The 57,671-nt window shown below is 69.5% G+C and carries 45 protein-coding genes and 3 pseudogenes (2 of these 48 running past the window's edge); 17 read left to right on the top strand and 31 right to left on the bottom strand.

The features are described 5' to 3' along the window. The 3 genes from ACLHRZ_RS01810 to ACLHRZ_RS01800 form a co-directional block, all read right to left on the bottom strand. Positions 1 to 3,399, bottom strand: the 5' portion of a protein-coding gene (locus ACLHRZ_RS01810) for a hypothetical protein (RefSeq protein WP_490416376.1). The gene continues 135 nt to the left of window position 1, outside the view; the window shows 3,399 of its 3,534 coding nt (coding positions 1-3,399); the start codon lies at positions 3,397 to 3,399; its stop codon lies off the left edge, out of view. Between the two features lie 919 nt (positions 3,400 to 4,318). Further along, positions 4,319 to 4,546, bottom strand: coding sequence for a hypothetical protein (locus ACLHRZ_RS01805; protein ID WP_490416375.1), 228 nt, complete (start codon positions 4,544 to 4,546; stop codon positions 4,319 to 4,321). Between the two features lie 124 nt (positions 4,547 to 4,670). Next, complete coding sequence (locus ACLHRZ_RS01800) at positions 4,671 to 5,138, bottom strand: transposase (protein ID WP_490416374.1); 468 nt, start codon at positions 5,136 to 5,138, stop codon at positions 4,671 to 4,673. A gap of 304 nt (positions 5,139 to 5,442) precedes the next feature. Between ACLHRZ_RS01800 and ACLHRZ_RS01795 the strand changes: the two genes are divergently transcribed. After that, on the top strand, positions 5,443 to 8,256 hold the full coding sequence (locus ACLHRZ_RS01795; protein WP_490416373.1) for a hypothetical protein: 2,814 nt from the start codon (positions 5,443 to 5,445) through the stop codon (positions 8,254 to 8,256). Between the two features lie 3 nt (positions 8,257 to 8,259). Beyond that, on the top strand, positions 8,260 to 9,819 hold the full coding sequence (locus ACLHRZ_RS01790; protein ID WP_490416372.1) for a hypothetical protein: 1,560 nt from the start codon (positions 8,260 to 8,262) through the stop codon (positions 9,817 to 9,819). A 563-nt stretch (positions 9,820 to 10,382) separates the two neighbouring features. Here the strand turns inward: ACLHRZ_RS01790 and ACLHRZ_RS01785 are convergent. The 3 genes from ACLHRZ_RS01785 to ACLHRZ_RS01775 all read right to left on the bottom strand — a co-directional run bounded on the left by ACLHRZ_RS01785 (position 10,383) and on the right by ACLHRZ_RS01775 (position 13,209). Next, a complete protein-coding gene (locus ACLHRZ_RS01785) occupies positions 10,383 to 11,438 on the bottom strand; it encodes a hypothetical protein (protein ID WP_490416371.1) in 1,056 nt (351 codons plus the stop codon). A gap of 575 nt (positions 11,439 to 12,013) precedes the next feature. Continuing rightward, complete coding sequence (locus ACLHRZ_RS01780; RefSeq protein WP_490416370.1) at positions 12,014 to 12,295, bottom strand: hypothetical protein; 282 nt, start codon at positions 12,293 to 12,295, stop codon at positions 12,014 to 12,016. 98 nt (positions 12,296 to 12,393) lie between these two features. Next, positions 12,394 to 13,209, bottom strand: a complete 816-nt coding sequence (locus ACLHRZ_RS01775) for an NAD(P)H-binding protein (protein WP_490416369.1) — start codon at positions 13,207 to 13,209, stop codon at positions 12,394 to 12,396. 74 nt (positions 13,210 to 13,283) lie between these two features. On the opposite strand from ACLHRZ_RS01775, the gene ACLHRZ_RS01770 reads away from it, so the two are divergent. Then, positions 13,284 to 14,294: an AraC family transcriptional regulator gene (locus ACLHRZ_RS01770; protein ID WP_490416368.1), complete on the top strand. Its 1,011-nt coding sequence runs from the start codon at positions 13,284 to 13,286 to the stop codon at positions 14,292 to 14,294. A 353-nt stretch (positions 14,295 to 14,647) separates the two neighbouring features. Here ACLHRZ_RS01770 and ACLHRZ_RS01765 read toward each other — a convergent pair whose 3' ends face one another. Beyond that, on the bottom strand, positions 14,648 to 15,172 hold the full coding sequence (locus tag ACLHRZ_RS01765; RefSeq protein ID WP_490416367.1) for a PLAT/LH2 domain-containing protein: 525 nt from the start codon (positions 15,170 to 15,172) through the stop codon (positions 14,648 to 14,650). 602 nt (positions 15,173 to 15,774) lie between these two features. On the opposite strand from ACLHRZ_RS01765, the gene ACLHRZ_RS01760 reads away from it, so the two are divergent. From ACLHRZ_RS01760 to ACLHRZ_RS01735, 6 genes are all read left to right on the top strand, one after another. Continuing rightward, entirely contained in the window at positions 15,775 to 17,508 is a 1,734-nt protein-coding gene (locus ACLHRZ_RS01760; RefSeq protein WP_490416366.1) for a S8 family serine peptidase, read from the top strand. Positions 17,509 to 17,795: 287 nt separating this feature from the next. After that, positions 17,796 to 18,191, top strand: coding sequence for a hypothetical protein (locus ACLHRZ_RS01755; RefSeq protein ID WP_490416365.1), 396 nt, complete (start codon positions 17,796 to 17,798; stop codon positions 18,189 to 18,191). A 53-nt stretch (positions 18,192 to 18,244) separates the two neighbouring features. Next, a complete protein-coding gene (locus tag ACLHRZ_RS01750) occupies positions 18,245 to 18,661 on the top strand; it encodes a hypothetical protein (protein WP_490416364.1) in 417 nt (138 codons plus the stop codon). 303 nt (positions 18,662 to 18,964) lie between these two features. Next, positions 18,965 to 20,170, top strand: a complete 1,206-nt coding sequence (locus ACLHRZ_RS01745; protein WP_490416363.1) for a DUF3182 family protein — start codon at positions 18,965 to 18,967, stop codon at positions 20,168 to 20,170. 594 nt (positions 20,171 to 20,764) lie between these two features. Continuing rightward, complete coding sequence (locus ACLHRZ_RS01740; RefSeq protein ID WP_490416362.1) at positions 20,765 to 21,757, top strand: GlxA family transcriptional regulator; 993 nt, start codon at positions 20,765 to 20,767, stop codon at positions 21,755 to 21,757. 79 nt (positions 21,758 to 21,836) lie between these two features. Next, on the top strand, positions 21,837 to 22,439 hold the full coding sequence (locus ACLHRZ_RS01735) for an isochorismatase family protein (RefSeq protein ID WP_490416361.1): 603 nt from the start codon (positions 21,837 to 21,839) through the stop codon (positions 22,437 to 22,439). Between the two features lie 89 nt (positions 22,440 to 22,528). On the opposite strand, the gene ACLHRZ_RS01730 is transcribed toward ACLHRZ_RS01735, so the two are convergent. After that, on the bottom strand, positions 22,529 to 23,590 hold the full coding sequence (locus ACLHRZ_RS01730) for a transposase domain-containing protein (RefSeq protein WP_490416360.1): 1,062 nt from the start codon (positions 23,588 to 23,590) through the stop codon (positions 22,529 to 22,531). Positions 23,591 to 23,739: 149 nt separating this feature from the next. Here ACLHRZ_RS01730 and ACLHRZ_RS01725 point away from each other — a divergent pair, with 149 nt between their 5' ends. Both ACLHRZ_RS01725 and ACLHRZ_RS01720 read left to right on the top strand, forming a co-directional pair. Further along, complete coding sequence (locus ACLHRZ_RS01725; RefSeq protein WP_490416359.1) at positions 23,740 to 23,916, top strand: hypothetical protein; 177 nt, start codon at positions 23,740 to 23,742, stop codon at positions 23,914 to 23,916. Positions 23,917 to 23,925: 9 nt separating this feature from the next. Further along, positions 23,926 to 24,767, top strand: a pseudogene (locus ACLHRZ_RS01720) (threonine/serine exporter family protein). A 158-nt stretch (positions 24,768 to 24,925) separates the two neighbouring features. Here ACLHRZ_RS01720 and ACLHRZ_RS01715 read toward each other — a convergent pair. The 3 genes from ACLHRZ_RS01715 to ACLHRZ_RS01705 form a co-directional block, all read right to left on the bottom strand. Next, the gene (locus ACLHRZ_RS01715) at positions 24,926 to 25,549 is read right to left on the bottom strand and encodes a pyridoxamine 5'-phosphate oxidase family protein (protein WP_490416358.1); all 624 of its coding nucleotides are present in this window, start codon (positions 25,547 to 25,549) and stop codon (positions 24,926 to 24,928) included. A gap of 178 nt (positions 25,550 to 25,727) precedes the next feature. Further along, positions 25,728 to 26,420 (bottom strand): CBS domain-containing protein, encoded by a 693-nt coding sequence (locus tag ACLHRZ_RS01710; RefSeq protein ID WP_490416357.1) that lies wholly within the window; start codon positions 26,418 to 26,420, stop codon positions 25,728 to 25,730. A gap of 50 nt (positions 26,421 to 26,470) precedes the next feature. Continuing rightward, on the bottom strand, positions 26,471 to 27,145 hold the full coding sequence (locus tag ACLHRZ_RS01705) for a CBS domain-containing protein (protein WP_490416450.1): 675 nt from the start codon (positions 27,143 to 27,145) through the stop codon (positions 26,471 to 26,473). A 204-nt stretch (positions 27,146 to 27,349) separates the two neighbouring features. Between ACLHRZ_RS01705 and ACLHRZ_RS01700 the strand changes: the two genes are divergently transcribed. Next, a complete protein-coding gene (locus ACLHRZ_RS01700; RefSeq protein WP_490416449.1) occupies positions 27,350 to 28,327 on the top strand; it encodes an Acg family FMN-binding oxidoreductase in 978 nt (325 codons plus the stop codon). A gap of 19 nt (positions 28,328 to 28,346) precedes the next feature. On the opposite strand, the gene ACLHRZ_RS01695 is transcribed toward ACLHRZ_RS01700, so the two are convergent. After that, the gene (locus ACLHRZ_RS01695; RefSeq protein WP_490416356.1) at positions 28,347 to 29,177 is read right to left on the bottom strand and encodes a universal stress protein; all 831 of its coding nucleotides are present in this window, start codon (positions 29,175 to 29,177) and stop codon (positions 28,347 to 28,349) included. 267 nt (positions 29,178 to 29,444) lie between these two features. Between ACLHRZ_RS01695 and ACLHRZ_RS01690 the strand changes: the two genes are divergently transcribed. Further along, the gene (locus tag ACLHRZ_RS01690) at positions 29,445 to 32,030 is read left to right on the top strand and encodes a cation-translocating P-type ATPase (RefSeq protein WP_490416355.1); all 2,586 of its coding nucleotides are present in this window, start codon (positions 29,445 to 29,447) and stop codon (positions 32,028 to 32,030) included. A gap of 19 nt (positions 32,031 to 32,049) precedes the next feature. On the opposite strand, the gene ACLHRZ_RS01685 is transcribed toward ACLHRZ_RS01690, so the two are convergent. Both ACLHRZ_RS01685 and ppsA read right to left on the bottom strand, forming a co-directional pair. After that, the gene (locus ACLHRZ_RS01685; RefSeq protein ID WP_490416354.1) at positions 32,050 to 33,453 is read right to left on the bottom strand and encodes an MBL fold metallo-hydrolase RNA specificity domain-containing protein; all 1,404 of its coding nucleotides are present in this window, start codon (positions 33,451 to 33,453) and stop codon (positions 32,050 to 32,052) included. Continuing rightward, positions 33,450 to 35,849, bottom strand: coding sequence for a phosphoenolpyruvate synthase (gene ppsA / locus ACLHRZ_RS01680; RefSeq protein WP_490416353.1), 2,400 nt, complete (start codon positions 35,847 to 35,849; stop codon positions 33,450 to 33,452). The genes ACLHRZ_RS01685 and ppsA overlap by 4 nt, the downstream gene beginning before the upstream one ends. 488 nt (positions 35,850 to 36,337) lie before the next feature. On the opposite strand from ppsA, the pseudogene ACLHRZ_RS01675 reads away from it, so the two are divergent. Beyond that, positions 36,338 to 36,527, top strand: a pseudogene (locus ACLHRZ_RS01675) (DUF1918 domain-containing protein); the annotation flags it as partial. Positions 36,528 to 36,569: 42 nt separating this feature from the next. On the opposite strand, the gene ACLHRZ_RS01670 reads toward ACLHRZ_RS01675, so the two are convergent. Both ACLHRZ_RS01670 and ACLHRZ_RS01665 read right to left on the bottom strand, forming a co-directional pair. Further along, positions 36,570 to 37,442 (bottom strand): universal stress protein, encoded by an 873-nt coding sequence (locus ACLHRZ_RS01670; protein WP_490416352.1) that lies wholly within the window; start codon positions 37,440 to 37,442, stop codon positions 36,570 to 36,572. Positions 37,443 to 37,533: 91 nt separating this feature from the next. After that, entirely contained in the window at positions 37,534 to 37,920 is a 387-nt protein-coding gene (locus tag ACLHRZ_RS01665) for an Hsp20/alpha crystallin family protein (RefSeq protein ID WP_490416351.1), read from the bottom strand. 411 nt (positions 37,921 to 38,331) lie between these two features. Here ACLHRZ_RS01665 and ACLHRZ_RS01660 point away from each other — a divergent pair, with 411 nt between their 5' ends. Further along, on the top strand, positions 38,332 to 39,339 hold the full coding sequence (locus ACLHRZ_RS01660; protein ID WP_490416350.1) for a 2-hydroxyacid dehydrogenase: 1,008 nt from the start codon (positions 38,332 to 38,334) through the stop codon (positions 39,337 to 39,339). On the opposite strand, the gene ACLHRZ_RS01655 is transcribed toward ACLHRZ_RS01660, so the two are convergent. The 15 genes and pseudogenes from ACLHRZ_RS01655 to ACLHRZ_RS01585 form a co-directional block, all read right to left on the bottom strand. Next, a complete protein-coding gene (locus ACLHRZ_RS01655; RefSeq protein ID WP_490416349.1) occupies positions 39,328 to 39,810 on the bottom strand; it encodes a DoxX family protein in 483 nt (160 codons plus the stop codon). The genes ACLHRZ_RS01660 and ACLHRZ_RS01655 overlap by 12 nt on opposite strands. A gap of 91 nt (positions 39,811 to 39,901) precedes the next feature. Then, complete coding sequence (locus ACLHRZ_RS01650; protein WP_490416348.1) at positions 39,902 to 41,176, bottom strand: APC family permease; 1,275 nt, start codon at positions 41,174 to 41,176, stop codon at positions 39,902 to 39,904. A gap of 207 nt (positions 41,177 to 41,383) precedes the next feature. After that, a complete protein-coding gene (gene hypE, locus ACLHRZ_RS01645) occupies positions 41,384 to 42,424 on the bottom strand; it encodes a hydrogenase expression/formation protein HypE (RefSeq protein WP_490416347.1) in 1,041 nt (346 codons plus the stop codon). Further along, positions 42,421 to 43,536 carry a hydrogenase formation protein HypD gene (gene hypD / locus ACLHRZ_RS01640; protein ID WP_490416346.1) on the bottom strand — a complete coding sequence of 372 codons (1,116 nt, stop codon included), beginning with the start codon at positions 43,534 to 43,536 and terminating at the stop codon, positions 42,421 to 42,423. Before hypD ends, hypE begins: the two co-directional genes overlap by 4 nt. A gap of 10 nt (positions 43,537 to 43,546) precedes the next feature. Further along, positions 43,547 to 44,869 (bottom strand): Ni/Fe hydrogenase subunit alpha, encoded by a 1,323-nt coding sequence (locus ACLHRZ_RS01635; protein WP_490416345.1) that lies wholly within the window; start codon positions 44,867 to 44,869, stop codon positions 43,547 to 43,549. Then, positions 44,866 to 45,720 (bottom strand): NADH-quinone oxidoreductase subunit B family protein, encoded by an 855-nt coding sequence (locus tag ACLHRZ_RS01630; RefSeq protein WP_490416344.1) that lies wholly within the window; start codon positions 45,718 to 45,720, stop codon positions 44,866 to 44,868. The genes ACLHRZ_RS01635 and ACLHRZ_RS01630 overlap by 4 nt, the downstream gene beginning before the upstream one ends. A gap of 1 nt (position 45,721) precedes the next feature. Then, positions 45,722 to 46,528 carry an FAD/NAD(P)-binding protein gene (locus ACLHRZ_RS01625; RefSeq protein WP_490416343.1) on the bottom strand — a complete coding sequence of 269 codons (807 nt, stop codon included), beginning with the start codon at positions 46,526 to 46,528 and terminating at the stop codon, positions 45,722 to 45,724. Further along, positions 46,525 to 46,980: a Crp/Fnr family transcriptional regulator gene (locus ACLHRZ_RS01620; protein WP_490416342.1), complete on the bottom strand. Its 456-nt coding sequence runs from the start codon at positions 46,978 to 46,980 to the stop codon at positions 46,525 to 46,527. Before ACLHRZ_RS01620 ends, ACLHRZ_RS01625 begins: the two co-directional genes overlap by 4 nt. After that, positions 46,977 to 48,128: a 4Fe-4S dicluster domain-containing protein gene (locus tag ACLHRZ_RS01615; protein ID WP_490416341.1), complete on the bottom strand. Its 1,152-nt coding sequence runs from the start codon at positions 48,126 to 48,128 to the stop codon at positions 46,977 to 46,979. Before ACLHRZ_RS01615 ends, ACLHRZ_RS01620 begins: the two co-directional genes overlap by 4 nt. Positions 48,129 to 48,163: 35 nt before the next feature. Continuing rightward, the gene (locus ACLHRZ_RS01610) at positions 48,164 to 48,727 is read right to left on the bottom strand and encodes a CBS domain-containing protein (RefSeq protein WP_490416340.1); all 564 of its coding nucleotides are present in this window, start codon (positions 48,725 to 48,727) and stop codon (positions 48,164 to 48,166) included. A 64-nt stretch (positions 48,728 to 48,791) separates the two neighbouring features. After that, positions 48,792 to 48,842 (bottom strand): annotated as a pseudogene (locus tag ACLHRZ_RS01605) (hypothetical protein); the annotation flags it as partial. A gap of 62 nt (positions 48,843 to 48,904) precedes the next feature. Then, the gene (locus ACLHRZ_RS01600) at positions 48,905 to 51,595 is read right to left on the bottom strand and encodes a bifunctional acetate--CoA ligase family protein/GNAT family N-acetyltransferase (RefSeq protein ID WP_490416339.1); all 2,691 of its coding nucleotides are present in this window, start codon (positions 51,593 to 51,595) and stop codon (positions 48,905 to 48,907) included. 106 nt (positions 51,596 to 51,701) lie between these two features. Beyond that, entirely contained in the window at positions 51,702 to 51,968 is a 267-nt protein-coding gene (locus ACLHRZ_RS01595; protein WP_490416338.1) for a HypC/HybG/HupF family hydrogenase formation chaperone, read from the bottom strand. Between the two features lie 5 nt (positions 51,969 to 51,973). Continuing rightward, positions 51,974 to 54,271: a carbamoyltransferase HypF gene (hypF, locus tag ACLHRZ_RS01590; RefSeq protein WP_490416337.1), complete on the bottom strand. Its 2,298-nt coding sequence runs from the start codon at positions 54,269 to 54,271 to the stop codon at positions 51,974 to 51,976. After that, positions 54,268 to 54,783, bottom strand: coding sequence for a hydrogenase maturation protease (locus ACLHRZ_RS01585; RefSeq protein WP_490416336.1), 516 nt, complete (start codon positions 54,781 to 54,783; stop codon positions 54,268 to 54,270). The genes hypF and ACLHRZ_RS01585 overlap by 4 nt, the downstream gene beginning before the upstream one ends. Before the next feature lie 181 nt (positions 54,784 to 54,964). Here ACLHRZ_RS01585 and ACLHRZ_RS01580 point away from each other — a divergent pair, with 181 nt between their 5' ends. Both ACLHRZ_RS01580 and ACLHRZ_RS01575 read left to right on the top strand, forming a co-directional pair. Continuing rightward, entirely contained in the window at positions 54,965 to 57,364 is a 2,400-nt protein-coding gene (locus ACLHRZ_RS01580) for a glycoside hydrolase family 65 protein (RefSeq protein ID WP_490416335.1), read from the top strand. Positions 57,365 to 57,528: 164 nt separating this feature from the next. Continuing rightward, positions 57,529 to 57,671 carry the beginning of an OsmC family protein gene (locus ACLHRZ_RS01575; protein ID WP_490416334.1) on the top strand. The gene runs 322 nt beyond the window's last position, so the window shows 143 of its 465 coding nt (coding positions 1-143); its start codon is at positions 57,529 to 57,531; the stop codon falls past the right edge of the window.

Below are 57,671 nucleotides of genomic sequence, written 5' to 3'. Positions count from 1 at the left end.
TTCCGCAATGGCGTCAATGACGTCCACGATGGGCGCGGTCCAGTTCTCGTTCTTGCCGTCTCGCGCCGGGTAGCGGAAATCCTGGTGGCCGCCTCGCTCCCGGGCCACCAGTTTCGTCTCCTCGGGCACGTCCTTGCCGTTGCTCCAGTAGATGCCGGCTTTCTTGCCGTCCCACGCGGCGTTGGCCGTGGCGCTCGGAGTCGGCAGCCTAAGCCGTCGGAGGCCGTCGACCTTGACGTAGCCGCCATTGGTGAACACGTAGGAGTCCAGGCCGGCACCGGGGCCCGGGATGAGGCCCTGGAGCTGGTTCTGTCCAGTTTCGGCGAAGAGCTTCGGCCATCCGTCAGAGATCCGCCGGGGTGGCACCACCTGAGAGTCGTTGAGGTCGCCGTCGAGGTGGATCGTGGTGAACCAGGAACCGGAGAACACCAGGTACTCGCCGGGGTTGTCGTCGCCGGGAACGGCCTGCACGGCGTCTACCCGTGTGACTCCGGACTTGGCGAACAGGTCCTTCAGGGCGGACCACTTGTCCGGCAGGCTCCGCGGCTTCTCGAACCCGCCCACTGCGGTGTCCTTGAGGTCGTCGTCGATGTGGATGCGGGTGTACTGGTCGCCGGAGAAGAAATAGATCTGCCCGTCCCTGCCGGGGACGGGCATGGACGCATCGATCCTGCCGGTCTTCGACGCGTCCAGCAGCGCCTCCAGCGACTTCCAATTGCCCTTGATCGACGTGGGCTTGCCCTTTCCGGTGAGGGTCGCGGAGAGCTTTTTGCCGTCGGCGTCGATGTCCACGCTGATGCGTACGTACTGCTCGCCGGAGAACACCCAGTACTGGTGGTCCGTACCGGGTACGGGCAGGACTGCGTCCACCTGGCCTGAGGCCCCTTCCGCGGCGAGCAGGCTGGCGAGCGCGGTGTCCTTCTGCGGCAGCGCGGGGCCGCCCATGCCCAGACTCTTGAGGATGTCCTCGACCTCGGCCGCTGTCACGCCGGGCGGAGCCTTCTCCAGCTTGGCGAGAGCCTCCCGCTGAAGGCGATCTACCCGCTCCGCGCAGAGGCCGCCAGGGTCGGGGCTGGGGCACCAGTCGGCGTTGTTGACCTTGTCGATGAACTGCTGGTTGAACTTCTTCCCGCTCTCGTGCTCCCATGCGGCGTTCATGCCCTTGGCCAGCGACGTGGCCAGGGAAGTACGCATCTGCGCGGGGAGCTTGCCGGTCAGGGCATCGACCTTGGCATCGGCTTCAGCGAACTGTTCAGGAGCAGACCACTTCTTGCTGCCGGTCTCGGCGGTCTGCACCGTGCCCGAGCCGGTCGCGGTGCTCGCGACGTGGGCCAGGCCCTTGACCGCGGCACGCTGCATCTCCGCCGCCTGCACCAGTCCGATCCCGGCCGCGACCGCCTCGGTTCCGCCCCCCTTCGCCAGCCACCCCTCCTTCGGATCCTGCAGGTACTTCAGCAACGCGTCATGCCACGCCTTGTCCCGCACCTCCGGCACAGTCTCCACGGTCTTGTCCAGCTGCTCGCCGATATCACTCATGATCTTCGCCAGGTGGTAGACCATCGCCACCGCGAACGCCGGCCCGGCGGCGGCCGACTCCACACCTGCCAGCTCCAGGCCCTCCATCAGCAGAGCGAAGCCATCGAGACCGGCCCCGGCGAAGTCCTTGTCCTGGACATCCACCCCCACCTGCAGCAGGCTGCCCACCACGGGGACCAGCGCGTTGATGGCGGCGGCCTTGTCCAGATCGGTCGACTCACCCGCGAACGCTGCCGCGACCCCGGCCCCCCACACCACTGCGCCGCCGGCCTTGGCGACGTTGTCCCAGTTGAAGAGTTCGCCACCGAGCTTGGCACGCGTCTTGTCGTAGGGCACGTAGAACGCCGACGGGTCTTTCAACACCGCGTCGAGATCCTTCACCAGCCGGGCCTCCCCGACGTTCTCCAGCCCGGCCAGCTTCAGCTCCGTCCCCCGCTCGGCCTTGGCCCGCGCCTGCTCACGCACCTCCTTCCAGTCCACCCCCTTCAGACACGACGCCTGTCCGGACTTGGCACACAGCTTCTTGGCCTGCTCCCGCGCCCAGCCCGGCAGTGTCTCCGCCTCCGCGACCGCCGCCGCACGCGCCTTCTCCCGCGTGTTCCGAGCCGCGGAGTCATCGGCCGACGGGAGCTTCACCTGCGCGTCCGGGTGCTCCTTCAAGAACTCCTCGACCTCGCCGATCCGCTTCTTCGTCTCCGCCGAGACCTCCTTCAGATCGCCGTCCGGGCGGCACACCGCCGGGCGGCCGAACTTCAAGAGCCGTGAGCAGACCTGTGCAACGACGCCCTTGGTCTTCCCGGCGCCCTCCAGCCGCTTCTGCAGACGGTCGGGATCCCGCAGATCAGCGTCGGTGACCTTCTCCCCGGGGGACACCTTGACGAAATCACCGCCCAGCTTCTCCACGGTGATACCCAATTCCTTCGCAAGCTCCGGGGGGTTCGCGTAGTGGTCTCGCACGGACCAGCCGCGCTCGGCCGCCAGGGTGCTCTCGGTGACGGGGTACGTCTCGACGCGGGCCAGCTGCACACGCGCCAAAGTCTCCTGGACGGCTTCCGGGTGAGAGCCTCGCAGCTCCTTCTGAACAGCCTCCATCGACTGCTTGAAGTGCGCCTGCTCGAGCTCCGCCCCTTCCACATGGGAGAGGTACCTCCGGGCGTCATCCCCGCCCATCGTCCCGACTTCCTCGGCCGGAATCATGACCACCGCAGTCTTCTCCGAGCCGTCGGCAGCCTTGAACTTCACCACCACCGGGACCTTCTCATCGAGCAGCGCCCCCTGCAGGAAGTGCGCGGTGTGCACCAGCTCGTGCCCGACCAGCTGCGACTCCTTGATCGCGACCCGCGTCCCGTCCGACAGGTAGCCGAAATACACCGACTCCACCTCGGACATGGAGACCATGCCCTGGGAACCGATGCCGTTGCGGGCACGCACCTCACGGTCGTAGGCCATCGCCATCGGCTCGGCACCGGACAGCTCGCTGCGCATCAAGTCGGCATCCCCGGGTTCCCCTTCCTTGAGCTCACCCTGCTCCCTGCGCCAGTCGTCGTCCTTCTTCGCGTCCTTCCACCGGTTCTTCAGATCCTCGGGCCACTGCTCTGGGTCGTCGGACAGCTCCCGGTGGAACACCACGTTGACATCGGCCAGTCCGGTTGCCGGCTGCGCACTGCCCACCGCCACATCAAGCGGCTGCATGCGGCTGATGTCCTCCAGGAACTTCATGCCCCCGGGCTTGCTGGCGAGATCCGCAACGATCGCCTCGACTCGCTGGACGAACGCCTCGGCCTTCGCCCATTCCGCCCCGCCCCGCTCGACAGACAGCGTGCCCTTGTTGGCGCGGGCGGCGTACCGGTCCGTCAGGGCCACAATCCCCGACTGTGTCTCCGAGCCCGGGATCGGGATACGGTATCCGGTGGCCTGTTTCCCGTCAGGCATGGTGACCCGCACGGGTTCACTCGCGAGTGCCTTGCTACGGTCGACGGGTCCTGCGGCAGGCACTGAATGTGCTGCTGCGGCTGCCTGGAGGAGGTCCAGACCTGCGGGCTGCGGTGCGGCCAGCGCCGCTGGCGCAGCCATGCCCACCACGGTGGCCGTGGCCAGCGTGCCGGCCAGCGCCACTCGTATCGATCTCTTGAAAACTGGGCTCATCTTCTTTCTCGGTGTGGGCAGGCCAGTCCGCCGGCGCCGCCCGCGCCACCCGTGGACGGGGCAAAGCGGTGAGCGGCGCCAGTGGGGATGGCGAAGCGTTTCTTGGGGCGAGGCTGCGAGACGTGTAGTCGCGGTACGAGGAGAGTCGGGGCGCCCCTGGATGCCCCGGGGTGCCAACGCGTTGGTCTGACCACGCAGGCCGGCCCCTGTATCTCACTCGATCTTTAGATGCAACCGTTTCGCGCGGCACGTGGCCAAATATTAGCAAAATAATAGTTGTTCATTGCTCAATTGATGCTTGTCTGGAGCCGCACGACCCCGAGGGCGCCGGGCGCCCGCCGGTCATCGACGGTCGGTTCGCCGACTGCGGCCGCGCCCAGGGCTGCACCGGGGCGTGCCTGCGGGAGTTGCAGGTGCTGGCCCGCTACGCGAGGGACAGCGGTCGGCGCGTCACTTGGGGCTGAGTCCCTCGCCCGCCCCTGGCCGGGGCTGCGCCGCCCCTCCCGACGGTGGGGGAGTGGCACCCCGCTCCGTCCGAAGACGCGCGTTTGCTGCTGAGGAGAAGAACCATTGTCCGTCATCAGCCCCGTTCCTGAGCTTGGCACTTAGTGGGTGTTCGGTGATATTTCGGCGGCCTTCAGGTTGAGTTGGGGGCCGGGGTGGCCGGTGCGGGCTGGGCGGGGGTGAGCAGGCCGGGTTCGGGCTCGGTGAGGAGTGCGATCTGCTCACGCAGGTGCCCGGCCATCTCGCGTACCAGCTGTTGCCGGGCCTCGATCTTGTCCAGGAGGTGCTTCGTCGAGCTGCTCTCGTAGTCACGCGAGAGACGCCTGCGCAGCATGAGGGTGCCGAGAGGCTGCTCGACCACCCACCGCTTCGGCTCGGGGGTGAACCCTTTCGTCCCCGGATCGCGCCGATCTCCACATGGATGCCGAGGCGGGCGCCGTGCTCCACGACGGTCTCCTTGAACCCGGCGTCCACCCACGCCCTCGTCACCGCCGGCGCGGTGCGATGGCCAGGCCGAGGACATCTGTGGCGATGCCTCTTTTCCGCCCCGGGCTCTTGCCCGGCTCCAGCCCGGTCGTCTCCTTCGACGCGTTCACCGAGGCCCGCACCGTCTGCGAGTCCAGCACGACAGCGGTGGGATCCTCGCGTCGTCGGTGCATCTCCCGGGCCAGGCAGCGCAGAAGCTCGTGGATGGTCTCGACGGTCCCGTCATCACGCCACAGACCGAAGTAGCAGTACACCGCGCTCGTGGGCGGCAGTTCGTGGGGCAGGTAACGCCACTGGCAGCCGGTCCGGGCCTGGTACAGCAGCGCGTTGACGATCTCCCGCATCGCGTACTGGCCCTGGTGCCCGCTGACCGAGGGATGCTTCCCCTTCCACGCAGCGATCACCGGCCGGACCAGCTCCCAGGCCTCGTCCGACAGGTTGCTCGGGTACGGCTCACGTCCTCCCACCCCCACAGAGCACCGCGTTCCCGGCCAACGGTGAAGCCCCCGAACCGGACAACCCACCTTCAAGCACTACCAGGACCGCTGAAACTCGCAGAACGCCCACTGAGACCCCCTGGTCCAGAGCCCGAGGAGCCCGCCACCGGCCCCTGAGCGGTGAGTGATTGGGGCGCGGCGCCGTGGTCAAGTGCTGCGCGATCGGGGCGATCGGCGACTACTGTAAAGCCTCACGCGATTACGCTGAGCTTCCATCTGGGTTGCGTCAGGCTCAATGGGTGCAGATCGTCACGAGGGCCGCACGGAGGCAGGCATGACCGAGCTTGAGGTATCGAACGCCGCACATGGCACCCTGGGAGATGTGCGGCAGAGGGGTGCCAAGGCCTCGGGCGATGAGACGCTGCCGGGCACACCCCGAGTGCTGACCGGGTCCGCCCGGGAGATCTCCAAGGCCACTCTGGTGCAGCTGCAACTCCCCCAGCCCTCAACAGGGCAGGCGATGATCAAGGCTGCGTACGTCCGGCAACTCCAACTGCGGCCAGGCGAGACGCACATCGTGCGCGATCTCCTCCGCGACGCCACCGCCGACGGCGCTGAGCGGACGGGCTCCAGAGCCCCGGTGGCTGAGCTCTCGGGCGGGGCGCCCGACGGGGTTTCGGATGAGCTGATCGATCTGCTCGCGGAGTTCGAGCGGTCGGCGCCGCCTTCGCTTCTCCCGCCGCCAGGTGCATTCGCCGGCATTCCCGTTGCTGCGCTGAAGGCGTTCGGGGATGCGTTGATCGAGCTGAGGCAACGGCGGGTCGAAAGTCTCGCTGCCGACGGTGCGGCAGCCGAGGCGCCGTCGGCGGGCGTGCAGGGGTGGGCGCAGCAGGATGTGCGGAATGCTGTCGTGGCGGTCAGGGCGCTGGCGGCCAATATGCGGGCGACTCCACTGGGGATGCTGAATCTGGAGCGTCTGGAGATGGCGCCGGCCGGGTTGGAGCGGGGTGAGCTCGTCGCCACCATTCCGCTGGCGCCGTTGGAGGAGACGGCGGTCAGTCACAAGGAATGGTCGGTGCAGAGCAAGGAGTTCACGTCGATTGTGACCGACTCGCTGGAGACGGTCAGCGAGACCGGGGTGACCGACAATACCGAGTTGACCCAGTCGACGGCATCGCAGGCTCAGCACTCCAACCAGTTCAATGTCACGGCGACGGTCACCGGTGGAATCCCGGTGATCAATGGTTCGGCCCAGTCGGGTTTCACCTCGCAGGACTCCACGTCGCAGTCTGCCTCCGACAGCACCAAGCACGCGAGCGGACTGACCAGGAAGGCTTCGGCGCGGGCGAAGCAGGAACACAAGATCACCATCTCCACGACCACCGTCTCGGGTACCGAGGAGACCTCGACCCGGAAGCTGAAGAACCCGAGTACGAGCCAGGCGATGCGGATCGACTACTTCAGCCTGATGCGCAAGTGGCAGGTGCGGCTGTACCGGTACGGACTGCGGATGACCTACGACCTGGTGATCCCGGAGCCGGGGGCCGCGCTGCGCCGGATGCACAAGGAACTCGCCGATCTCAAGGGCCAGCTGGGCCCGTTCCAGTTCAGCCTGCCGCACTCGGAGATCACCGATGCGATCTGGCCGAACGAGACGCAGCCGCACTACCGGGTGCTGGCCGAGCAGTACGGGGCCGTGGTGCCGGATCTGCCGCTGCCGCCCTCGGCTCCGCAGTTCAGCGTGAGTGCCCCCTCGCAGGAAGAAGGGTGGCACATCTTCACCCCGGACCCACTGGAAGTGCCCGCCGGATACCGCATCAAGACGCTGAACCTGTGGTTCGCCACCACGAGCAAGACGGGCAGCGAGAACAAGTTCAGTTTCAAGGTGCTGGGCACACCGCTCTACATCAAGGACCAGGACCAGGGCGAGTACGGGCCGATGGAACTGACCTCCGGCGCATACGGCAACTTCATGCTGCACGCGACCGGCAAGGTCTCCATCTCGTTCGAGATGGTGAACAACCGCAACACCACAATCAGAGTCGCCTCCGAGATCGAGGAGATTCCCACCCAGCCCGACCCGGACCCGGCCAAGTCCGCGAGGAGCAACCGTATCCGGGACCAGTGGCAGTCCGATGTCTGGAACCTCCTGCGCGACGCAGCGCAGAGCCAGCACTACGAGCGCCAGCAGGATATTGCCGCCAAAGCCGCAGCGTTGCAGGAGCAGATCCAACAGGTCGACACGCTCACCCTCCGCCGCGAGGAGAGCGAAGAGATCATGAAAGGCGTACTGCGCTTCCTCCTCGGCCCGGACTTCGCGGTCATGCCCCAGCCGGTCGTCGACGCGTTCATCAAGGCCAAGGTCGATCTGGACCACGGGATCGGCTTCGACGAGAACACCCTCGGCCTGGACGCCACAGCATGGGCCACCGTACGCGAACACGAGGACGTCGTCCGCTTCATCAACCAGGCCATCGAGTGGGAAAACGTCGTCACGTTCCTGTACTCGTACTTCTGGGACGTGCCGCAGAGCTGGAACTTCATCCGCCGGCTCAGGCACCCCGACGCCAACCGGCAGGCGTTCCTGCGCTCCGGCAGCGCGCGCGTCGTCCTGACGGTCCGCAAGGGCTGGGAAGAGGACTGGGTGAACTTCGCCGAGGGAGGCTTCAAGACCCCGCCGACGACCCCGAATTCCCAGTACCTCAGCATCGCCAGGGAGATCGCGGCGTACGACGACCGCAACTACCCGGGCATCCCGCCCGCCAACCCGGCCCGCAGCGCGGTCCGTCTCGAAGAGGCCGTCTACACGACCTCCGGCGCCGTCCTGGCCAAGACCTCCAGCCCGGTGAACATCAGGGTCGAATCGTCCCAGGACTTCCTGGTCGGCGCCCAGATCGTCATCGACTCCGCCGACAAGGTCGACCCCGCCGACGGCAGAGTGGTCCAGGAAACCCAGACCATCACCGCGATCCCCGACCCCTTCCACCTCACGGTCGGCCGCCTGGAGCGGGCACACGACGGCTCGGTGACCCCGTTCGCCGTGCTGCAGCCCGGCACCAAGGGCGCGCTGATCGCCGAGTGGCACGAGTACACCCCCTCCTCGGGCACCGACATCGAGATCGGCTCCGACCTCGGTAGCGGGGCCTGAGCCATGGCGGTCCAGCCCGGGACGGACGTCCGCTGGGGACTGGTCGCCGAGACACTCACCGCCTTCAAGCACGCGGTGATGCTCGCCCGCGGCATCGACTCGGCACAGCAGGCACAGCTCGACCAGGAGCACGACACCGGCAAACTACGGGAGAGGGAGTCCCGTACGGTGGCGCGCGAGGACATGGAGGCGGCACACGCGATAGCCGCTGAGGTCCGGCGCCTGTTCACGGAATGGCACAACCGCTACTCCACAGTTCGGTGGCCCGGCAGGCTGGAGTTCGCGGTCCGCGCGACCATGAACGCCGCGTCCGACGCCACCAAACGCCTGGACGAGGAGACCCGGCAGATCCTGGAGGCATCCCCTCCCGGCTCGGGCCGGGTCAGGTCACTGCTCGGCGGATGGCCGCTGGTGTGGATCCAGTACCTCTACCTGGCCTACGAACCGCTGCAGATCATCGAGGGCGAGCTCCCCCTGCCCGAATCGGGCCTCGCCAAGGCCGGCGAACTGGTCGCCGAATTCGATGACTTCGTGGTGACCATGTTCCCCGTGGCCGGTGAAGCCGTGCTGGCGTACGAGGCCGCCTCCGGCTCCCAACTGCTGGGCAACCGCAAACTGGGCACACTCGAACGTGTGCTGACCGCCGTCGCCCTCGTCATCCCGTATGCGTTGGGAGCACTGGTCAAAGAGGCACCGAGGGCTGGAATCGCCGTTCGGAACTTCCGTGTCAACCTGGCGAGACTCATCCCGAAGTCCACCGCCGCGCAACTCGACCGCTTCACGGCCGACATGGTGATCGGCCTGCGCTCGCTCCCCAAGGAAACGTTCGACAAGTTCCTCCGCATCATCCGCGTCACCGGGCCGCTCACCCCCGATCAGGCCAAAAGCGTCAACTTCATCATGTCCCGCATCGACTACGCCTCACGTCTCGCCCAGTGGCTGCAGATCATCGAGAAGCGTCTGGGGAAGGAACTCGAAGGGGTCCACGTGCTCCTTCGTCCTGCCAAGGTCGCCCTCAAACCACATGAGCAGGCCATGATGGAAAAGCTGAGCCAACTGACCGGAAAGCCGGTCGTGGCCATTCCCGAGATGCACCCCCGGGACTACGAGGAGCTGTTGCGGAACATGGCCGCCAGCCCCAACGCGACCATGCCCCAGACCGTGGGCGTCAAGTACCCCGACACGGTCTGGAACAACGAACTCACGGAGCTCTACCAAGTCGAAGGACGCAGTTCCGAGAAAGCCCTTCGGAGCGCCGTCGCGGACAAGGGCAGACAGGCTTCCACGCTCGTGGTGTCCAACGGGCCGAAGTCGAATTTCGACCTGCCCGCTCTGTTCGGTCAACGATTCTGGGCCTGGCCGGACAGCCACTACATCAACAAGGTCGTCATCCTCCTCGACCACAGCGTCCAGATCATCGAACGCCCCGCCCGCTACATCACCATCGACCCCAAGACCTACCTCATCACTCGCTTCCTCACCGGCAACCCCGCACACCTCGTCAGGACGACCGAAGATGTCAACCGAGCCCAAGAAGAAGAAAACCAGGGCGTCAAACGTTGAGTGAGGAAGGAGTCCACCGCTGACCAGCTGCGGGACTTCGGTAACTACCTGAAGAACCCGCAGCTCATCATCGTCTCCGAGCCCTCCAACAGTGCCAAGGCGACTCCGGTCCGGATGCCTGGAAGCCGCCGAACCGGGCGTTCTGGTGCACGTACGCCGAGGACTACACCCACGTGAAAGCGAAGTGGAAGCTCACCACAACCACCGCCGAGAAGAAAGCCCTCGGGAGCATGTTGAATGCATGTGCCAATTAGTCGGCGAACGTCCTTAGGGCTGAGACCGGCAGAGATGCAGGTCGAGCAATAACACGAGGCATTGAACCAGTTCTCGCTGTTGTTCGAGGACCGGATCAACGCTACGTGAAAGAAGAGGACTTGCACTAAGCACCGGACACATCCCGAAGAGCGCGGTCACGTCCTAGCGCTGCTGCGGCGCCGCGGGACGTCCTCGTGTGCGCACCGATTTCCAGCTTCGCCGATACCCCCGGCTGACGATGAGGCCTCAGCTGTGGCTGCTGGGGGCCCTGCCCCTCTATCTGCGGGAGGGGCAGGGCATGCGCTGTGTCAGCCGAATTCCGGCTTTGACACCTCTACCTCCGCGGACGAGTCACGCAGGAGCTTGTCCTTGCGGGAGGTGAGCTCTTCCAGTGAGGTCTCCAGCTTCTTGCGCTGCGGGCCCGATGAGTCACCAAGCTGGCGGTGGGTTTCAGTGATATCCTTCTGAACCTTCCGGGCCTCGGTCATCATGGGGGTATTCTGATCCACGGTCTTAACGAGAAACCTCGTGACGGGCGGGACATTTCCCTCCGCCTTGACTGTGGTAGTCATCGGGATGACGTGCAGACCATGTAGGTTTTCGAATTGCTTGAACCTGGGATGCGTCAGATTGATCACGAAGAATCCGGTGTACTTGGCGGCGGCGGCGCGGACCTCCTCGTAGCCCCAGTACCCCTCGGGGACGGTCCGCTTCAGCGTGCGGCTTTGGGTCTGGGAATATTGCTGGGTGTCCGTGGTCTTGTTTGAGTAGGTGAAGTTCATGCTTCCCCCTGCGCTGGGCTTGCTTGTCACCTCACCGGATTTCGTGTCCTGCCCATAGCCGAAGTTGAGAGACCCTCCGACGCTCCAGCCCTCTTCCTTGACCCGGGTATGGGTATTGGTGCTGGACATTGTTGTGGTGAATTCGGTCGGTCCCTGGATGTTGTCGGACTGGCCGATGATCGGGGCCCTTTCGGTCACCGTCCCAACGAAGCCGCACGACACGTCAGGATTGGAGCACAGATAGGCCACCCCGGAGCCTTTGTCGCCCGTTCCTCTCCCCATATTTACGGCTGTGTCGAGCTCCCGGGCCTCGTCGAAATTTTCGTAGCGATGGATATTTTCGGAAATGCTACGCGGTGCGGCATCTGGCAGGTCGTCCTGGAGCCGCATTCGGAGACGGTTGAGTGCGAAATCGTCGGGATCTTCATCGTCGGGTTTACCGTCGTTGAATGCTGCTTGCGCCTTCTTCCACCCGACTTCCCAGTCGTTCCCGTCCAGGCCGGGGAATCCGGCAAACGAGGTGTTCGTCGGCATTTTCTTGTAAGGGAGCTTGAACTCCTGGCCGGTGTGGAGTGTGACCACTTCGGGGTCGGATATACCTTGTGCGGCGAGTGCCTGGGGTGCTGTTCCGGGGGCGGTGCTGAGTCCTGCCAGGAGAGCGGTGGTCAGTACTGCGGCTGAGGCTGCCTTCCTTGCATACGAGGGGGCTCCTCGCTTCCCCGTTGCGGGATGCTGCTGTGTCATCTCATTCCTTTGTTCATACGCAGCGCCGGGCGCTACGTGCTTGGGCGTTTGTGTTGGCGACGGTGTGTTTGCTCATGGGCCGGACGGCCAGCGGCCGGGGGTTGCCTGCACTCGCAGTGCAGTTGTGGGGGCCACGTCTTGGCGTTGTCTCACCGGCTGATCGAGCCGGCTGTGCCGTCCGGGCACGCAGAACGGTTGGGTGAGGGTCCCGGGCGGTCTGTCACAGTGCGGCCGGGGCTTACATCTTGGTGCTGCCTGGTCGCCTGGCCCGGCGTCGAGACGGGCGCCGTCTTCGCGTGCATGGTGCCCGCTGGCGCCTTTGGCCAGGACGGTTTCGAGTTTGCCGAACGTGCTCGCTCTCCGCTGGACCCGCGTTTTCGCCCCCCGCTGGGGGCGGCGACGGGCATGTGTGTTCACCGGGCCGTTGGCTGGGCCGGATGTGAGGAGCCGTTCCGGGCCATTCGCCACAGTTCCTTCGGTGCCGCTCGCCATCCCCCGGCCCGGATCGTGCGCACCGTTTCCCTGCCGACCAGCACCACTCCGAGCAGCTTCACCGCCCAGCCGAGCAGGGCGAGCAGCACCAGCAGGCCGAGCACAGCCAGATCCAGCTCCGCCTGGTCACCAAGGGCCGATGCGGCAAGGACAACCAGGGCGGCGGCTTCGAACACATACGACATGGCCAATCCGCCGAGCACACACAGTGCTCCTACTCGCACTCGGTTCATCACTCCGTCTTTCAGTGGCTGCGCCGGCCATTGGTCACCCGGCGCGGATCCCTCGATCCGCAGCGGGCTCAGCTCCAGACGCCGGTTGCTGCGGTTGCCTTCACGTAGTCCTCGAAGGCGCGGGGCGCGCGGCCGAGGGCGTCCTGGATGCCGGTGCTGAGGTAGTCGTCCTCGCCCTGGCGGATCTGGTCCAGGAAGGCGGCGATGGCCGCGGCGTCCGCGGCCAGGTGGCCGTGGGCGACCTGGTCCCGCATGTAGTCGCCGGGGGGCTGGTAGTGGTGGCGCAGGGTGCGGCCCGTCGCGGCGCCGATGATGCCGAGCGCCTCGGCGAAGGTGAGCGCGCGGGGCCCGGACAGGTCGTACGCCTTCCCGGTGTGCCCGGCCTCGGTCAGGGCGGCCACCGCCACGTCGGCGATGTCCTGCGCGTCGATGAAGGGTTCGCGGCCGTCACCGGCGGGGGTTGCAAGGACACCCTCGCGTACCCCGGTGAGGAAGAAGTCCGGGGCGGCGAAGTCCTGGGCGAACCAGCACGGCCGCAGCATGGTCCACTCCAGTCCGCAGCCGCGGACCGCCGCCTCCGTCGCGGGCACACCACCCTCACCATCCAGGCCGCGCACGGACAGCTGAACGATGCGGCGCACTCCTGCCCTCCGGGCCGCGTCGGCGAACGCGGCGCGCTCGGGCAGCCCGAGCGTTTCAGTGGGCACCATGTACACCGCTTCCGCCCCGGCCAGGGCCGGCTCCCACGTGGACGGGGCGTTCCAGTCGAAGGGGACGGGACCGGAGCGGGACGCACAACGGACGCTGTGCCCCAGCGCCTTCAGGCGCGGGACGATCAGACGTCCGGTCTTGCCGGTGGCGCCGGTCACGAGGATCTCTGTCATGCCCTTCAGTCAACCGGCCAGGAACAGCATGATCCATGGGTGAACATGCCGAATCCATATACAATCGTCCCAACATGGATCTTCTGGACGACTACCTCGCCGGTGTGCGGGCACGCGGAGCCGTGTTCTGCAGCACCGTGAGCACACCCCCCTGGGGCCTTCGCTTCACCGGACCAGCTCCCCTCGCCCTCGTCGCACCGCCCCGCGGCAACGCCTGGATCGTCCCCGACGACGACGCCCCGGTCCAGGTCCGGCAAGGCGGGGTTGCACTGGTACGGATCCAGCACCCCTACACGGTGGCCGACCAGCCCGACAGCGCGCCGCAAGTCCTGGTCGACGGCAACGACCACTGCACCCTGACCGCCAGCCCTGGTGAACACGGACACAACTGGCGGATGGCCGGACGCACCCTCGGCCAGCCCGCAACCAGCCACACCGACCTGCTGATCACCGCCAGCTACCGCATCGACGGCGATTTGAGCGCACCACTCCTCGACGCACTCCCCCCGATCGCCGTCCTCCAGCCCGACGACACCAGCACCACCGACACACAGCCTCACCCAGGGCCAGCCGCACTGCTCGACCTGATCGCCACCGAAGTCGAGCACGACGCCCCCGGCCAGCAAGTCGTCCTCGACCGCTTCCTCGATCTGATCCTCGTGCGGACCCTGCGCGCCTGGTTCGACCGCCCCGACACCGCCGCACCCACCGGATACCGCGCCCTGGCCGACCCCGACATCGGACACGTCCTGCGCCGGGTCCACGAAGACCCCGCCCGCCCCTGGACCCTCGCCTCACTCGCCAGCGAGGCCGCCATGTCCCGCACCACCTTCGTACGCCGCTTCTCCACGCTCGTCGGCCGCCCGCCCCTGGCCTACGTGACCGACTGGCGCATGGCCCTGGCCGCCGACCGGCTGCGCGCCCCGGGCAGCACCATCGCCACAGTGGCCCAGGAAGTCGGCTACGCAGACGCATTTGCCTTCAGCACCGCCTTCAAACGCGTACGGGGCATCAGCCCCTCCACCCACCGCGTTCTCAACGCGCCGCAGGCCAGCGTCGGCACGGCAGGAGAAACGAGGACCTGAGCAGGCGCAGCGACCCGGAGCCGGTCGCGCGACTCCGGCCCCGACAGCTGGAAGCCGCCGGACAGGGCGTTAGGGTGCACGTACGCCGAGGACTTCACTCACGTGAAGGCGAAGTGGCGGCTCACCGCAACTGCCAGCGAGAAGAAGGCCCTCGGGGGCATGCTGGACACCTGCACCAACTGATCGGTGCCAGGGCGCGGTGCGAGCCGTCCGCGACGGGAAGATCTACGAGGCCGGGGCGCGCTGGGCATCCTCCTCGCTGCCCGTCCCCCTCCGCTCCATAGGTGCCTGTCCGGAGGCATTTGCCGCGGCCTCCGGACAAGCCCTGAAGAACGACGGGACTCCCGGGGCGATCAGCCTTGGGGCTTGCCCCACATCGGGGCTATGACCGGATTCACGGTACGCCCATTCTTGAGTGCGAACGTCTTGTCGACTCCGCCGTGATCCGTGGACAGCCAGACCCCGACCACGGTGCGCTTGTTCTTGTCCCGCAAGGAGGGAACCGTCACAGCGTCGCTGTCGGCCGGGAGTTCGGCATCCCAGAAGTCACCCGTATCCGCTATGGGGACCGCTCCGGCCACTCGGAGGCTTCCTTGGTATTTATCGGGATGAATCTGACACCTGCCCAAGCACCATCCGGGCCAGGCTCCGCTGTTGTCGTGGAAGAACCGGACCTGCCGCAGAGCACCGATGTCGTCGATCGTGACGGTGTAGACGCCCTGGGAGCCCGCCTCAAAGTCGTTCCCAGCGTTGTTGAGCTCGAATTCCCCGCTCTTGCCCTTGTCGCCGATCAGTTGCACACGCACCGTCGCGTCCGTTCCCGCATCAGGAACGGCGGCAGTGCCGACAAGCAGGCGATAGGTGATCTGTGCTGTCACGCGCAAGCCCCTCTGGTCGGTTACTGGATGCGTGTGAACATATGCAGTCTGTGTCTCCGAGGGCCAGTGACGGTCAGGCCACGGAGTAAAGGCTCGATCCGCGCCCACTGCGCATCTGTTAGCGGCACGCTCTGACCAACGACCGACCGATCCAAACGAAACCGCCTAGTCGGTCTGCCTGAGCGCCAATGCGTCAATTCCGCCCGCATGAAGGTGACTTGCTTACATTTCGGACGTCAGGCGGGTGGCCTGTTGCTCGTCCACGCCGCCCAGCCGGTCCGACAGGCGTTGTCCGAAAGATGCTTTCAAGCCCTCTACCTGCGAGATTTACCCGTCCTGGCCCTTTCGGGTCCTCCTTGCGGAGGCCTGTCGCGATTTCGTCCTGGACAGTCCCGCGGTCGAGCGGCAGGGTGGGCACCCGTGGCAGTGAGCCCCGTCACACCGGACGGGCCGCTCGGGCTCGTCGGTCGGACGTGCCGTTGCCCCGCATACTCTGCCCCCCACATCGCCCCAGCGAACAGCACCGCAGCATGCACAGCAGCAGCGTTGATCGACGAATGGGGAGCAGTGGAACGATGGCCGACTCGATACAGCCTGGTGACGTGGCCGGTACTCAGGACCCGGGACCGGACGGAGCCGGATTCACGTATCAGCCCGCGGCACGTGAAGTGATCGTCATCGCCCGGCCCGAAGCCGGCCTGCGCGCCGACGCCTCGGGCGGTGTGCACTCCACCACGGAGGCCGACGCCTCGGCATTGAGCGTGTTCCTCGCGGACGAACAGCTCACGCTGGAGCCGCTGTTCGGTGATGAGCAGCGCGTTCGCGAGGCCGTCGCGGGACTCCCGCGGGGCCAGGGGCACGAACAGGTGCCGGACCTCACGCTCTTCTACCGCCTGCGTGACGGCGGGGAGCGCAGTGACGAACTCGCGTCCCGTCTCGCCGCGCTCCCCGAGGTCGAGACCGCGTACGTCAAACCGTCCGCGCTCCCTGCCGATGGTGGCGGTGGCGGGATCGAGGACGAGCGCCGCAAGAAGGCGGACGTGATCACCCCGGACTTCAGCGGACGGCAGGGGTATCTCGGCCCCGCTCCGGCCGGCGTCGACGCGTTGTGGGCCTGGCAACAGGCCGGCGGTTCCGGCGAGCACGTGGCCGTAGCCGACGTCGAGGGCGCCTGGCAGCCCGACCATCAGGACCTGGGCCACAGGTGGGCCAGGATTGTCGCGGGCACGCCCGTTGAGGACCTGGCCTGGCGCAACCACGGCACCAACGTGCTCGGCGTCATCGGTGCGGCCCGCAGTGGCTCCGGCACCGTCGGTATCGTCCCCGACGCAGTGACCGCGGCGGCCTCGCTCCACGGCATCGGCACCGCCCGTGCCATCTCGACCGCCGCCGGCAGGCTCTCGCCCGGCGACGTTTTGCTGATCCCGCTGCACCGCCCCGGCCCGCGCTTCGAGTACGCCGTACGCGACGACCAGCGCGGCCACATCCCGCTGGAGTGGTGGCCCGACGACTACGCGGCCATCCGCTATGCCACGGCGAAGGGCGTGACGGTCGTGGAGGCGGCGGGCAACGGCGCGGACAGTCTGGACGACGCGCTGTACGAGGCCCGCCCGCAGGGCTTCCCGTCCTGGTGGCGCAACCCGTTCAGCCCCTCGACCCCAGTCTCCGGCGCGATCGTCGCCGGCGCGGGCGCCCCGCCGCCCGGCACCCATGGCCACGACCACGGCCCGGACCGCTCCCGCCTGCTGTTCTCCAACTTCGGCACGCGGGTGGACGTCCAGGGCTGGGGCCACGAGGTCACCACCACCGGCGGTTCCTGGGACCGGGCCGGTGATCTCCAGGGCGGCGCGGAGGAGGACGTCTGGTACACGGACACGTTCTCCGGCACCTCGCCGGCCGTGGCCATGGTGGCGGGCGTGGTCGCCTCCCTGCAGAGCATGCTTCGCAGGGCCGGGCTGCCTGCGCTGTCCCCGGACCGGGTCCGCGACCTTCTTCGCGCAACCGGCTCGCCCCAGCAGGACGCGCTCGGCCGCCCGGCCTCCCAGCGCATCGGCAACCGGCCCGATCTCCGGTCCGCCGTGGCTCACTTGGTGCCTAGGCAGGTCGCCGAGGGCGTCGCCGAACGCTTCTGGGACGAACTGCTCCCGTACCCGCGCGAGCGCGCCCCCAGGCTCCGCCTGTACGTGAACGGGGCATGGCGCTCGCTGGACCGCCCCGAGCCGGACGTCCGGCAGGCGGTGCACGCCGCGTTCACGCTCACGGGCGGACGGCGCGCGGTGCGCGTGTGGTACGCGGACGAGGAGGTCGTCGGGCTGGTCGTCACCGACGGCACGTGAGCCCGACGGCCGTCCTGCACGTACGTCACGGCCCGCCGACAGCATCCGAACGGAAAGGGGGATCACGCATGTCCAGCCACGTACCGATGGGCCACGGAGGCTTCGGTACGGACCCACCGCCGCAGCAGTCCGGCGCGCTGCCGATGCAGCCGCCCGGGCACCAGTTGCCGCAACCCCTGGAGCAACTCCACCAGCTGGGACAGCAGCAGCCGTTCCAGTCCCTGCTGAGGCAGTTCCCGCCGCAGCCAGGCCCTACCTCAAGCCCCGAACCGAAAGGTGGACCAGCAATGACCACAGCCTTCGCACCCATGTCCCCGGCCGGCATCGGCATGGCGCCGCAGTACGTGCCGCAGCCCCAGTTCGCCCCGCCGGCGGCACCGTTCGCCCCCCAGCAGGCCCAGTTCGCGCCGCAGCAGGTCCAGCAGTTCCCGCAGCCGGGCATCGGTACGGAGCGCTACCTCATCACCGAGGCGCGGATCACCGTCCCGGCGCGGCACGGCGAGCCCGTTCTGCACGCCTCCGTGCCGGCGCCCTTCCGGTACGTGCAGACGCCGCTGAGCCCGATCGCACTGGACGCGGTGCAGCGGGCCTTCTCGCAGGGCCAGCCCGTCTACGTCCACGTCATGCCGTACGCGACCGGGCCGGTGATCGTGTCCTTCGAGATCGAGGTCCGGCACCGGTAGGTCCGCCGTGCCGCCCGCGGGACGGGCGGCACCAGAGCGAAAGGAAGCCGCGCATGACCACGTACGCACCAGTGGGTTCGGCCGGAATCGGCACCGCACCCAACCTTCTCCCCCCGCAACTCCAGCAGCAGCCCCAGCAGTTCGGCCAGCAGGCGGGTGTCCTGCCCGCCGCCGTGCCCGGCGCGTTGACCCCGCAGCCGGCCGCCGCGCCCGGTCAGTTGATCACGGACGCCGCCGTCTCCGCGCAGTTCACGGTCAGGCGCATCCCGGACCTCGAGACGACCATGGTCCTCCAGCTGCGCAACGGTCACCAGGTGAACCTCGTGGCGCCGACCAACTTCGAGATCGAGCGCGTGCAGTTCGCGTTCGCCCACGGCCAGGCCGTCAACGTCAGCTACGATGCGCGGATGCAGGTCATCGGCATCAACATCGCGACGATGCCGCCGGTGAGCCCGCGCACGATCGTCTGAACCGGCCCGGGGCCCAGGCCACGTGAGACGGCCTGGGCCCCCGCACGGCAATGCGGGACGTTCACCTGCTCGCCACGGGCGACGGCGCGCGGCTCGCACAACTTGGGAATCGTTGGCTGTACACGCCCTCTACCACCATCGTCGGCAGCGCCCTCGCGGGATGTCTCCCGACGGACGGGGCTACCGGGCCACCGACACGCCGGGACCGTCGTGCACGCTGCGAAAGATTCCGGCCTGCGCTCGGGGGCCGGCCGGAGGCCAGGGAATTGGCGCGGAGCTGACGCGGCAAATGAGGGGACGAGGGTGGAGGACTTCCGGGGCTGTGGTCCGCGGATCTTCGTGCTGCCGCAGTGGACCGTCGAGAAGACCCGGGTGTGCGACAACACGCTGTGCAGGAACCGGTTCGTGGCGGGTCTGTGCCAGGAACTCGCCCCGGACCGGCGGACCGTGGTCCCGCTCAAGCCGATCTCGACGGAGGACCTTCACAGCCTCCTGCGGGCGCACGGCTTGGGAGAAGGGGACGTGTGGGTGTACGGCTCCTGGGCACCTGCCGAGCTGCTTCCCCGGTTGAACAACAAGATCCAGGTGCATCCGCCCGCCGGTGAGGAGAGCGTACCGTCGTGGTACGACCGGGAGTTCGCGCACCGGATCCGGCCGGCCACGCTCCCCGGGTACAGCTGCTTCGGCACGGCGGCGTTCGAAGTGGCCTGCCAAGAGCTCCTGGACCGGTATGTGAGCATCAGGATCAAAGACCCGAGCCAGAACAGCGGGGCCGGTCAGACCGTGGTGGCCTCGGCGGGAGACCTCGCCGCCTTGAGGGAGGGGTACCGCCGGAGGTCCGGTGTGGAATTCGCCGCGGCATTGCACGAGCACGGCCTGGTCGTGGAGGCGAATCTGATCGATGCCGACACCTGGGGTGTCTGCGTGACGCACACCCCCGTAGGCGATTTCACCACTCTCGGCCGGAACGTGACGCAGGAAGTGGAGCTGCCCGACGGGCGGCGCGAGCACCGGTACGCCGGCATGTCGGGCGTCGTCGTCCGCGGAGGGCTCGAGCAATTGGCGAGCATCCCCGACGAGGGCGTCTCCATCAGCGACCCCGTCCGTGGCGAAACCTACGCCATCCACACCCGCCGGTCCGTCCTTGCAGTGGCCCGCCACTACTTCTCGGCGCTGTCGGCCTGGCACCGTCAAGGACTCACCGGCAGCCGTATCAGCCTCGACATCGTGTGCGGATGCCTGCAACGGCGCGGCGGGCGGACGACGACCACTCGCGTCGTGGAGGAGACCCAGCGTGCGGGCGGAGGATCGCCCCTCGACCTCTGCGGAATCCTCCGCCTTCACACTACTCCCGACGCCGCATACGCAGTGCGCAGCGCACGGATCGCCTTCACACGGAAGACGGCACAGGCATACGAGAAGCACATGACAGCCGTCGAGCACGGAGTCGTTCTCTGGAACGGATTCGACGCGTCCGAGGGGCGCCACGTGCTGCAGGGCATGTACTGAAAGAGGACATGCTCACCACGGCTGAGGTACGGGACCGCACGGTCACGGGCGCGTACCAGGGGGCTCACGGAGACTGGTCCAGCGGTGAGGCAGTCGTCGACGGTCTGGTGCGGATCGGGGTTGAACCCGCCGGCCTCACCGTCTGGCAACCGCCGAGACGCGCCACCGGCGGTGTCTTCGTCGGGGAAGCCGCCGCGACGGACAGTGCGGTGGCCGGGTGTGGGGGAGGGGAGGCCGACGGCGACGGTCCAGACACCGTGGTCACGGTTGGTTGCGAGGTGTGGGCAGCGGGTGCGCAGTTGCCGTCGGTGTTGGTCATGGCAGCCGCACCGTCGGTGGACGCGCCCCCGCATGGCGGTGGAGCGAATGGAGATCACTTCCGGAAGATCGAACAGGTCCTACACGTTCATGCTGAACCTCAAGACCGGTGATCCGCGATCACCTATGCGACCACACCGAGGCTGACGACCGTCTGGCCTGTGGATTTCTGTTGGCGGGGTGACAGGCGCAGTGCATGTGGCTGTCATGGTGGATGTCTGGATGTGACGCAAGCCTGTCATTGCGGTCACAGGTCCTGGGCCGGACGATGGACGCATGTCAAGGAACGCCCGCCATGTCGTGATCGCGGTCTTCCCCGACGTCGATCTTCTCGACGTCACGGGGCCGGCCGAGGTCTTTGCGCTGGCCAACCGGGAAACAGGCGGTGCCGGCGGCTACCGGGTCCGTCTGGCCGGCCCTGGCGCGGCGGGCGATGCGGTGACGACCTCGGCGGGGGTGCGGCTGGTGACCGACCTGTCCTTCGACGAGGTCGGTGCAGGGGTGGACACGGTGCTGGTGCCCGGCGCCGTCGATCTGGAACCCTGCGGGCCCAGGGCCCGTATCGACCAGGATGTCGTGGAGTGGATCAAGGGGCTGTCTCCCGGGGTCCGGCGGATCGCGTCGGTGTGCGTGGGAGCGCACTTGCTGGCGGCGGCCGGGCTGCTGGACGGCAGGACGGCCACCACGCACTGGTCGACGGCCGCTCAACTGGCCGCCGACCACCCACAGGTCACCGTGGACGCCGACCCGATCTTCGTCCGCTCCGGGCGGGTGTGGACCGGAGCGGGGATCAGCGCCTGCCTGGACCTGTCGCTGGCCCTGGTGGCCGAGGACCTGGGTGAGGAGGTGGCGCTGGCGGTGGCCCGGCAACTGGTGGTCTACCTCAGACGCCAGGGCGGACAGAGCCAGTTCAGTGTGCCGCTGTCCCGCCCGGCCTCCTCCCGGCGGGACATCGACGAGCTGCGCCTGTACATCGGTGAGCACCCGGAGGATGACTTGTCGGCCGCTGCACTGGCCGAGCGGATGTGTCTGAGCGAGCGGCACTTCGCCCGGATCTTCAAGCAGGAGACGGGCAGTACTCCGGCCGCCTACGTCGAGGCAGCCCGGGTGGAGGCGGCGCGCCGCCTGCTGGAGACCACCGACCTGCCGCTGGAGCAGATCGCCCGGACTGCCGGGCTGCGGTCGGTGGAGACGCTGCAGCGGGCCTTCCGCCGGCAGCTGGGCACCAGCCCGGCCGCCTACCGCCGCCGCTTCCGCACCGCTGCCTGAACACCCCTCTCACGGGCGCCCTGCCGTGCCCGTACACCCCACCTGACTGTTTTATCCCTTATGGAAAGGATGTTGAGCCATGCCTGCTTCGACTACTCTGCGTCAGGTGATCGGTCTGAACGACCGGCTCCCGGATCTGGCGGACACCACATTGATCATGGTCGACTTCCAGAACACGTACCGTCAGGGCGTCATGGCGCTGGAGGGGGCCGAGGAGGCACTGGCTGCCGGTGCTCGTCTGCTGGCCGCTGCCCGTGCTGCGGGTGTGACGGTGGTGCATGTCGTCAACGACGGTGGCGAGGGCACCCCGTACGACGTCCGGGCCGAGATCGGTTCGATCAGTGACGAAGTCGCACCCGTCGACGGGGAGCCGGTGGTGGTCAAGCAGTTCCCCAACGCCTTCCACCAGACCGATCTGGAGAAGACTCTCCAAACGCTGGGCGCAGGGCAGGAGTTGCTGCTGGCCGGGTTCATGACCCACATGTGTGTGACCTTCACCGCTCAGGGCGCCTTCGCTCTCGGCTACCGCCCCACGGTCGTCGCCGAGGCCACGGCCACTCGTTCCCTCCCGGGACCTGACGGCACGATCCTGCCCGCCGCGACACTCCAGGCCGCAGCGCTGACCACGATCAGCGACTTGTTCGGGCCCGTCGCGCCCCGGGTGGACGACCTCACGGGCTGACCTCATGCGCGCCGGTGGTGCAGTTCCGTGTGCCCGGACGGCCGGCAGGCAGTCCGGGCACACGGGCGCTGGACCGGGACGGAAGCTTCTCAGATCGAGGCACCGGAGGGACACGGCGCCGTTCGGCACTGGTCCAACGCCACGGCCGACACCGCACTCACGACGCACCGGCGTTCGGGGCTGGTCGTGACAGAGTCGAGGCGGGCCTGAGGGTAGTGGCGAGCCATGAACTCCGCCGCGGGGTGGCGGCGGGCATCGGTCAAGGTCGTGACCAGTCGGTAGGTGCCGGTGAAGATGGTGCCGTCGGTGCAGGTCACCGTGATCTGAGCATCGACGATCCGCACGCGTACCGTGCCGACGACCGACAGGTACGAGCCGTCGGAAAGATGGGCCAGCACCGGAGTGCGGCGGTTGCTGCGGAGCCGGCCCAGCACCTGAGCACCGGTCGCGCACGTCTTTGCAAGGAAGTCGTTGCTGTCGAATCCCTTGTCCCACAGGACCAGCATGTCCGGCCGCAGCAGGTGCAGCAGGCGGGACGCGTAGCCGGTCTCACCCTCGGCAGTGGGGCCGAACACCGCGCCGATCAGGGCCCGCGTTCCGCTCTCCACCAGCGTCATCAGCTCTAGCATCGGGTATCCGCCGCGGCCTCCAGGACCGAACCACTGCACGTTGCGCTCCGTGTCGGGCAGTCTGATCGAGCTGCAGCCGTCGAAGGAGACCGTACGGAAGCGTCCGAAGCGGACACCGGAGGTGGCCGGCTGCGTGAGGGGCCCGGCCAGCACCTCGAACAGGCACCGCACCGGTGCCGGAGCGACACGGCGTCGCAGGTCACGCAGGGCCTTCGCGGTCGGCCAGGCGACCTCCAGGCCGTTGCCCACCAGCCCCGCGGTGAGTTTGTTCCAGACCAGCCGGTAGCCGACTTCCGGGAACAGGCACATCGCCAGCAGGAAGTAGACCCCGACCCGCGAGGGCAGGTCGCGCAGCCGACGCTCCGCACAGCGGGTCTCCTCCAGCACGGCATCGACGAGCTCGAAAGGAACGACCCTCGTCAGCTCGCCCAGATGACCGGGCGCGAACCGCCCCGCGGCCACGGTGAATACGCGGGAGAACATCATCAGACCGGGCAGCGGAGCACAATGGCGTGCAGGCAACGGGGCACCTCGAAGATCAGCAGTCTTGGCGTACTGCCTGATCAACGACACCCCGTTGCCCGCGTTCCAGCCGGGCCGTCAAACCCCTTGCCGCCAGCGGAAATCCGTTTACTACCCGGCCTTGGGGCTGGGCCCGGATTCTCGGGTCGGTGGCGAGCTTGCTGGGCATGCAGGGCAGGCTCGGCGTGGTCGAGCCGGGCGCGCTGGCGGACCTCACCGCCGTCGACGACGATCCGTTGACCGACATCGCGCTGCTGACCGACCCGGACCACCGGCTGCGCCTGGTGATGTGCCGGGGCCGCCTGCACAAGATGCCACGGGACTGAAGGCCGTCTATGGACACCACGGAACCCGAGGACGCGTTGGGGGAGTTCCTGCGGCGGGCAGGGGCGCAACTGTGCGACGCGGGCGACGTGATCAGCCGGATCACCGACCGGCTGCAACGCGTCGCCGCAGCCCAAGGAGCCCCGGACGCCCGCATTTTCGTGCTGCCCACCGGCGTGTTCGTCCGCGTCCCCCCGGGACACACCGACGTCATGCAGGCCTACGGACACCCCCCGGCGCTGGACCGGATCCTGGCCCTGAAGCACCTGCTCGACGCCATGCAGACGGGCCGGTACACGGCCGCCCAGGCCAACGCAAACTCACCGCCATCGCACGCCACCCGCCCCGTTACGGACCGGTCATGACGGTTGTGGGGCACGCTCTGTTCGGCAGCGGGCTGGGACTGCTGCTGAACCCCACCCCGCGCGCGGTACTCGCCCAGGCCGTCCTCGCCGTGTTCGTCGGCCTGGCAGGGAAGACGGTCGCCCGCAACCGGGGGCTGTCGGCGGCCTTCCCGTTCCTGGCGGCCTTCGTCGTGACGCTGATCGCCAACCGCATCGCCGGCTCCTGGCTGGGCGTCGCCTCCACCGTTGTGCTCGTGCCCGCGCTCGTCTCCCTGCTGCCGGCCGCGAAACTGACCACCGTGGCCATCGACCTGGCCACCGGCGAAACCATCGCCGGCTCCGCACGCCTGCGGGGCAGCGAACTGTCCACGGGATCACTGGTCTCCTGTCCATCTGTGGGAGATTTCCCGTGTCCGCCCACAAGATGGTGCAGGTCGCGCCGGGCGGCGGTAGGCAGTACGCCCTGTCCCAGCGCTGCTGACAGTTCCTGGCGCACCATGCTCAGCTGACGGCGTCGTGACGTGCCGGCCGAGATGGGGAGGGCGTCGAGAGCTGCGAGAGATGGGTGGCACACATGGCGATTGTCCTGCATGGCAGGTTCCGCGCGGTGCAGCCTTGGGCGAGGGCGAAAGCGGATCTGCGCCATGACCGTCGCGCCCGGGGAGGGTCAAGCCGTACGGATGGTACGTCCGTTGACCTCACTTGGAACGATGCGGATCCAGAGATCCCGCACTCCGCCCGCCCAGGACTGCGCCCCCGGTCGCTCCGACAGCGTGTGAACCGCCTTGGGGTCGGTGACGTGGTCCGTGGTTCCGGTCACGAGGACGCTCCAGCCGTTGCGTCGGTGTTCGTCGATGTGGTCGGTTTCGAAGGCCAGCCGGTCTCCGGCGCTTACAGCCGCTGCACCGCCTGGATCGGTGCGGTAGATGATCGTGTGGGCGTCCACCACGAAGTTGACTGGGAACACGACAGGTCCGGCGTCGGCTGACAGGCCGAGTCGGCCGATGCCGTGGGTGCCCAGCCTCTCCCAGCACTCGCGTTCCGACAGTCGCATGAGCATGGGGTGGGATGCTGCTGCTAGCTGACCGGGCGGTGCTTCGCTGCGGCCTCCCACCAGTTCTTCGTAGGGCATTTCCAGAGCGGCGGCGAGCCGCAAGAGGGCGGCGGAGTCGAAGGCGCCCTCGAATTTCTCCAGTTGGCGCAGGTAGGCGACGGACATGCCGGCATGGTGGGCCAGCTCGCCCTGCGTCAATCCGAGCTGTCGGCGGCGCAGAGAGGCGCGGGTGGCCATGGAGTCGCCACGGGGCGAGGCTCCGGTCGGGTCGTCTGGTGGCATTCCTTCGCCGTGCACGGTCGCTCCTCCGTATGTTCGCCCACCGGTGGGCATCGTCGACGCCGCCGGTTCTCACTTTCCAGGTGATCAGACGGGGCGGTGTCGTGCAGCTCGGAGCGGCCGGCCGGAAGAAGCGTCAGAACTGCGGGCCGACGACCGGTGGCTCCGGGACCTTCGACTTGGCGGTGGGTGCGGTGAGCTGGAGTTCGACGTTCACGACCCCTTCCACCGCGCGTACGAGCCGTGCCACCAGGGGGACCATGGCCGCATCGGCAAGCGAGCCGGTAAGGGTGACGACGCCTTCGTTCACATGGATCTTTACGGTCGGTCGCCGGTGGGGGAAGAGACGGGCGACGATCTCTTCGCGTACCTCCCGGGCGATGTCCTCGTCGTCACGGAGGTAGACCTTGAGCAGGTCGCTGCGGCTGACGATGCCGGTCAGCTTGCCCTCCGCGTCCACGACGGGGAGGCGCTTGACGCCCTTGCGGACCATCACCCGGGCGGCTTCGGCCACGGGTGCCCACGCGTGGATCGTGATCGCCGGCGTGCTCATCAGGTCCTCGGCGGTTCCCGCACCGGCCTTCACCAGGTCGTCGAGGCGGCGGAGCTGTTCCATGCGGGACGGATCCCGGTCCTTGTACTCCTCTTTCGGCAGCAGGTCGGCTTCGGAGACGACTCCGATGACGCGGCCTTCCCCTTCGAGTACCGGTACCGCGCTGACCTTCCACTCCGCGAGTGTTTTGACGATTTCCTTGTAGAGGGCGGTGCGGCCGACGGCCACGACAGTCTGTGTCATGACGTTACTGACGGTGCGCTGGGTGTCGTTCATCGTTGACTCCTTGCGAGCCAGACGGGTCGGTCGGGGTGTGTCGCCCTACCTCATGGGGCCGGGAAGCGGCCGCCGGTGTCGTCGTTCGTATACGTGAGGCGCTGATGGACCCCGACTACGCCGTCCACGGAGCGGCACAGCCGCTCGATGACCGGGATCATGCTCCGCGCCGCGACCGTCCCGGCGAGCGTGACCTGTCCTTTCGAGACCTTGACGGTCACAGCTGACGGGGCCAGACCCAGGGTGTGCTGCAGCAGGTCACGACGGATCTCTTCGCGGATGGCGCTGTCCTCGCGCAGGAAGACCCGCAGGATGTCGGCCCGGCTGATGATGCCCACCAGCTTGTCCGTCTCGTCGACCACCGGGAGCCGTTTGATGCCCTGGACCGTCATGAGCCGGGCCGTCTCCACGACGTTCCAGTCGGGCCGGGCGCACACGGCCGGCGCGGACATCAGCTCTTCCGCTCTGGCGCCCTCGGCCTTGGCACGCTCCCACGCCTCGAGGTTCGGGACGGGGACGAGGCCGAAGGGATCGGGCTGGTCGGCCGATTTGCGCATCAGATCCGCCTCGGACACCACGCCGACCACCCGTCCGTCCCGGGCCACGACCGGCACGGCGGTGACGTCGTTCTCCGCGAGCTCCTGGACGATCTCCTTGAACGGTGTGTCCGGACGTACCTGGACCACTTTCCAGGTCATGAGCTCGCTGACTGTTCGGTGCTGCAGCATGGTCCCGCTCCTTCTCTCGAAGTCCTGGGGTCCTGTTTCCAGGATGACAGCCCGTGGCCGTCCTCGATTGAGCCGGTCGGCCCGGGCCGGGGACCGCACAGCCCTCCCCGCGACATGTGGCGGCGGGGCGACCATGGAAGAGGACCCCTGACCGGGCCCAGCGCTTCCGGAAGGGAGATTCCGGTGACTGCTTCACTCACGATGGACGACGCACGTGTGGCCGAGCTGGTGCGTGAAGCGGCTGCTGCCCCGTCCATGCACAACGCGCAGCCGTGGCGGTTCCGCTACGCACGGGGGAGTCGCACGTTCCGGCTGAACGCCGACCTCGAGCGGGTCATGCCGCACTCCGACCCCGACGCCCGCGCCCTGCACCTGGGGTGCGGTGCTGCCCTGTTCAACCTCCGGGTCGCCATCGCGAACGCCGGCTTCCACCCGGACGTCACGCTCCTGCCGGATCCCGCCGACCCGGCCCGGCTGGCGACCGTGCAGCTCGCCGGGCCCAGCACGGACGATGTCCCCCTCGCGCGGCTCCACCCGGCGATCGACCGGCGGCACACCAGCCGGTACCCGTTCTCCGAGACCGGGATCCCCGCGAACCTCCGGACCGCCTTGACCGACGCCGCCCGGCAGGAAGGTGCCACGCTGGCCTTCCCCGTTTCCTGGCACCTGCGGTGGATCCAGGAGCTCGCCGAAGAGGCCGAGGCCCGCAACCTCTCCGACAACGGCAGCGAAGAAGACCTCGCCCGATGGACGCGCATCGGGACTGCCGAAGCCGACACGGCCACCGACGGCGTCCCCGACTACGCCTTCGGGCCCCGAAAACGCGGGGGCAGAGCACCCGTGCGCGACTTCTCGGGCGGACGGCCCACCACCGACTTCGGAACGACTCCCTTTGAGAACGACCCCCACCTGGCCTTGCTGAGCACCGATGGTGACGGGCCCCGCGACTGGCTGATCGCGGGCCAGGCCATGGAACGCGTCCTGCTCCTGGCCACGCTGGAGGGGCTGGCCACCTCGTTCTCCACCCAGGCCCTCGAATGGCCCGACCTGCGCTGGCCCCTGCGGGACCCGGCCTCCGGGACCGGCCAGGTGCAGATGATGCTGCGCCTCGGGTACGGCCCGAAGGGCCCCAAGACGCCGCGTCGCCCCGTGGAGGACGTCCTGGTGACAGAGGACTAGCCGGTCCGTCCGAGCTTCCTCAGCCGTGCGGGACGACCGCCACAGGGCACGGCGTGTGGTGCAGCACGGCGTGGGCCACGGGCCCGATCCGCACGCCCAACGCAGGCTTGTACTTGTGCCGGCCGACCACGAGTAGGTCGGCATGCGCGGCTGATTCCACCAGGAGCCGTGCCGCGGACCCGCTCGTCAGCAGTTCGTCCACCTCGACGGCTGGCCATCGCTCCTGCGAGCGGCGCAGAGCTTCGGCCAATGTTCCGGTACTGCGCACTTCCCGATGCTCGGCGGCGGAGGTTCCGCCTCTGACCTCGATGATGCGCAGAACTGCGCCCCGGAGGGCGGCAGCCTCGAAGGCGAAGTCGAGCAGCGGATCGTACGGTCCGTCGTACCCGAGTCCGAGGACCACCGGGTTTCCTCCGGCCGAACCGGACGGTACCTCTGGTTCGTTTACCACCACGACGGGCCGGGACGCGTGAGCAATCACCGGCAGACTCACGGATCCCAGCAGGAACCCCTGCACGACACCGAGCCCGCGTGAGCCCAGGACCAGGACCTCCGATGCGCGGGCGGCGTCGACTAGAGCCTTCGCCGGCGGATCCGGCACTTGCTTCACGTTGATCGCCAAACCTGGGTGCGCCTTGGTGAGCTCCTCTTCCGCCACCTCGAGTCGGCTCTCGACCCATTCCCGCTGGGCCGAGGCCCCGGGGGAGAACTGCAGGTTGCTCGCACGCCACTCCACGGCGTGCATGAGGCGCAGCGGCCTCCGACGCAATACAGCCTCCCGGCCTGCCCAGGCGGTCGCGGCCAGGCTCTCTGCGGACCCGTCGAACCCGACGGTCACTGGTCGCACCACGGAACGCCACCTCCATGATCGATGCAGGGTCGGTGTGTACTGCCTTCTCTCGTCATGCCGTCGTCGTCTGTGCTTCGGATCGCGCGGCGCCGGTGCCCCTCGCACCGATCCGCGCCCGGGAAATGCCTTCGCAACAGTCAGGGTGCCGTCCATGGCCCGACCGCGGGGCCATGATGTGCGTGGCTGGCCAGTTTTCGGCCGGGCGCCGACGGTCTCAACCCCGTCTGGGCTTCACTCGGGGAAGGGCGGGGGAACTCGGAGCGCAACATGACGTGGGAGAGGACGTTGACGCCGGAGCCGTGCGGGACCGGGGGCCTGGCCCAGGAGGAGGCGGTGCGCCGACTGGCCCGATACGGGCCCAACGTCGTTCTGGCCGGCCGCCCCACCCCTGTGTGGCGCCGGGTGGTGGCCCAGCTGCGCGATCCGCTGATCCTGGTGCTGCTGGTGGCCGTAGTCCTGACCGTCGCCACGGGCGACTTCGTGGACACCGCGATTATCGCCGTGGTCATCGTGGTCAACAGCGCCGTTGGTGTCGCTCAGGAAATGAGGGCCGAGCGGGCCGTCGCGGCACTGCGAGCGCTCAGCGCCCCGGTCGCCAGAGTGGTGCGTGACGGCACCGAGCGGGAAGTGAACTCGGCCGACATCGTCCCCGGTGACCTGGTGCTGCTGCGGGAGGGCGACATCGTGCCCGCCGACGGCAACGTTGTGGACGCAGCCGTGCTCCTCGTCGACGAGTCTTCACTCACCGGTGAACCGATACCGGTCGACAAGACGGAGCCCACGGTGGTCGGCACTCCGGCGACGGCGTGGTCCGGCACTGTGGTTGTACGCGGTCACGGTCGGGTCGAGGTCACGGCCACGGGAGCCGACAGCGCCACCGGGCGGATCGCCGCCCTGCTTGCCGAAGTCCCCGGGCCCACGCCCATGCAGCGTCGGCTGGCCCGCTTCGGGCGGGTGCTGGCCGCCGTCGCCGTCGCTCTGTGCGCTGTGGTGCTGGCAACGGGACTGATACGGGGCCAGCCGGTCGAGCTCATGGTGGTGACGGCGATCAGCCTGGTCGTCGCGGCCGTACCGGAATCCCTGCCGGCCGTGGTGACCCTCGCCCTCGCACTGGGTGCACGGCGGATGGCCGAACGCCACGCGATCGTCCGGCGCCTGCCGGCGGTGGAGACCCTGGGGTCGGTCACCGTGCTCGCCACGGACAAGACGGGGACGCTCACCGAGGGCAGGATGGCGGTCCAACAGCTTTGGACGCCGCAGGGCGAGGCCACCGTGTCGGGCACCGGGTACGCCCCGCACGGGAAGGTCGTGCGGGGCGGGAGGACAGTCGTCACGGATGACGCCCCCGACCTCGCGGACCTGCTGGCCGTCGCGATGCTCTGCAACGACGCGGCCCTGCAGCCGCCGGACAGTGACGACGGCTCCTGGCTCGCGCTCGGCGATCCGACCGAAGCCGCGTTGCTGGCCGCGGGTGGCGGACTCGGCCTGGACCGGTCGGAGCTGCACCGGTGGCTGCCGCGCGTGGAGGAGATCCCGTTCACCAGCGAGCGCAAACGCATGACCACCGTGCACCGCCGCCCCGACGGCGGGCTCCGTGTCTGCTGCAAAGGCGCGCCGGAGTCGGTCTTCCGCTCAGGGCTCCTCGCCGCGCCCGTCGTGGGGGAGGGCGAGGCCGCCCGGCGGGCTCAGGAACTCGCTCGGCAGGGATACCGGGTGCTGGCCGTCGCCGCCGCCGACCGGGCCGGGCCCCCTGCTCCGCCCGAGACCTGGGAGTCCGGTCTGAGCCTGCTGGGTCTCATCGCCATTGCCGATCCGCCGCGCGAGGCCGCCGCGAGTACGTTGGCCGCCTGCCGCGAGGCCGGCATCACACCCGTGCTCATCACCGGCGACCACCCGCTGACCGCCCTGGTCGTGGCCCGGCGCCTGGGCATCGCCACAGCCCACGACCAGGTCACCACGGGCGACCGCATCCGCGACGGCTCTGCCGGCGATCTCACCGCGGCCCGCGTCTTCGCCCGGACGACCCCGGAGCAGAAAGTGGGCATCGTCCAGGCGTGGCGCCGTGCCGGACACGTCGTCGCCATGACGGGCGACGGCGTCAACGACGGCCCGGCACTGCGCCGGGCCGACATCGGAGTGGCCATGGGGCGACGCGGCACAGAGGTCGCCCGCCAGGCCGCCGACCTGGTCCTGGCCGACGACGACCTCGCCACGCTGGTGGCCGCCGTCGAGGAGGGGCGTCGGGTCTATGCCAATGTGCGGCGCTTTCTCCTGTACGGGCTGGCGGGCGGAAGCGCGGAGATCCTGGTCATGCTCCTGGGACCGGCGCTCGGGATGGAACTGCCCCTGCTTCCCGCCCAGATTCTGTGGATCAACTTGCTCACTCACGGCTTGCCGGGCGTGGCCCTCGGCGCCGAGCCCGCGGCCGAGGACTCGATGCGGCGACCACCGCGACCTCCGAAGGAGAGCGTCCTGGGCACCGGCCTGTGGGCGCGGATCCTCGGCATGGGCACCCTGATCGCTACGCTCACCTTGGCCACCGGCGTCTGGGCACACGGGACCGGACGGCCGTGGCAGACCCTGGTCTTCCTGGTGCTCGGCGCCACTCAACTCGGCGCGGGCCTGGGGTCCCGCGCCCGCCCCGGCACCCTGGCCAACCCGTTCCTGCCGATCGCCCTGGCATCGGCGTTCGCCCTGCAGGTAGCCGGGGCATACGTGCCGGTGCTGCAGGAACTGCTCACCACCCGCACCCCGGCCCTCGCAGAACTTGGCATCGCCTGCGGCGCATTCATCGTGGGATACGGGGTGATGCGCCTGCAGTCGCGAATGTTCCTGGACTTCCGGGTCGGCTGAGCGGTACCCGGGCGGATGGTCAGCGCACCAGCACGCGCTCGCCGGAACGGGGGACGACGGCAGTCCAGCCCAGGCTGCGGTCGATCCGGTCCCGCAGCGCTTCCGCAGACTCGGGCTCGCCGTGCACCAGGTACGTCGCGTTCGGCGCCGGCGCCCCGTGGAGCCAGCCGAGGATCTCGTCGGCGTCCGCGTGGGCGGAGAAGCCCGGAACATCGACGACCTCGGCGCGTACGGGCATGTACTCGCCGAACATCTTGAGCGTCCGTGCGCCGTCGACGAGGTCGCGTGCCCGGGTGCCCTGAGCGGCGAACCCGACGACGATCACGGTGTTCCGGGAGTCCGGCAGCAACCGGTACAGGTGGTGCAGGACCCGGCCACCGGTCGCCATCCCGGAGGCGGAGACGATGACACAGGGCTCCCGGACGTTGTTGATCTCGATCGACTCGGCGACCGAGCAGGCAGCTGAGAACGGGGCCGGGTCCAGGGCCGATGAGCCCGCCTCCAGCACCTCCGGGCGGAATTCGGGATCCCGGTCGGACAGCGCCTCTTCATAGATGCGCAGCGCGGCGAGTGCCATTGGGCTGTCGACATAGATGGGCACGTTCACGGACAGTTGCCCCGACGCCCGGAGTTGGGCCAGCTCGTGGAGGACCACCTCGGTGCGGTCGACCGCGAAGGACGGGATCACCACCAGTCCGCCGCGCCGGAATGTCCGGTGCAAGGCGTCGGCGAAGTCCGTACGGCTGGTGCCGGTGTCGTGCCGTCGATTGCCGTACGTGGATTCGAGCAGCAGCAGGTCGGCACCGGTGAAGGGCTCCGGTGGGCGCAGCAGCGGGTGGACGGGCCGGCCGAGGTCGCCGCTCGAGGCCAGGGTGTGCCCGTCCTCCAGGGTGAGACGGGCCCAGGCCGAGCCGAGGATGTGGCCGGCGCGGTGCAACTGCAGCCGTGTGTCCAGGGCGATCTCGGTGTCCTCGCCGGGAGGGACGGGCCGGAACAGCCTCATCGTGCGGTTGACGTCCATGTCGTCGTAGAGGGGTTCGGCGGGGCGGTGCTTGGAGTGGCCGTGGCGGTTGCTGTGTTCGGCCTGTTCCTGCTGCAGCCGGGCGCTGTCGCGCAGCACGATCTCCGCGAGCCGGGCCGTGTACGGGGTACAGAAGACGTCCCCGTGGAAGCCCTGCCGGACCAGCCGGGGCAGATAGCCGCAGTGGTCCAGGTGAGCATGGGTGAGGACGATCGCGTGGATCGTCGACGCCTCGGCGGGCAGCCGCCGCCAGTTCTTGCGGCGCAGGTCCGCGAGCCCCTGGAAGAGCCCGCAGTCCACCATGATCCGCACATGATCGGTTTCGACCATGAACTTGCTCCCGGTCACGGTCCCCACACCGCCGAGGAACGTCAGCAGGCCGGGCCTGCTCGTACCGGTCATGCCGCAACCTCCGGGATTCCCGTGGCGAACTCCCTTTCTGCGTCCGCCACATGCTGTTTCACCGTCACGAAGCTGTCTGGGGCCACCGAGACCGAGTCGATTCCCGCCTGTACCAGGAATGCGGCGAACCCCGGGTCGTCGCTCGGACGTTGGCCGCACAGCCCGACCGGCCGGTCGGCCTTGTGCGCGGTGGTGATGAGGTGCTCGATACTGCGGGTCACGGCCGGGTCGGTCTCGTCGAAGAGGTGGGCGAGGTCCTCCGAGTCGCGGTCGACGCCGAGGGTGAGCTGGGTGAGGTCGTTGCTGCCGATGGAGAAGCCGTCGAAGCGCTCGGCGAACTCCTCGGCCAGGACGATGTTGGCGGGGATCTCCGCCATCACGTACACCTTCAGCCCGTTGCGCCCGCGCTCCAGGCCCTCCTGGGTCATGACCTCCAGTACCCGGTCCGCCTCGTGCGGGGTGCGGCAGAACGGGATCATCACCACGACGTTGGTCAGCCCGAACTCCTCACGCACCCGCGAGATCGCCCGGCATTCGAGGGCGAAGCCGTCCCGGTAACCGTCGCTGTAGTAGCGGCTGGCACCGCGCCACCCGATCATCGGGTTGGCCTCGGCCGGCTCGAACGGCCCGCCGCCGACGAGCTTGGCGTACTCGTTGGTCTTGAAGTCGCTGGTCCGCAAGATCACCGGTGCGGGCCAGCGGGACGCGGCGATGGTGGCCACGCCGCGTGCGAGCCGGTCGGTGAAGTACTCGGCGGGGTCGGGGTAGCCCTCGGCGAGCCGGTCGACCTGGCGTCGCACGTACCGGACCAGCTGCTCGGGGTGGACCAAGGCCATCGGGTGCACCTTGACCTGGTGGGCCACCATGAACTCCATCCGGGCCAACCCGACGCCGTCCGCCGGGAGTTGCCACCAGCGGAAGGCGGCGGACGGATCCGCCAGGTTCAGCATGACCCGGGTCCTGGTGCGCGGCAGCTCCGCCAGGTCGACCTCGGTCACCTCGTGGCCGACCAGCCCGGCGTAGACGCGGCCTTCCGCGCCCTCGGCGCAGGAGACGGTGACCGCGCGCCCGTCGGCCAGGACTGCGGTCGCGTCGCCGGTGCCGACCACGGCCGGTACGCCCAGCTCACGGCTGACGATGGCGGCGTGCGAGGTGCGTCCGCCGTGGTCGGTGACGATCGCGGCGGCGCGCTTCATCAGCGGCTCCCAGCCCGGGTCGGTGATCGGGGTGACGAGCACCGAGCCGGCCGGGAAGCGCTCCAGCCCCACCGGTTCCGCCAGGGTGCACACGGGCCCGGCGCCCACCGCCTCGCCCACGGCGATTCCGGTGACCAGTCGCTCGCCGGTGCCGGTGAGGCGGTAGCGGCGCAGCACGGTGGCGCTGCGCCGGGAACGCACGGTCTCGGGCCGGGCCTGTACCAGGAACATCTCGCCGGTACGGCCGTCCTTGGCCCACTCCACGTCCATCGGTGTCCCGTAGTGCTTCTCGACCACGCCGGCCCATTCGGCGAGCCGGCGCACCTCGGCGTCGCTCAGCACGCGTGCCGCCTGCTCCGCGGGCGTGGTGTCCACGACGCGGGTACGGCCGCCCTCCGCGTAGACGACCTTGCGGCTCTTGCGCCCGGTCTCGGCCCGGATGACCGGGTTCAGGGCCGGATCGTCGAGCAGGGGCTTGAACACCACGTACTCGTCGGGGTCGACCTGGCCGCTGACCACGCTCTCGCCGAGTCCCCAGGCCGCGCTGACGACGACGGCTCCCGGGAAGCCGGATTCCGTGTCCAGGGTGAAGGCGACCCCCGCGCCGCCGAGGTCGGAGCGCACCATCAGCTGTACGCCGACGGACAGCGCCACTGCGAGGTGGTCGAAGTCCATGCGCTCGCGGTAGTCGATGGCCCGGTCGGTGAACAGCGAGGCATAGCAGCTGTGGCATGCGGCCAGCAGGGCCCTGCGGCCGCTCACGTTGAGGAATGTCTCCTGCTGTCCCGCGAAGCTTGCCTCGGGCAGGTCCTCGGCTGTAGCGCTGCTGCGCACCGCGACGTCGGGGTCGGTACGCCCGGCCTCGTGAGCGAGCCGGGCGTACGCTTCGGTGACCTCGTCCGCGAGTGAGGGCGGCAGCGGGGTGGCGAGGATGTCAGCGCGGATGGCGGTGCCGACCTCGGAAAGTGGTGCGCCCCCGTGCAGCCGGGCTATATGCCCGGCGACGTGGTGGCGCAACGAGTCGGTGTCGAGGAGCTCCCGGTAGGCGTCCGCGGTGGTGGCGAAGCCGTCGGGCACTTTGATGCCGGCAGGGGCGAGGTGGGTGATCAGTTCGCCGAGCGAGGCATTCTTGCCGCCGACGAGGCCGACGTCTCCACATCCCAGTTCGGCGAAGGGGATGACGCGTCGTTTCGGGGACATCGCTGCCTCCCTGGGTGGTGCCCTGTGCGGCCGCTCAGTACGGCGGAAGTCGGCCGGACGGTGTGCGCAGGTCCATGGGCGCAGGCTTGCGCCGGTCGGCGGGGCGTCTGCCGATTCTGCCCCGGATCATGGCCGCCACCTCCTGCTTGCGGTGCCCGCGGGGCATCCGGCTTCGCGCGCGTGCCCAGTAGCGCAGACCGCCCGCGCCCGCGGGCGGTCTGGACGGGAAGGGCCCATCCGCTTCTCGCGGATCCCGATTGCGCGGTGCGCGGTCTCTTACCGCTTCTCTGCGTCTCACAGGTCCTTCCCGCCACCTCCAGCACACCACTCACCCAGGTGCTCCGCCAGGGCCGGGCGGCCCTCGCAGGGTCCCGACCGGCCCATGACGACGAGACGCGCAGGCCCGACGCTGGAAGGAGCCCGCAAACCGCCGGCCGGCGCGGTCCTGCCGGCCGGGGAGCGCAAGAGCCGGAGAGCGGTGATGCCCCATGCGTGCGTACCTCGGAGACCGCCTCATCGTCGAGGGCCCGACGACGGGGGCGACCAAGCGGGACGGGGAGATCGTCGGCCTCCACCACACCGACGGCACGCCTCCCTACGACGTGCGCTGGTCGGACAACGACAGGGTGACCCTGGTCTACCCCGGGCCCGACGCCCATGTCCACCACCTCGGACACAAGGCCGCGGCGCCGCGGTCCGGCTGACGCCGGGCGATCACCCTCATGCATGGGGGACGACGGCGACCGGACAGGCCGAACAGTGCAGTGCAGCGTGGCTCACGCGGCCGAGTTGGAGGCCGAAGTGTCCTTGCCGCTTGGCGGATCCGAGGACCAGGAGGTCGGCGTCGGACGACATGTCGATAAGCACCTTGTGCGGGGGGCCCTCGACGACCATGCACTGGACAACGACCTTCGGGTACTCGCTCTGCAGCTCGCCCAGCGTCTCGTCCAGGAAATCGGCAGCCCGTTCCTCGTGCGCGTAGGCGGTGTCGCCCGCCACCCCGGTGCGGTCCGCGGGGCGCTGCTCGGCGCACTGCCATGCCCGTACGGCCTGGACCTCGCACCCGCGCGCTGCGGCTTCCCGGAAGGCGAACCGCGCAGCGGCTGTGGACTCATCGGGGTGGCCGGCGCCGAAGACGACCCGGCGGCACTTGCCCTGTACGTTCCGTTCCTCACCGCGCACCACGACGACCGGGCAGTGAGCGCGACCGGCCACGGACAGGCTCACAGACCCCAGCAGCAGCCCTTTGACAGCTCCGCGTCCCCTGGAACCCGTCACCAAAGCGGCGGCCGCGCGCGATTCCTGCAGGAGAACGGCCACGGCGTCCGCGGGCACCACCACGGGGTGCACCTTCACGTCCGGGGCCCGCTTGCGGGCCCGTTGCTCGGCCGAGGCGATGACCCGCTCGGTCATGACCTTGTCCGTGGGGCGTTCGCGGCTGAAGGACGGAACCGGCCCCTCGTAGCGTTCCCACAGCGGTGCGTGGACGATCCGCAGGGGCAGACCGAGGCGAGCCGCCTCGTCCACCGCCCAGTCCAGGGCCATGAGGCTGTCGTCGGATCCGTCGATGCCTACAACCAGGGGAAGCACCATCTCTCCCACCACCTTGCCTTGCGTGCCGTCTCGGCAGGGGCCGGGCCCCCGTGGGCGGTCCGGCCCCGCTGTCATCCCAGGTGCTTGCCGTTCAATCGGCGCGCTGGACGGGAACGGTGCGAGTGGCCGGTGCTTCTTTGGCCGCCCGCGGGACGGTCACGGTGAGGATGCCGTCGCGGTAATCGGCCGTAGGGCCCTCTTCCGGGATCGGGGCCGGCAGCCGGACGGACCGTTCGAATGAGCCGTAGCGGAATTCCGAGTGCCGCTTGTCCTCCGTGCTCTCGGTGTGCTCGGCCCGGACGGTCAGGGTGTCACCCTCGACCGTGATCTCGATGTCCTTCTCCGGGTCCATACCGGGCAGCTCGGCACGCAGCACGTACTGTCCGCCGCCTTCCGTCACCTCGATCGGGATCACATGGGAGTTCTGGCGGCCCCAGAGGACCGGTACGTTGGGGAATCCTGCCCCCAGCCACTCCATCAGGTCCGGCAGTCCCTACCGGTGCCTGGATATCGATGAGCCTGCCATGACGGGCCTCCTTGTCCCGGCGGTGCTTCACCGTCTTTCACGTGCTGTCTCCCTATCCACTCTCCCGCGCGGGGGAGGACCCGTCATGGGTCACCCGGCCCCGTGACCGGGGCCGGACGGGACAAGGCCCCGCCGAGTGGTTGTGTGGTTTGTACCCTCAGGGCCGTTTGTCACCGGTTACGGACCGTTCGACCCACGTCATAGAGGGCATCACGTGATCATGCTCGAGTGAGCCTCGTAGGAGTACGACCGCGTGCCGATCGTCTGCAGGGAGCCGGTTGTGGATCAGGCAAGGACCTTCTCGCCGGAGCGGTCGGCCACGGCTGAGCGAGCGGCAAGCACCACCGTAAGGAGCGCAGGAACATGGCGGGAATCGTCGCGTACGGAGTGACCACCGATGAGCGACCGCTGCTGGAGCGGGCGCTCGGCCGCGAGCACGACCTGCGGTGCCTGGACCTCATCCTCAACGCGGACACGGTGGCGACGGCCACCGGCCGCAGCATCGTCTGCAGCAGCGTCAACGACGTCCTCGACGAGAACGTCCTGCGGACCCTCGCCGAAGGCGGCACCGAACTGATCACCCAACGGGCCACGGGATACAACAACATCGACCTGGCCGCGGCCCGGAAGCTGGGCCTGGCCGTTGCCCGGGTGTCCTTCTACTCCCCGTATTCCGTCGCCGAGTTCGCGTGGGCACTCGCCCTCGCAGTCGACCGCAGGATCCCGCGGGCCGTCACTCGCACCCGTGACTTCGATTTCCGCCTCAACGGGCTGATGGGCCGGGACTTTCACGGCCGCACCGCCGGCGTGCTCGGCACCGGCAAGATCGGCACCGCATTCGCCCGTATCGCGGCGGGATTCGGGATGCGGCTCCTCGGCCACGATGTCGCACCGAGCGGCGAATGCCGGGCACTGGGAATGGAGTATGTCGACCGCAAGCGCCTGTTCGCCGAATCCGATCTGCTCAGCCTGCACGCGCCGTTGGTGCCCGAGACGTATCACGTCATCGACGCCGAGGCGCTGGCGCTCATGAAGGACGACGCCATTCTGATCAACACCAGCCGGGGCGGCCTTCTGGACGCCCCGGCGCTGGTGGACGCCCTGCGAGCCGGGCGGCTGGAGGGCGTCGGGCTGGACGTGTACGAGGAGGAGGCGGGCGTCTTCTTCTTCGACAAGTCCCTTGAGGTCATCACCGATGACACCCTCGCCCGGTTGATGACCTTCAGGAACGTGCTGATCAGCTCGCACCAGGCGTACTTCACCCGGGACGCGGTCGGCCAGATCGTGCAGACCACGGCGGACAACATCGCCGACCATCTCGCCGGGCGGACCAGTGACAACACGCTGGTGGCGCGCCCGTCATCCGTGTGAGGCGGCCGCGGGACGTCTGAGGGCGTCCAGGGACAAGGTGCCCGCGCCGACGATGAGAAGGAAGAGGCTGCCGCACAACTGCGCGAAATCGAGGCGGGCTTCGTGCGCGAAGTCCCACCAGCCGGATTCCCCGTGGAACAGCCCGGAACCGCCCCACAGGATCGGCACCTTCGTGATCAGCAGCGCGCCGAGCATGTCCACCACCATGGGCACCGCGGCGAGCCTGGTGAGCAGCCCGATCAGGATCAGCCCACCGCAGGCGATCTCGAACACCCCGTCCAGCGCTGCGAAGAACCCCGGGGCGGGAATGCCGGCCTTGTCGAACCGGCCCGTTCCCAGCGCGTGGGAGCGCAGGAACTTCAGGATCCCCTCGACCAGGAAGACGGCCCCCACGTACAGGCGGATGAGGACGACTGATCGCGGTGCCGTGGTCCCGATCAGCTTCGCCGCCCAGGTGCTCGGCTGCGCCATGCCCTCGGCCCCTTCCCAGTCGACGACGTGCCGGATTCCGACATCGTCCCGCGAGCGGGCCGCGACCGGGCGGTTTGTGCGCCCGTTCGGGCTACTGCCGCCGGGCGCCGAGCGCCTGGCGGGTCCCGTGGACCACGGCGCCTGCTGCCAGGACCGCCGCGCCCCAGATCACCGAGGAGACGGGCAGGGCGACGGCGAGCACCAGGCAACCGGCCAGGCCGGCGGCGGGAACAATGCGCGGTGGGCGGCCCTCGTCGGGGGCGAGGGTCCAGGCGGAGGCGTTGGCGACGGCGTAGTAGACCAGCACCCCGAAGGAGGAGAAGCCGATCGCCCCGCGCACGTCCACGGTCGCCGCGACCACGGCCACCACGGCGCCGACGGCGAGTTCGGCCCGGTGCGGCACCGCATAGCGGGCGTGCACGGTGGACAGGGCGTGCGGTAGACGCCGGTCGCGGGCCATGGCCAGGGTGGTTCGGGAGACACCCAGGATCAGCGCCAGCAGCGAGCCGAGCGCGGCTGCCGCGGCACCGGCGCGGACCACGGGCACCAGCCACTCCGCGCCCGCCGCACGCACGGCCTCCGACAGCGGAGCGGCGGTGCCCGCGAGCCCCTCCGGGCCGAGTACCGCCAGGGCGGCGACGGCGACCACGGCGTACAGGGCGAGGGTGATGCCGAGCGCGAGGGAGACGGCGCGGGGGATGGTGCGCGCCGGGTCGCGCACCTCCTCGCCGAGGGTGGCGATGCGCGCGTACCCGGCGAAGGCGAAGAACAGCAGCCCCGCGGCCTGCAGCACCCCGCCGACGGTGGCGTCCGCACCGACGTCCAGCCGCCCGGCGTCGGCGCCGGGTGCAGCGAGGGCGGTCACCACGACGGCTACGAGCACCGCCAGTACGACGGAGACGATCACGCGGGTGAGCCAGGCGGACTTCTGAACTCCCGCGTAGTTCACGGCGGTCAGCGCCACCACTGACGCGACCGCCACCGCGTGCGCCTGGCCGGGCCACACGTACGAGCCGACGGTGAGGGCCATCGCGGCGCAGGATGCGGTCTTGCCGACCACGAAGCCCCACCCGGCCAGGTAGCCCCAGAAGCCGCCGAGGCGTTCGCGGCCGTAGACGTAGGTGCCGCCGGAGGCCGGGTAGCGGGCCGCCAGCCGGGCGGAGGAGGTCGCGTTGCAGTAGGCGACCACGGCGGCCAGGGCCAGGCCGGCCAACAGTCCGGAGCCGGCCGCGCGAGCGGCCGGAGCGAGGGCGGCGAAGATGCCCGCGCCGATCATCGACCCCAGACCGATCACCACCGCGTCGAACACACCCAGTCGCCGGTGCAGTTCGTCCGGAACCCCAGTGGTGTTCGACGGCCCGCTCATGGCACAGCACCCTCAGTTCCTCTTGCGGTTCTCGGTACCGGAAGACGATAGACGCACGGAGAGCCGGAGCCGCCGGGGCCGGCGCGATCCTGCTCACCGGCCGTCTCCGCCGGTCCTGGAGGCATGGTGAGCGGGACCCGCCGGATCAGGTGTCGTGCCGCCGTCGTCCGGGGCCGTCGGGCGCAGTTCCCCGCCATGGCGTCCGGTTCAGCAGATACGGGGAAGCTGTTCGCCGAGGGGCATGTCCACCACCCGGCGTGCGCCGACGACCGTCCGCATGACGACGCGTCCGGGGTGCCCGTCGGCAGGGGTCACCTCTCCGATCCTTGCGGCACCGCTGCCTTCGGGCAAGGAGCGCATGGCCGCCAGGGCCTCGTCGGCCGCGTCGGACGACACAAAAGCGACCATGCAGCCCTCATTGGCCACATGCAGCGGGTCGAGGCCGAGGATGTCGCAGGCTGCCGCCACCTGCTCCGGTACCGGGACCATGCTCTCGTCGATCTCCATGGCTACGCCCGAGTCGCGCGCGACCTCGTTGAGCGCTGCTGCGAGGCCGCCCCGGGTGGGGTCGCGCAGAGCGTGGATCGCGCTGCCGAGGCCGGCGAGCGCGGCCACGACACGGTGCAGGGGACGGGTGTCGGAGGCGAAGTCGGCCTCGAAGCCGAGCCCTTCGCGGGTGCTGAGCACGGCGGTGCCGTGAAGCCCGATCGGTCCGGACAGCAGGACTGCATCCCCGGGACGCGCGGCTGCCGCGGAGATGGAGAGCCCGCGGAGACGCCTGCCGATGCCGGTCGTGGTGATGAAGACCTTGTCGGCCGCGCCCACGCCGACGACCTTGGTGTCGCCCGTGATCACGGGCACACCGACCTCTTGGGCTGCCTTGCCCAGTGAGCCGAGCACGGCCTCCAGCTCTGTGAACTCCAGTCCTTCCTCCAGGAGCAGCGCCACGGACAGGGCCACGGGTTCGGCGCCGCGCATGGCCAGGTCGTTGACCGTGCCGTGGACAGCCAGCGACCCGATGTCGCCTCCGGGGAAGAACAGGGGGCTGACGACGAAGCCGTCCGTGCTCATGACCAGGTTCGGGTGGCCCGGCACGAGCGCGGCGTCCTCCAACGGGCCCTCCCGGACATCACCGATGGCCGGGAGGACCAGAGATTCCAGCAGTTCGGCGGTGAGCCGTCCGCCGGCTCCGTGACCGAGCAGGACGCGTTCGCTCTCCGAGTACGGCAGAGGACATCCGGTCGTCATGCGGGGCTGCCTTTCACGGTTGCGGTGGCGGTTCGCCCGGCGGAGTGGAAGGCCGCGCAGGTGCCCTCGGTGGAGACCATGGGGGCGCCGAGGGGATGACGGGGGGTGCAGCGGGTGCCGTAGGCGGTGCAGTCGGTGGGCAGCTTGGCGCCGGCGAGGATGCCGCCCGCGATGCACTCGGGATGCTCCGCGGAGTGCAGGGTGTCCACGTCGTAACGGTGTGCGGCATCGAATGCGGCGAATTCCGGGCGGAGTTCGAGGCCGCTGCGAGGGAGTTCGCCGACACCCCGCCAGGCGCGGTCGGTGATGCGGAAGACGCGGGCGACGGCGGACTGCGCCTCGTCGTTGCCCGTGCGGCGTACGGCCCGCACGTACTGGTTCTCGACCTCGGCCCGGCCCTCTTCCAGTTGCCGGACGGCCATCAGGATGCCCTCGAGCAGGTCGAGAGGTTCGAATCCGGTGACGACGATGGGCACGTGGTACCGGGCGGCGATGGGTTCGTACTCGGTCCATCCCATGACCGCGCACACGTGGCCGGCGGCGAGGAATGCCTGGACCTCGCACTCGGGGGAGTCCAGCAGTGCCGTCATGGCGGGCGGTACGAGGACGTGGCTGACGAGCATGCTGAAGTTCCGCAGCTCCAGGCGGGAGGCGTGCAGGACGGCCATCGCGTTGGCCGGTGCGGTCGTCTCGAAGCCGACTGCGAGGAAGACGACGTCGCGCTCGGGGTGTTCCTCCGCCAGCTTCACGGCGTCCATGGGGGAGTAGACGACACGTACGTCCGCGCCGCGTGCGCGCAGCGCGAGGAGGTCGGTGTGTGATCCGGGGACGCGCAGCATGTCGCCGAAGCTGGCGAGGGTCACGCCGGGGCGGGCGGCGATGGCCATGGCCCGGTCGAGGGTTTCCAGCGGGGTGACGCAGACCGGGCAGCCGGGGCCGTGGATCATGCGCATATCGGCGGGCAGGAGTTCGTCGATGCCCTGGCGGACGAGGGTGTGGGTCTGGCCGCCGCAGACCTCCATGATCTGCCACGGACGCGTGGCCGTGCGGTGCAGTTCCTCCAGGAGACGCCGGGCGAGCTGTGGATCGCGGTATTCGTCGAGGTACTTCACGCGGCGTTCCTCACGCTCGTTCGACGGTCAGGTCGAGGAAGTGGGCCGAACAGGAGATGCAGGGATCGTGATTGCGGATGGCCCGCTCGCACAGGCGGGTCAGCTCGGCGTCGGTGGTATCGCCGCGGGTGAGCTGCTCCTGGACGATCCGCCGCAGGTCCTCCTCGATGGCCCCCTGGTTCTGGGAGGTCGGCGGCACGAGACGGGCGTCGGCGACCAGTCCTTCGCCGTCGAGGACGTAGCGGTGGTAGAGCGTGCCGCGCGGAGCCTCGGTGGCTCCGTGGCCGGTACCGGCCCGTGGGGTGACGTCCACGGCCGGACGGGGCGGCCGTTCGTAGGCGTCGATCAAGCGCAGAGCCTCTTCCACCGCATACACAACTTCGACGGCGCGGACGACGATGCTGCGGAAGGGGTTGCGGCACACGCCGTCGAGGCCCGCGGCGCGGGCGACCTCCTGCACGGAGGGCGGTAGCAGACGGCCGCTGATGGCGTACCGGGCGAGGGAGCCCGTCAGGTGTCGGCGACCGTCCAGCCTTGCCTGGAGGGCGGTGGAGTAGGGCACCTGCTCCTCGACTACGTGGGCAGTGAAGTCCCGCACCGGGAAGGTGTGGCGGTTATGCCCGTCTCCGTAGGGAAGGACGGTGGGGGTGCCGCCGTCGATGGCGTAGGTGTCCGGTTCGGCGAGGGCGAGCAGGTCGGCGTCGCACTCGGCATCGGGGAAGTCGAAGCCGGACACCCAGCGGACGGTCTCCTGCGCATCGTCACGGGCTCGCCGCAGTTGCTCGGCCAGCGGGCGGAGTTCGGCGCGGGTGGGGGTGCGGTGGAAGCCGCCGACGCGGACGTTGACGGGGTGGATGGAGCGGCCGCCGAGGAGTTCCAGGATGGCGTTCCCGGCCTGTTTGAGCCGCAGGCCCCGTTCGACGTCCGCGCGGCGGTCGCGGGAGAGGTGGATGGCGCTGTCGTAGCCGAGGAAGTCGGGGGCGTGGAGCAGGTAGATGTGGAGGGTCTGGCTCTCGATCCACTCGCCGCAGTACAGCAATCGGCGCAGTGAGGCCAGTTGGCCGTCGACGGTGACGCCGCAGACGTCCTCGATGGCCCGGCAGGCACTCATCTGGTAGGCGACCGGGCAGATCCCGCACACCCGGGAGGTGATGTCGGGCGGCTCGGTGTGCCGACGGCCGCGCAGGAACGCCTCGAAGAAGCGCGGCGGTTCGTAGATCCTGAGCTGGGCCGCAGTGACCTCGCCGTCGTCGATACTCAGGTGCAGCGCTCCCTCGCCCTCCACCCGCGCGAGGGAGCCGACATGCAGGATGCGCGAGCCGCGGTGCGTCACGGCTGCGCCCCGTGCTCGGTGCCGGGCTCGCCGGTGCTTCCTTCGCGGTGCGGCGGTGCGGCCCAGCGGTGTGGCGCCTCCTCCGTGGTCTCGATCTCGGCAAACTTCGCGGCGTTGAAGGTGTGGAGGATCCGCAGGACGTCGTCGTCGCTCAGGCCGTCGCTGCGCAGCAGCGGGATCATCGCGGGCATGTTGGTCGAGCCGGACGGTCCGAAGCAGCCGTAGCAGCCGCGTCCGTAGGACGGGCACAGGGCGCCGCACCCGGCGTGGGTGATCGGCCCGAGGCAGGGGGTGCCGTGGGCGACGGTCACGCAGGGTGTGCCGCGCCGTTTGCAGGCGAAGCAGACGCTGTGCCGGGGGATGTCCGGCCTGCGCCCGGCGAGGAACGCGGTGATGACTTCCAGCAGTTGCCCGCGGTCGATGGGGCAGCCCTGGAGTTCGAGGTCGACGGGGACGTGAGCGGCGATGGGGGTGGAGGTGGCGAGGGTCTCGATGTACTCGGGCCTGGCGTACACGATTTCGCGGAACTCGTCGACGTCCGCGAAGTTGCGCAGCGCCTGGACGCCTCCGGCTGTGGCGCAGGCGCCGATGGTGACGAGTGTGCGGGATTCGGCGCGGATACGTCGGATGCGTTCGGCGTCCTCGGCCGTGGTGACCGACCCCTCGACGAGCGACAGGTCGTAGGGGCCGGGCTCGACCGCGCTGGATGCCTCCAGGAAGTGGGAGATGTCCACTTGGGCGGCCAGCCCGAGGAGTTCGTCCTCGCAGTCGAGCAGGGTGAGCTGACAGCCGTCGCACGAGGCGAACTTGAAGACACCGAGCCGGGGGCGCGTGGGTTGCGGGGTGCCCATGTCACAGCTCCCGTACGGCCAGCAGCCGTTCGGCGCGGTCGTAGCCGACGACGGGGCCGTCCCGGCACAGCAGCAGCGGCCCGAGCTGGCAGTGGCCGCAGTGGCCGGTGGCGCAGCGCATATTGCGTTCGAGGGAGACCAGGATGCGGTCGGCGCGCACGCCGCGGTGCAGCAGCTCGCGGGCCGTGGCGCGGATCATGACCTCGGGGCCGCAGATGAAGGCGGTGGTGCCGGCGGGGGAGAAGAGCGCCTCGTCGAGCAGGGTGGTGACGACGCCCACCCGGCCCTGCCAGCCCGGTCCCGGCCGGTCCACGGTGATGCCGCAGTACGGCCTGCCCCAGTTTCCGAGCTCGTCCCGGTAGAGCAGATCGTCCGGAGACCGGGCGCCGACGAGGACGTTGAGCCGGCCGTGGCCTTGCGGTGCGGCCAGGGCGGCGAGGACGAGCGGCCGCAGGGGCGCGAGTCCGATGCCGCCCGCGACGACGAGCAGGTCGTCTCCGGCGGCCAGGGCCAGGTCCCAGCTGGTACCGAACGGGCCGCGCATCCCGACCGACGTGCCCGGCCGGAGTCTGCACAGGGCCCCGGACACCGCGCCGGCACCCCGGATCGTGTGCAGGAGCCCGCCGTCGGGGAGGATGCCGGCGACGGAGACCGGGATCTCGCCCACCCCGAACGCGTAGATCATGGCGAACTGGCCCGGCACGAAAGGCGGCAGGGCCTCGTGGACCGGCTCCAGGCGGACGGTGACGGTATCGGCGGTCTCGGGACGGTTCTCCACCACGCGGTACGGCAGAGGCACGGTCGTCATCGAGGACCCCCGCTCCCAGCAGGGCCGTAAAGGTCGAGAAGCCGGGTGCGAGTGGACCGCAGCCGGTGGCCGACGGTCCCGAGGACGTAGGTGAGCAGCGCGTGGTCGACCATGGGGTCGTGCTCGCACAGGTCCAGGACCTTCTGGGCGTTGAACTCCCAGGCACGCACCGGACTGATGGCTTCGGCCCCCAGGTGCCACTGCCGGGGCGGGCAGACCCAGGACCAGCCCAGCAGTTCGCCCGAGCCGATGGTCTCGACGACGGCGGGTCGTCGGCCGGGCACGTGCAGGTCGAGGGAGACGCCGCCGGTGTGGATGACCCAGAAACGGTCAGCTTTGGAACCCTCTTCGAAGATGCGCGCCCCGGCGGGGAACGACACCTCCTTGGCGAGAGCCATCAACCGGTCACGATGGTCCGCGGGGATGCTCGGGAAAAGGCCGGTCCTGATCATGATGATTGGTCCTTCGCGAGTGCCTCCCGGTGGAGGGCATGGGCCTCCTCGGTGATATCGATGGCGACCGGGCACCATACGATGCACCGGCCGCAGCCCACACAGCCCGAGCTGCCGAACTGGTCGTGCCAGGTGCCGAGTTTGTGGGTGAGCCACTGGCGGTAGCGACTGTGCCCGGTGGCCCGGACGGGGCCGCCGCCGGACAGATGGGAAAAGTCGAGGTCGTAGCAGGAGTCCCAGCGGCTCCAGCGCTCGGCGTGGTCGCCGGTGAGGTCGGTGACGTCCTCAGTGGTGGTGCAAAAGCACGTGGGGCAGGCCATGGTGCAGTTGCCGCAGGTCAGGCAGCGGGCGGCGACGTCGTCCCAGCGTTCGGCGTTCAGGCTGCCGGCCATCAGCGTCTGGAGACTCACCGGTGGCATGCTGCGGCCCATGCGGCCCGCCGCGTCCTCGACCGCCTCGGCTGCCGCGGTGCGAGTAGCAGCGTCGGCCGGCTGGTGCGGCAACTCCGCGAGGACCTCAGCCCCTTCGGTGGTGCCGGCGCGCGCCAGGAAGCGGTGCCCGGCGTCGTCCAGGACCTCGGTCATGGCGATGTCGTACCCGGGCCCGGCAGCGGGGCCGGTGCCCATGGAGACGCAGAAGCACGTCGCACCCGGCTCGGTGCACTCCATGGCGATCAGGAAGGCGCCGTTGCGCCGGGCCCGATAGGCATCGTCCTGGTGCCGACCGCCGATCAGTACCCGGTCCTGGATGGCGATGGCCCGCAGATCGCAGGGGCGCACCCCGAGAAAGGCATACGAGGCCGGATCGTGCCGCTCGGGACGGACCGTCATCTCGCCGTCCGGTCCGCGGTCGGCGGTCCACTGGCGCACTCGTTCGGGCAGCAGGTAGTTCTTCCAGGACTGGGGGCCGGCGCTGTGGGCGAACGCGGCCCCGTCGTCGCGCGGGATCACCCGGTAGTGGCCGCCCTCCAGCTCCACGCCCCGGCCGTAGGGCAGTTCGTCGGCGGACTCCAGCTCGGCCAGGACGATGGCCCCGTCCCGCTCCATGGGGCCGATCACCGTGCGTCCCCGCGCACGGAGGACCTGCACGAGCGCATCAAGACCGGCACGGTCGAGGACACAGACCATGTTCTCGTCGTCGCGCGCCATGGACATTCTCCTGTCCGGTCGTATGCAGCGGCGGATCAGTCCTCAACGAGGCCGAGCAACGTCTGCTCGGCGGGCCGCGCCGGACGCGTGTCGTCCACGCGGTACGTCAGCTCGTCGATCACCGAGACGACCCCGTCGATCTGCTCCGTCAGCCGCAGCAGCACCGGAACCTCGCTGCGCCGCTCCAGCTGCCCTTTCAGCGTGACCACACCGTCCTGGACCTGCACGCCGAGCGTGGCGGGAGTGAGCCACATGGTGCCCACGATCACATCGGAGATCACTTCGCGGCGGATGGCCGGGTCCTGCCGGAGGAACACCTGCAGCAGGTCGCGGCGGGTGACAATGCCGACCAGCCGGTCCTCTTCGTCGACCACCGGGAGCCGTTCGACGCGGTGGCGCGCCATGGTCCGGGCGGCCTCGGCGATGGTGTCGTCGGTGTGCACGGTGATCGCCGGGCTGGACATCAGCCCTGCCGCGGTCCTGGCCGGAGCCCGTGCGGGCGCATCGTCGTGCCTCAGGTGCCACCGGCGACGGCGCGGGGCAGCAGGTTCGGCGGGGACGCGGCCCTGGTGCAGCACGAGATCGCTCTCGGAGATCACTCCCAGGACCTTCGTCGTCCACCACGGGCAGACCGCTGATGCAGTGCTCCGCGAGGTGCCCGGCGACCTCCTTGAAGGATGCAGAGGGAAGCACAGAGACGACATCGTGTGTCATCAGATTCCCGACCTTGCTCTGCCTCATGATCATCGTGACCTTTCGTGCCGACCACGCCGGTGTCAGCGCAGTCGCCGCAGGTATGGGTCGTGGGCACGGCGCGGCAGCAGCCGGATCCGCGCATCGAGCGCCATGACGCCGTCCGGGCTCGTCACCACCGGGTTGAGGTCTGCTTCTGAGAGTTGGGGCAGGTCGCAGGCCATCCGGGAGAGACGGAGGAGCAGCTGCTCCAGTGCGCCGAGGTCGACCGGGGCGCCACCCGCGTGGCCGGCCAGCAGGCGCGAGCAGCGCGGTGCCGTGATCAGGTCGTCCACATCGTAGGCGGTGAGCGGGGCGAGCCGGGCGGCGTGGTCGGCCAGGACGTCTGTCGCGGTGCCGCCCTGGCCGAAGAGCACGAGCGGGCCGAAGACCTCGTCCTGGACCACGCCGGCCACCAGTTCCAGCACATGGGGTGCCTGCGGCTGGACGACGACTCCGGAGAGCTTGTCGCCGAAGCGGGCGGCGAGGTCGCGATAGGCGGCCCGTACCTCCGCCTCGCCCTGGAGGTCCAGGCGGACGGCTCCTTCGGCGGTCTTGTGCACCAGCCCCGGCCGGTGGGCCTTCAGCACCACGCGGCCGTGAGGCCCGGCGAGCCGCCGCGCAGCTGCGGCAGCAGTGTCCTCGCCGCACACCCACTCCCAGGCGATCTGGGGGATGCGGTAGTGCTCCAGGAGTCGCGCACACGTGATCGGGTCCAGCCAGCCGCCCTCGGAGTGGTCGTCGAGCCAGGAGGCCACGCAGGCCCGGGCGCCTTCCGCATCGGCATCGGGCGGTTCCGCTGCTTCCTCCTGCGGACGCGCACGCCACCGGGCGTACGTCACAGCGCAGGAAAGAGCGCGGGCGGCATCCTGCGGGTCGGCATAGGCCGGTACGGTGCCGCTGCCCCCGACATCCAACAGTCGGACGCGCGCGGGCTGTTCGAGGAGCACGGCCAACGTCGCACACGGCGCCCGGCCCGGACTGTGCGTGATGGCCCGCACCAGGTCGTCACCCGTGGCTGCCGCGAGGGCCGTGGGGACGAACACGCCCAGCACGGCATCGACATCGCGGTGGGCAGCCACACGATCGAGACAGGCGCGGAGCTGCTCCTCGGATACAGCCGCCGTGGCATCGACAGGATTACCGGCGATCGCCCCTTCCGGCAGCAACGTCGCCAGCTCGTTTGTCAGTTGGTCCTGCAGCGGTCGTACGCTCAGCCCGGCCTCGCTGCAGGCATCCGCCGCGAGCACTCCGACGCCACCCGCGTTGGTGACCACGACCACCGAGTTACCGGTCGGCAGCGGCTGGGAGTGCAACAGGGCTGCGGCATCGAGCAGTTCACCGATGCTCCGGGTGGCGATGACACCGGCCTGCGTGAAGAGCGCGCGCCGGGTCATGGTGGGCGTAGCGGCCGCGGCCGTGTGCGAGGCCGCGGCGCGGCGGCCGGCCTCGGAACGGCCCGCGTCGACGGTGAGGACCGGCATCCGATGGCCGACCCGCCGGGCGGTGCGGGAGAAGGCCCGAGGGTTGCCGAAGGACTCCAGGTGCAGGAGGGCGAGGCCGGTGCGCCCGTCGCTCTCCCACCACTGGAGCAGGTCGTTGCCGCTGACGTCGTACTTGTCGCCGAGCGAGACGAATGTGGACACCCCGATGCCGAGCCGGGAGAGCCCGTCCAGCAGCGCGATGCCCACGCCGCCCGACTGCACCGCCACGCCGGCCGTGCCGGCCAGCGGCAAGCAGGCCGCGAAGGTCGCGTCCAGCCGGATGTCCCGCTCCGTGTTGGCCAGCCCCAGGCAGTTGGGGCCGACGAGCCGCATTCCGTACCTGCGGCATGTCGCTCGCAGCGCTGTGGCCTGTGCGGCATCCAGGCCCGAGGTCACCACCAGCAGTGCCCGTACTCCGCTTCTGCCGCATTCCTCGGCGACGGTGGGCACCGCGCCAGCGGGTACTGCGAGCACGGCCAGCTCGGGTGCACGGGGCAGGTCGGCGACGGTGGGGCGGCTGGGGACGCGCTCGATGACCTGGGCATGCGGATTGACCACATCGACGTGCCCGGTGTACCCGGCGGCCCGCAGGTTGCGCAGAATGGCCCGGCCCACCGACCCGGGCCTGCGGCCGGCTCCGATGACGGCGACGGACTCCGGCCGCAGCAGTGGCCGCAGGCTGGCGACGTCTGCAGTACGGCCCCGGCCTTCCACGGCGGACAGATACGTCTCATCCGGCGTGAGTCCCACGGTGACGCGCACTTCCGGGCCGTCGTAGCGGCGCCGGAGCGGCAGGCCCAGGTCTCGGAACACCTGGAGGACCGGGAGGTTCTCGGCCAGCGCGTCAGCAGTGAAGGTGTCCAGACCATCGGCACGGGCGGCGTCCACCAGATGCTCCAGGAGCAGGGTGCCGACGCCCCGGTGGTGCCACGGATCGGCCACGGCCAGGGCGACCTCGGCCCGGCTCGGGAGCAGCGGGTCCGCGTGGTACTCGGCGATGCCCACGACCTCGCCGTCTGTCCGGGCAAGCAGCACCCGCTCGCCAGGTCGCCCAGCGGCGCATGCCCGGTCGGCTGCTTGTTCCCCGTTCCAGGAACCCGCCGAGAAGAACCGCAGGCGCAGGTTCTCCGGGGACATGTGCTCGTACAACCGCAGGACAGCCGGCCGGTCCGCGGGCATGACCTGTCGGACCTGGACGGTCGTGCCGTCCGCCAGCAAGGCGTGCACGGGCGGAACCAAGGTGTCGGGCACCTTCCCGTCACCTCCCTCGGTCGTCTCCAGTCTTTGCCGCGGTCGGCTCGGGCGGATGGGCTGACCGGTGCAGGGCGATGGGCCGACCGGCCCTGCCCGGGGATGCCTAGGAGCGTTCGGGGAGCGGTTCGCCGAGCTCGCCCTCCACGGTGTCGGCCATGGCCCGCAGCACATCGAGGGTGCGTTGCGCCTCGGCCTCGTCGACCGTGGTGATCGCGAATCCGACGTGGACGACGACGTACGTGCCGACGTCCGCCTCGGGGGTGTAGGCCAGGTACGCCTCGCGGCGCACCCCGCCGAAATCGACCGTGGCCAGCCGCAGCCCGGCACGGTTGCGGATCTCCAGAATCTTGCCCGGAATGCCCAGGCACATCGCACTCACTCTCCTTCGATGCGGGCTGTGGCGACGGCCGCCTGCCCGTAGCTGATACCGCCGTCATTGACCGGCACGGCACTGCCGACCAGGACCCGGAGCCCCTGGGACCGCAGGAGCGTGCCGACCTCGGTCAGCAGCCGGGCGTTCTGGAAGCAGCCGCCGGACAGACACACCGTGCGCGGGGCTCCTGCCTCGACGGCTCGTTCCACGAGGGCGCCGGTCACTTCGGCGACCGTCCGGTGGAAGGCGGCCGCGAGCCGGTCCACGTCCTCTCCGTCGGCGGCTCCTTCGAGCAAGGTGGTGAGGGTGGGCACGGGGTCGTAGGCCCAGAGGCCCTCGGCGGGTACCAGACGCCAGGGCAGTGCTTCGGCGCGCACATTCCCCGCAACGGTCTCCAGAGCGACGGCCGCTTGGCCCTCATAGCTCACCTCGTCTCCGAGGCCCAGCAGCGCCGCCGCGGCGTCGAAGAGCCGCCCCGCGCTGGACGCGCGGGGGCAGTTGACGCCTCGCTCGACCATCGCCCCGACCACGCGCGCCTCGCGCGGGTCGAGACGTCCGGTGAACGAGCGGACCAGCGAAGAGGGCGGGAGCGGCGTGCCCAACGGTTCGGCACCGCAGAGGTATCCCAGGGCCATCCGCGCGGGCCGGCGGACGGCCGCCGCACCTCCGGGCATCGGCGCGGTGCCGAAACGGCCCACCCGGCGGTACCGGGCCAGGTCGGCGACGAGGATCTCGCCGCCCCACAGCGTGCCGTCGTCACCGAAGCCCAGCCCGTCATAGGCGACGCCGAGGAACGGTTCGCGGACTCCGTGCTCGGCGGCGCAGGCCGCGACATGTGCGTGGTGGTGCTGCACAGCGATCCGCCGTGCCACCGGGAGCTCCTTGGCCCATTGGGCGGACAGGTAGCCGGGGTGCAGATCGTGGGCCACCGCGCGCGGCTCGATTCCGGTCAACCGGACCAGGTCGGCGTACGACGCCTCGAATGCTTCGAATGTGCCCGCATCCTCCAAGTCCCCGGTGTGCGGCCCGAGGAAGACCTTCGCCCCCTCGGCGAGCGCGAAGGTGTGCTTGAGCTGCGCGCCGGCCGCCGCGATCGGCACCGTGGCGGCCATGGGCAGTGGCAGAGGCGCCGGCGCGAACCCGCGGGCCCGGCGGATGGTGAGGACCGTACGCCCCGCCGGACGGACCACCGAATCGTCGTAGCGCGCGCGAATCGGCCGGTCGTGGCAGAGGAACCCGTCGGCGACGTCGCCCAGTGTGCTCCTGGCTGCCGCGTCGTCGATCGCGATGGGCTCGCCCGAGACGTTGCCGCTGGTGACGACCAGTGGCCTGGCGAGCTCGTGCAGCAGCAGATGATGCAGGCCCGTGGTGGGCAGGAACAGCCCGATGTGATCGGTGCCTGGGTGGATGCCGGGCACGACGGCAGTCCGGAGCCGTGCCTTGAGCAGCACGACCGGCCGGGCCGGCGACGTCAGCGCGGTCTGCGCGGTGCGCGGCACCTGGGCCAGTCGCCGGACGGACGGGACGTCACGGGCCATGACGGCCAACGGCTTTGCGGGGCGCCGCTTGCGCTCACGCAACCGGGCCACGGCTTCGGCGTTCGTGGCGTCGCACACCAGCTGGTAGCCGCCGAGCCCCTTGACCGCGACAACGGCACCTTCGGCCACCGCGGTCACGGCTGCGCGGAGAGCGGCTTCCCCGGTGAGCCCGTCCCAGGACAATCGCGGCCCGCAGTCGGGGCAGGCGACCGGTTCGGCGTGGAAACGCCGGTCGCGGGGATTCGCGTATTCCGCAGCACATGGCGCGCACAGGGCGAAGTGCCGCATGGTGGTCCGCTCACGGTCGTACGGCAGGTCCTCGACGACGGTCGCGCGCGGGCCGCAGTCGGTGCAGTTGATGAAGGGGTAGCGATAGCGGCGGTCGGCCGGGTCGAACAGCTCTTTGAGGCACGCCGCGCACGTGGCGACATCCGGGGCGATCTCCCGGTGGACGGTCCTGCCCGAAGCGGCGGTGCTGCCACGGACGGTGAAGCCCGAGCCGGGAGTCGGGAAGGGGCCCGCAAGCGATGCAGTGTGCACGTCGCGCACCTCGGCCAGGGGCGGTGCGTCGTTCCGCAGCACCTCGACCAGCGTGCTCAGAGCCTGCCGCGATCCGGCCACGGACAGTTCCACATGGCCACCGGCGTTGAGGACCCACCCGTCCAGCCCCAGGCGCGTGGCGACGCGGTGGACGAAGGGGCGGAAGCCCACACCCTGAACCCGCCCCGAGACCGTGATCGTGCACGCGAACCGCTCGCTCACCGGCCGGGGCTCCCGCCGCGGGCGATGGCATCACGGTGCCGCGCGATGTCCCCCTCGACGCGCTCCGCCAGCGGTTCCACCACCGCGGCGACGGCTGGGGTCAGCCCTGTGCCCAGGGTGCTGTCCGCGCCCTCGACCGCATACACGATCATGTGCCGGGGCATCCGGCCGAGCGTCCGCGACAGCTCCACGGCCTCACCGAGGCCGAGCCCGTGGGTGCTGGCGGCTCCCGACTGCCAGGTCTCGTGCTTGTCCAGCTCCAGCCGGTGCACACGTCCCGGGTCGCCCGGATGGGCGTGGGCCGCGTCCACGACCACGGCCAGCTCGGCGTTCTCCCACAGGCCGATCAGGCGTCCGGGATCACCGTCGCTCGACGACAACGCGGTCCCGGCCGGCAGCGGCCGGGACGCGGCACGTTCCAGCAGCCGGGCGACGACAGCGGGGCCCACGCCGTCGTCCCGCCGGAACTCGTTGCCGACCCCGATGACCGCGATGCGGGTGGCGACCGCCATGGCTCACTCCCTGTCCTGAGCCCCCGTTTCCGATGATCTCCACAACGCGCGGATCCTGCTCGGGGCCGCAGCGTACAGACGTGCGTCCGGACGGGCCACGATGCGCCCGGGAGGGTGACAAGGGTCTCCGGGCAGCGGCAAGGTTTGTTCTCCTGAACGGGAGACGGAAGCGAGGCCGACCATGCCGGAGTGGACCTGGGAGTACGAGGGCTACGACCCGGCCACGGAAGGGCTGCGGGAATCCCTGTGCACGCTCGGCAACGGCTACTTCGCCACGCGCGGGGCGGCGCCCGAGAGCAGGGCCGGGCACGGTCACTACCCGGGGATGTACGCGGCGGGCTGCTACGACCGTCTTGTATCAACCGTGGTCGGCCGCGAAGTCGAGAACGAGGACATCGTCAACCTCCCCAACTGGCTGCTGCTGCGCTTCCGGCTGCTGCCGGACGACGGCGCGCCCGGGCCGTGGTTCACGATGGACGACGGCGGGGTCATCGGCCACCGGCTGGTTCTCCACCTGCGGCACGGCACGCTCACCCGGACGTTCCGGTACCGGGCGGCCGACGGCCGGGTACTGGGAGTGGAGCAGAGCAGACTGGTCCACATGGGGGATCCACACCTGGCGGCGTTGCGGACCATTTTCACTCCCGAGGGGTGGTCCGGGCGGATCGAGGTGGAGTCCGGCCTCGACGGGGACGTCGTCAACGCCAACGTGCCCCGCTACCGTGCCCTCGAGCGACGCCATCTCACGGGCTTCCACACTGGCACGGCCGAGCCGGACAAGGTCTGGCTGCGCTGCCGCACCAGGACGTCGGACACGGCCATCGGCATGGCCCAGAGAACTACCGTGACCGGTGGTACAGCGACGTTCACGGCCAGGGACGGGGGCGGTCACCGGGCCGTGCACCGTCTTGAACTCGCCGTGTCCGACGGGCAGTCCGTCACGGTCGACAAGACCGTGGCGCTGCACACCTCTCACGACCGGGCGATCAGCGACCCGTTCACGGCGGCCGTCGAACGCGTCGCGGTGGCACCGGACTTCCCGGCACTCATGCTGTCCCACACCGCCGCCTGGGAGCAGCTGTGGCGGCAAGCGGATCTGTACGTACCGGGAGAGGCGGGCCGCGTTCTGCGGCTGCACCTCTTCCACGTCCTGCAGACGCTCTCACCGCACACCGCGGACCTGGATGTCGGGGTGCCGGCGCGGGGCCTGCACGGCGAGGCGTACCGGGGCCATGTCTTCTGGGACGAACTGTTCGTCCTGCCTTACCTCAACCTGCACTTCCCGGATGTCTCCCGGGCCCTGCTGAATTACCGTCACCGCCGCTTGCCCAAGGCGCTGCAGGCGGCGCGGCAGGAGGGGCGGGCCGGGGCCCGGTACCCGTGGCAGAGCGGCAGTGACGGCCGCGACGAGACCCAGATGCTCCACCTCAACCCGAGGTCCGGCCGCTGGGTGCCGGACCGCTCCCGGCTGCAGCACCACGTCGGTTCGGCGGTGGCGTACAACGTGTGGCAGTACTGCCAGGCGACGGGCGACACCACCTACCTGCACACCAGCGGCGCGGAGATGCTGCTGCAGATCGCCCGCTTCTGGGCGGACAGTGCCGTCCTCGACCCCGCGAGCGACCGCTATCGCATCCGCGGAGTCGTCGGCCCCGACGAGTACCACGACGCCTACCCCGGCGCTGAACGAGTGGGAATCGACGACAACGCCTATACCAACGTCACCGCGGCCTGGGTCCTCACCCGAGCCCTTGAGCTGACGCGGAGCCTGCCCACTCGGCGGCGGCAGGAGCTGTTCGAGCACGGCGTGCTGGACGCGGGGCAGTTGCCGCTGTGGGAAGAGATCTCCCGACGGCTCCGGGTGCCGTTCCACCGGGGCGTCATCAGCCAATTCGACGGCTACGAGGAGCTGACCGAACTGGACTGGGACGGCTACCGCAAGCGATACGGTGACATCAGGAGGCTGGACCGCGTCCTGGAGGCGGAAGGCGACTCGGTCAACCGGTACAAGGCGTCGAAGCAGGCCGATGTGCTGATGCTCGGCTACCTCTTCTCTTCGGGCGAACTGTCCACCATCTTCGGACGGTTGGGATACGAGCTCACGGATGAGACCTGGCGCCGGACCGTCGACTACTACCTGGGGCGCACCAGTCACGGCTCGACGCTCAGCGGCCTGGTCCACGGCTGGGTGCTGGCCCGCGCCCGGCGCACCGACGCCTGGCGGTACTGCCGGGAGGCGCTCGTGGAGGACGTCGCCGATGTCCAGGGCGGCACCGCGCCGGAGGGCATTCACCTCGGGGCCATGGCCGGCACCCTGGACCTGGTGCAGCGCGGCCTGACGGGGCTCGAGACGCGCGAGGACGCGCTCTGGTTCGCCCCGGTGGAACTCCCCGAGCTCTCGGAATTCGGCTTCGCCCTCCGCTACCGCGGGCACTGGGGGATCGAGGTGCGGGTCTGCGGCAAGCGGCTCACCATCTGCGTGCCGAACTCGGAGGAGTCCCCAATCAGGGTCGTGCTCCCGGAACGGGCCGTCATCATCCACCCGGGCGAAACCACCACCCTCACGCTGCGTCGGCCATGAGCCCGCCGGGGACATCGATGACCGTATTCCGCGAATCAGGGTCGGAAGGCCCTGGAACAGGGACGGTTGGCCCACGTCGGTTCGGCCCCTCCTGGGAGTGCGCTGGAGAAGAGAGGAAAGCTGCTGCGCGGGCTGTGCCCGCCGCATGAGCAAGGAGGCAGGCCATGACGTCCATACGCGAAACACCATGTGGCGTCCTCCAGGCGTTGCCGCCGGGCCGGATCCGCGTCGACTATGCGGCTGGCGACTCCTATTCGATCGCCGTCCGTGGCCACCGCCTCGTGGTCGACCAGCCCGTCAACGGCGG

The organism is Streptomyces sp. AM25 (assembly GCF_058146165.1).
Note: the sequence above shows the minus strand (reverse complement) of the source record. Positions and strands in the feature narration are given on the sequence as shown.

Excerpts from the sequence above, each read along its gene's own strand:
- ACLHRZ_RS01795 (WP_490416373.1), top strand. The coding sequence starts at position 5,443 with ATGACCGAGCTTGAGGTATCGAACGCCGCACATGGCACCCTGGGAGAT.
- ACLHRZ_RS01790 (WP_490416372.1), top strand. The coding sequence starts at position 8,260 with ATGGCGGTCCAGCCCGGGACGGACGTCCGCTGGGGACTGGTCGCCGAG.
- ACLHRZ_RS01775 (WP_490416369.1), bottom strand. The coding sequence starts at position 13,209 with ATGACAGAGATCCTCGTGACCGGCGCCACCGGCAAGACCGGACGTCTG.
- ACLHRZ_RS01770 (WP_490416368.1), top strand. The coding sequence starts at position 13,284 with ATGGATCTTCTGGACGACTACCTCGCCGGTGTGCGGGCACGCGGAGCC.
- ACLHRZ_RS01755 (WP_490416365.1), top strand. The coding sequence starts at position 17,796 with ATGACCACAGCCTTCGCACCCATGTCCCCGGCCGGCATCGGCATGGCG.
- ACLHRZ_RS01750 (WP_490416364.1), top strand. The coding sequence starts at position 18,245 with ATGACCACGTACGCACCAGTGGGTTCGGCCGGAATCGGCACCGCACCC.
- ACLHRZ_RS01740 (WP_490416362.1), top strand. The coding sequence starts at position 20,765 with ATGTCAAGGAACGCCCGCCATGTCGTGATCGCGGTCTTCCCCGACGTC.
- ACLHRZ_RS01735 (WP_490416361.1), top strand. The coding sequence starts at position 21,837 with ATGCCTGCTTCGACTACTCTGCGTCAGGTGATCGGTCTGAACGACCGG.
- ACLHRZ_RS01715 (WP_490416358.1), bottom strand. The coding sequence starts at position 25,549 with ATGGCCACCCGCGCCTCTCTGCGCCGCCGACAGCTCGGATTGACGCAG.
- ACLHRZ_RS01710 (WP_490416357.1), bottom strand. The coding sequence starts at position 26,420 with ATGAACGACACCCAGCGCACCGTCAGTAACGTCATGACACAGACTGTC.
- ACLHRZ_RS01700 (WP_490416449.1), top strand. The coding sequence starts at position 27,350 with ATGGACGACGCACGTGTGGCCGAGCTGGTGCGTGAAGCGGCTGCTGCC.
- ACLHRZ_RS01690 (WP_490416355.1), top strand. The coding sequence starts at position 29,445 with ATGACGTGGGAGAGGACGTTGACGCCGGAGCCGTGCGGGACCGGGGGC.
- ACLHRZ_RS01685 (WP_490416354.1), bottom strand. The coding sequence starts at position 33,453 with ATGACCGGTACGAGCAGGCCCGGCCTGCTGACGTTCCTCGGCGGTGTG.
- ppsA (WP_490416353.1), bottom strand. The coding sequence starts at position 35,849 with ATGTCCCCGAAACGACGCGTCATCCCCTTCGCCGAACTGGGATGTGGA.
- ACLHRZ_RS01670 (WP_490416352.1), bottom strand. The coding sequence starts at position 37,442 with ATGGTGCTTCCCCTGGTTGTAGGCATCGACGGATCCGACGACAGCCTC.
- ACLHRZ_RS01665 (WP_490416351.1), bottom strand. The coding sequence starts at position 37,920 with ATGGAGTGGCTGGGGGCAGGATTCCCCAACGTACCGGTCCTCTGGGGC.
- ACLHRZ_RS01660 (WP_490416350.1), top strand. The coding sequence starts at position 38,332 with ATGGCGGGAATCGTCGCGTACGGAGTGACCACCGATGAGCGACCGCTG.
- ACLHRZ_RS01655 (WP_490416349.1), bottom strand. The coding sequence starts at position 39,810 with ATGGCGCAGCCGAGCACCTGGGCGGCGAAGCTGATCGGGACCACGGCA.
- ACLHRZ_RS01650 (WP_490416348.1), bottom strand. The coding sequence starts at position 41,176 with ATGAGCGGGCCGTCGAACACCACTGGGGTTCCGGACGAACTGCACCGG.
- hypE (WP_490416347.1), bottom strand. The coding sequence starts at position 42,424 with ATGACGACCGGATGTCCTCTGCCGTACTCGGAGAGCGAACGCGTCCTG.
- ACLHRZ_RS01630 (WP_490416344.1), bottom strand. The coding sequence starts at position 45,720 with ATGGGCACCCCGCAACCCACGCGCCCCCGGCTCGGTGTCTTCAAGTTC.
- ACLHRZ_RS01625 (WP_490416343.1), bottom strand. The coding sequence starts at position 46,528 with ATGACGACCGTGCCTCTGCCGTACCGCGTGGTGGAGAACCGTCCCGAG.
- ACLHRZ_RS01620 (WP_490416342.1), bottom strand. The coding sequence starts at position 46,980 with ATGATCAGGACCGGCCTTTTCCCGAGCATCCCCGCGGACCATCGTGAC.
- ACLHRZ_RS01615 (WP_490416341.1), bottom strand. The coding sequence starts at position 48,128 with ATGGCGCGCGACGACGAGAACATGGTCTGTGTCCTCGACCGTGCCGGT.
- ACLHRZ_RS01595 (WP_490416338.1), bottom strand. The coding sequence starts at position 51,968 with ATGTGCCTGGGCATTCCGGGCAAGATTCTGGAGATCCGCAACCGTGCC.
- ACLHRZ_RS01585 (WP_490416336.1), bottom strand. The coding sequence starts at position 54,783 with ATGGCGGTCGCCACCCGCATCGCGGTCATCGGGGTCGGCAACGAGTTC.
- ACLHRZ_RS01580 (WP_490416335.1), top strand. The coding sequence starts at position 54,965 with ATGCCGGAGTGGACCTGGGAGTACGAGGGCTACGACCCGGCCACGGAA.